The following is a 57,671-nucleotide window of genomic DNA, read 5'->3' on the forward strand; positions in this document are numbered from 1 at the left end:
GCGCCGACCCGGATGGCGACTTCAAGCGTAGTGCCAGTTTGATGCGGGTTGGAGGTGCACCCGAGCCCGTGCTGTTCGACGTCTCCGAAAAGGCGGGGTATGTGCGTCTGAGCACGGCGGAGGTCGCGGTCGACGTGTCGCTGCAGAGCGGCCGTGTAGCGTTCTTCGATGCGGCCGGAAAACCCATCCTGTCGGAAGTCGAAGGCGGGCGCACGTTCACACCGCTGCGGGCTGAGGGCCAGTCGTACCTCAGCGTGCGCCAACGTTTCCAGTCGCCCGACGACGAAGCCATCTACGGATTCGGTCAGCACCAGCAGGGCTGGATGAACCAGAAGGGTCGCGACGTGGAGCTGTTACAGCACAACGTCGACATGGCGGTTCCGTATCTGGTTTCCAGTCGTGGTTACGGACTGCTGTGGGACAACAACTCGATCACCCGGCTCGGCGATCCGCGCGGCCTCCAACCGCTGCCGCAGTCGCTGAATCTGTACGACGCGAACGGCGAAGCGGGTGCGCTGACCGCGCGCTATTCGGTGAATGGCGTGCAGAAGATCGAGCGTCGGGAATCGGAGATCAACTACCAATACATCAAGGATCTGAAGAAATGGCCGGCCGAGGCCACGCTGCCGAAAGCAGCGGAAGGACAAGCGCCGCAGCGCTTGCACGTGACATGGGAAGGCGAGATCGAGGCGAAAACAGCAGGCCGCCACACGTTCTCGCTGTTCTCCAGCGAATACGCCAAATTGTGGATCGATGGAAAGCTGATTTCCGACAGCTGGCGCCAGAACTGGAATCCCTGGCACCGCGAATTCGCCCTGCAGATGCAGCCCGGCCAACGCCACAAATTAAAGATCGAGTGGAACTTGATCGATCCCAGCTATCTCGCTCTGCTGCACCGCGATCCCTTGCCGACCAGCGGAGCCAAGGATCTGTCGCTGTGGTCCGAAGCCGGGCAGATGATCGACTACTACTTCGTGGCCGGCGACTCGGCTGACCAGGCGATCGCCGGCTATCGCCAGCTCACCGGCAAGTCGGTGCTGTTGCCGCGATGGGCCTATGGCTTCTGGCAAAGCCGCGAACGCTACAAGACACAGGCCGAGATGGTCGGTGCGCTGGATGAATACCGCAAACGCAAGCTGCCGATCGACGCGATCGTGATGGACTGGTCGTACTGGCCGGAAGATGCCTGGGGCTCGCACGATTTCGATAAGGCGCGTTTCCCTGATCCGCGGGCCATGGTCAAGCACATCCACGACCAGCATGCGCGAATGATGATTTCGGTGTGGCCCAAGTTCTATCCCGGCACGGCGAATTTCAAGGAACTCGACGCCAAGGGGCATATCTACAAGCGCAACATCGAAGTGAAGGAAAGGGACTGGATCGGCAAGGGCTATCTTTCTTCGTTCTACGATCCCTATTCGAAGGAGGCGCGCGATATCTATTGGCGCCAGATCGACGAAAAGTTGAATGTGCTGGGTATCGATGCATGGTGGCTGGATTCGGACGAACCCGACATGCATTCCAACCTGGACATCGACGAACGCAAGGCGCGCGCCACGCCCACGGCGATCGGTTCCTCGACCGAGTTCTTCAATTCGTTCCCGCTGGTTCACACCGAGGGCGTCTACCAGGGCGATCGCGCCAAGAACCCCGGCCAGCGCGTCTTCATCCTGTCGCGCAAGGGCTATGCCGGCACCCAGCGCAACGCGGTGGCGGTGTGGAGTGGCGATGTGGCGTCGCGCTGGAGCGATCTGCGTGAACAGGTTTCGGCCGGCGTGAACCTGTCCCTGTCCGGCTTGGCCAACTGGACCTTCGACATCGGCGGATTCGCGGTGGAGAAGCGCTATGAGAACCAGGAACCTGCGCATCTGGCCGAGTGGCGCGAACTGAACCTGCGCTGGTTCCAGTTCGGCGCCTTCGCCCCGATCTTCCGGTCGCACGGACAGTTCCCGACCCGCGAAATCTGGAATATTTCGCCGGAGGGCACGGCGATCTACGACAGCCTCGTGTACTACGACCGCCTGCGTTACACGCTGCTGCCTTACATTTACACGCTGGCAGGCGATACCTGGCATCGCGACGGAACGATCATGCGCGGGCTGGCAATGGATTTCCCGAACGATCCAAAGGTTCGCGATATCGACGACCAGTACCTGTTCGGTCCGGCGTTCCTGGTCAATCCGGTGTCGGAGTTCAAGGCGACCAGCCGCAAGGTCTATCTGCCCGCGGGGTCGGACTGGTACGACTTCAACACAGGCAAGCGCCACAGTGGCGGACAGACCTTACAAGCCGACGCGCCGCTGGCACGCATGCCATTGTTCGTGCGCGCGGGCTCCATCGTCCCGACAGGTCCGGTGGTGCAATACGTGGACGAGCAGCCGACCGCGCCGCTGACGTTGGTGGTGTACACCGGCGCCGACGGCAAGTTCTCGCTGTACGAGGACGATGGCAAAGGCTACGGCTACGAGAAGGGCGAGTTCAGCCGCATCCCGCTGTCGTGGAATGAGCGCACCGGCGAACTGAGCATCGGCGCACGCGAAGGTTCGTATCCGGGCATGCAGCAGCAGCGGACGATACGCGCGCGTTTCGTCAGCGGCCCACGCGCCGACGCTGGTGCGCTGGAACCTGCCGTCGACGCCACCGTGCAATACGACGGCAAGGCGATCACGGTTAGCAAGGTTGCCGGGCCGAACTGACATGAGCATCGACCCGACGCGCCGCGAGTTGTTCAAGGGAGTGGGCGCGGGCATCGCGATCGCGGGTCTGATGCCGTCGTCCGCCGTGCGAGCGGCGGCCGACGCCATTCCCGATGGCGATGCGCTCAAGCTCTGGTACCGACGGCCGGCGACGAGGTGGGTCGAGGCGTTGCCTCTGGGCAACGGACGTCTCGGCGCGATGGTTTGGGGCGGCATCGAGCATGAACGGCTGCAGCTCAACGAGGACACGTTGTATGCGGGCGGCCCGTACGAAGCCGATACTTCCGGCGCACTGGAGGCATTGCCGGACGTGCGCCGGCTGATCTTCGCCGGCGAGTACGCGCGCGCGGAAGACTTGGCCAACGCCAAGATGATGGCGCGGCCGCTCAAGCAGATGCCTTATCAACCACTCGCCGACGTGGTGCTGGATTTCCGCGATATTCCGGATATCTCCGACTATCGCCGCGAGCTCGATCTGGATGCGGCGATCACGCGGTCGCGGTTCAAAACCTGGAAGATGGAGCATACGCGCGAAGCCTTTATTTCACCGGTCGACCAATGCGTCGTGATGCGCTTGTCTGCCGACCGACCCGGCAGCATCAATCTGCGGGTGTCGCTGGATAGCGATCAGCAGAACGAAATGCTCGCCGACGACGGCGCTCTGCTGCTGCGCGGACGCAACGCCACGCGCCATGGTGTCGAGGGCCGGTTGAAGTTCGCGGTGAGGATTCGCGCCATTCCGCGTGGCGGTTCGTTGCGGCTACGTGGCGAACGCATCGAAATCGAAGGCGCGGACGAGGTGGTGCTGTTGATTACGGCCGCTACCAGCTATCGCCGCTACGACGATGTCGGCGGCGATCCAGAAGCGATCACGCGCCAGCAGTTGATCGCCGCGCAACAGCGCGGGTTCAAAGAACTGCGTGCAGCGCATGTGGCCGAACACCAGCGTTTGTTCCATCGCGTCTCAATCGACCTGGGCCATACCGAGGCCGCTCGGTTGCCTACCGACGAACGCGTCGAACGCTTCGCGGATGGCAACGACCCGGCACTCGCCGCGCTCTACCATCAATACGGCCGCTATCTGCTGATCTCCAGTTCGCGCCCCGGTACGCAGCCGGCTAATCTGCAGGGCATCTGGAACGATCTGATGGATCCGCCCTGGGAGAGCAAGTACACCGTCAACATCAACACTGAGATGAACTACTGGCCGAGCGAAGCCAACGCATTGCACGAATGCGTCGAACCGCTGGAGCGCATGATGTTCGATCTGGCCGAAAGCGGTGCGCGTACCGCCAAGACCATGTACGGCGCGCCAGGCTGGGTGATGCACCACAACACGGATTTGTGGCGGCAGACTCGCCCGATTGACGGCGCGCAGTACGGACTGTGGTCGATGGGCGGCGCGTGGTTGTTGCAGCAACTGTGGGACCGCTGGGATTACGGTCGCGATCGCGCGTATCTGGCGAAGATCTATCCCTTGTTCAAGGGCGCGGCAGAATTCTTCGCGGCGACCTTGACGAGCGATCCCCACACCGGCGAACGGGTCACCAACCCCTCGATGTCGCCGGAGAACGTGCATCCGCACGGCGCGTCGCTTTGCGCCGGGCCGGCGATGGATTCGCAGTTGCTGCGCGATCTCTTCACACAGTGCATCCAGGCCGCCGGCCTGCTGGGTGTTGACGCCGGTTTCGCACAGCAGTTGCAGCAATTACGCGACCAGCTGCCACCCGATCGCGTAGGCAAAGCGGGCCAGCTGCAGGAGTGGCGCGAAGATTGGGATATGCAGGTTCCGGAAATTCACCACCGCCACGTCTCGCATCTTTACGCATTGCATCCGAGTTCGCAGATCAACGTGCGCGATACGCCGAAACTCGCCGCGGCCGCGAGGCGCTCTCTGGAAATCCGCGGCGACGACGCCACCGGCTGGGGCCTGGGTTGGCGCTTGAATCTATGGGCGCGGCTTGGCGATGGCGAACACGCGCTGAAGATTCTGCGCATGCTGCTGGGACCGCAGCGGACCTACCCGAACCTGTTCGATGCCCATCCACCATTCCAGATCGACGGTAACTTTGGCGGCACCGCCGGCATCACCGAAATGCTGCTGCAGAGTTGGGGCGGTTCGATCTTTCTGCTGCCGGCTCTGCCGGAAACGTGGAAAGCAGGATCCGTGCGTGGTCTTAAGGTGCGTGGCGCCGCCGGCATCGAGCTGTCGTGGAAAGCAGGTCGCCTGACCGAGGCCACGCTCACCAGTATGCGCGGTGGTCGCTATAACATCGTTCTGGGAAAGCAGAGTCTGGACGTCGAACTCGGCGCGGGCCAGTCGCGCCGCCTGCGCGTTAAAGACGGCAAGCTGGTGGCGGCATGAGCTTGTATGCCGGCATCGACGCGGGAACCCAGAGTATCAAGCTGCTCGTCTACGACGCGCAGTCCAGGCAAGTCGTCGCGACGGCGAGCGCGCCGCTCGAACTGATCAGTGGCGCGGACGGCAGCCGCGAACAACTGGCCTCGTGGTGGATCGAAGGCGTACACGCTTGCTTCGCGCAATTGGACGCGTCGATCCGCGCCTCGATCGTCGCCATCGGCGTCTCCGGGCAACAGCATGGCTTCGTGCCGCTGGGCCGCGACGGCAAAGTGCTCGCGCCGGTCAAGCTATGGTGCGATACCAGCAGCGCCCATGAATGCCAGCAGATCATGCAGGCGGTGGGAGGGGAGCGGCGCTGCATCGAACTGGCCGGCAATCCGATACTGCCTGGCTACACCGCCTCCAAGCTGCCTTGGACACGCCATCACCGGCCCGAGGTCTACCGCGATCTGGCGGTAATCCTGTTGCCGCACGACTATCTCAATTTCTACCTCACGGGCGAAGGTTTCATGGAAGCCGGTGATGCCTCCGGGACCGGCTGGCTCGACGTGCGCACGCGCCAGTGGTCGCCGGACCTGCTGGCGGCCACCGATCCCGATCGCGATCTGTTGCAATGCCTGCCGCCGCTGATCGAACCAGGCACCACCTTCTCGATCGTGCCCACTATCGCCACCGCGCTGGGGCTATCCCACGCAGTACGCATCGCGGTCGGCGGCGGCGACAACATGATGGCGGCCATCGGTACCGGCTGCGTGGTGCCGGATCGTTTGTCGATGAGCCTGGGCACTTCCGGAACCTTGTTCGCCTACGCCGATCGTCCGGTGGTGGATGCGAATGGCGGTTGGGCCGCTTTCTGCTCCTCGTCCGGCGGCTGGCTGCCGTTGATCTGCACGATGAATTGCACGGTCGCCACTGAGACCATCGCGCGCTTGTTCGATTTCAGCGTCGGCCAGGGCGAGGCCATGATCGACGCGACCTCTCCGGGCGCCGCCGGCTTGACCCTGCTGCCTTTCTTTAATGGCGAACGCACGCCAAATCTACCCGACGCCCGCGCCTCGATGCTGGGCATGGATCTGCGCAACCTCACGCCGGCCAACTGCTACCGCGCGGCCATGGAAGGCGCGACCTACACGATGAAGTATGGCTACGACGCATTCGCCGCTGCGGGTCTGGAATTCGACGCCATCGTGCTGACCGGCGGCGGCAGTAAGAGCGCTGCCTGGAAGCAGATGATCGCCGATGTCTTCGATCTGCCGGTGGCAGTTCCCCGACAAGCCGAAGGGGCCGCGTTTGGCGCTGCACTGCAGGCGTTGTGGTCGCAACTGCGCGACAACGGGGACAGCACTACCTTGCCGGAATTGGTGGCGCAGCACGCAGCCATCGATCTCTCGCTTTCGACCCGCCCCGACCCTGTGCGCGTGGACGAATACCAAATGCATTACGCGCGTTTTCTGCGACATCTCGAGGCGGTGCGCGGGCTGGACGCGGCCCAGGCAAGCACCCCGCATAACAGGACGGAAGACAGACCATGAGCAATCCCTATTTCATCGGCGCGCGGGAATACTTTCCGGGTATAGGCAACATCGCCTTCGAAGGTAAAGACTCGGATAATCCGCTCGCCTTCAAGGTCTACGACGAAAACAAACGCGTCGGCGGCAAGAGCATGCGCGAGCACCTGCGTTTTGCGGTGTGCTACTGGCATACCTTCTGCAACACCGGCCACGATCCCTTCGGTCCGGGCACGCGCCGCTTTCCCTGGGAAGCCGATACGTCGATGGCCACCGCAGAGGCCAAGGTCGACGCCGCGTTCGAGTTCTTTACCAAGCTGGGCGTGCCGTACTGGTGCTTCCACGATATCGATCTGGCGCCCGACGCCGAAGATATCGGCGAGTACGAAAACAACCTCAAGCATATGGTCGCTCTGGCCAAGGCGCGCCAGGATGCCACCGGTGTGAAACTGCTGTGGGGCACGGCGAACCTGTTCTCGCATCCGCGCTACATGAATGGCGCTTCGACCAATCCGGAATTCGCCGTGGTCGCGCGCGCGGCTGTGCAGGTCAAGGCGGCGCTCGACGCCACCGTTGAGTTGGGCGGGGAGCACTACGTGTTCTGGGGCGGTCGCGAGGGCTACGCCTCACTGGTCAATACCGACATGAAGCGCGAAGTCGAACACTTCGCTCGCTTCCTTATCATGGCGCGCGACTATGGACGCAGCATCGGCTTGAAGGGCAATTTCCTGATCGAGCCCAAACCGATGGAGCCAATGAAGCACCAGTACGACTTCGACAGCGCCACGGTCGCCGGCTTTCTGCGCCAGCATGGCCTGGAGCACGACTTCAAGCTCAACATCGAAGCCAACCACGCCACCTTGTCCGGGCACACGTTCGAGCACGACCTGCAGGTCGCGTCGGATCAGGGCCTGCTGGGCAGCATCGATGCCAACCGTGGCAACGCGCAGAACGGTTGGGACACCGACCAGTTCCCGACAGATCTGTACGACACCGTCGGCGCCATGCTGGTGGTGCTGCGCCAGGGCGGTCTGGAAGGCGGTCTGAATTTCGATGCCAAGGTTCGGCGCGAATCGACCGACCTGGAAGACATGTTCATCGCCCACATCGGCGGAATGGACGCGTTCGCGCGCGGCCTGGAAGTGGCGCATGCACTGCTGACGGATTCGCCGTGGGAACAGTGGCGCACTGAGCGTTATTCCAGCTTCGACAGCGGCGACGGCCGCGATTTCGAACAGGGCAAGCTGACTCTGGACGATCTGCGCGCCATCGCGGCTCGCAACGGCGAACCCAACCGAATCAGCGGCAAACAGGAGCGATACGAGAACCTGCTGAATCAATATCTGTTGCGCTGATGCTCGCCGTCGTATCGGCGTCGCCGATCACTCGATCCATACCTGTCCGGGCCGTACTCACCCAAGGCATCTCATGAACAGCATTCCTCTCGGCAAGGCGTCCACGGATGGAGGCGAAAACACCCGGCTGATCGTCCTGATCAGTTGCGTGGCCACCATCGGCGGCTTCCTGTTCGGTTTCGATAGCGGCGTCATCAACGGCACCGTCGACGGACTTAAGCAGGCCTTTCACTCCAGTTCCGCCGGGACCGGTTTCGAAGTGGCCTCGATGCTGCTCGGCTGCGCCATCGGCGCGTTCTTCGCCGGCCGTCTGGCAGACCGCTGGGGACGCCGCGCGGTACTGATCATCTCGGCGGTGCTGTTCCTGATCTCGGCAGTGGGCGCCGGCCTGGCCAACACGTCGGCGATATTCATCATCGCGCGTGTCTTTGGCGGCTTCGCGGTCGGCGCGGCCAGTGTAATGTCGCCGGCGTACATCGCCGAAGTGACCCCGGCCCGCTATCGCGGACGCCTGGCGACGGTGCAGCAGATCGCGATCATCGGTGGACTGTTCTGCGCGTTCCTCAGCAACTACCTGCTGGCCAAGGCCGCGGGCGCTTCCACCGAAGCCTTATGGCTGGGTCATGCGGCTTGGCGCTGGATGTTCTGGATGCAGGCGATCCCCTCGACAGTCTTCCTGTTGCTGTTGCTGCTGATTCCGGAAAGCCCGCGTTACCTGGTGGTCAAGGATCGCAAGAAAGATGCGTTGAAAGTGTTGACCCGCCTATACGGAGCCGCGGAAGCGAAAACCAAGCTCGTCGAGATCGAGGGCTCGTTGTCGGCAGACCATCATCGTCCACGCCTGTCGGATCTGGTCGACAAGACGACCGGGAAAGTCCGCAAGATCGTCTGGATCGGCATCGGACTTGCCACGTTCCAGCAACTGGTCGGCATCAATGTGGTGTTCTACTACGGCGCCGTACTGTGGCAGGCGGTTGGCTTCTCCGAAAGCGACGCGCTGCTGATCAACGTGCTGTCCGGCGCGCTCAGCATCGGCGCTTGCCTGGTGACAGTGATGCTGATCGATCGGATCGGCCGCAAGCCGTTGCTGTGGATCGGGTCGGCAGGCATGGCGGTGTCGCTGGCGCTAGTGACGTTTGCTTTCGCCAGCGCCGGAGTGGATGCCGCGGGCAAGCTTGAACTATCCGATTCGATGGGCACGCTGGCGCTGGTTGCCGCCAACGTCTACGTGGTGTTCTTCAACATGTCCTGGGGCCCGGTGATGTGGGTGATGCTGGGCGAGATGTTTCCCAATCAGATCCGCGGTTCCAGCCTTGCGGTGGCGGGCGCGGCGCAGTGGACGTCGAACTTCATCATCACCGTGACATTCCCGGTCCTGCTGGTCAGCATCGGACTGGCCGGCGCCTATGGCATCTACACGGTGGCTGCGGTGATTTCGGTGTTCTTCGTACTGAAGTACGTGTACGAAACCAAGGGTCGGGAGCTGGAGCAGATGGAAGGCTGACGGGTCGATGCGGGTACCCGGCCGTGGTCGCCGTGGATAACGGCTTCGAAGGATGGAAGTCCGAAGCAACGGCGGATTGCCCGGCCGGATGACCGGGCATCCACACCATCGGTAGTGCTTAAGGGAGAGGGCGAAATGAGGCTGCCGACTTTCCGCAGCTCCCGGAACAGCGTTACGGCACACGCATCCGCAAGCGGGATGGCGGTGTTCTGACCAGGCATGTACGGGTTCGGCGCGAATGAGTGAGGAGCGTGGTCGTGGTTGTCGCGAGCGCAGGGAAATTCATGGCAGGAAGGCGAGCCCGTGCCGGATTACCGAAGGCGCGAATCGACGACGTGGCCAATCTTGCGGGTGTGTCGATCAAGACCGTATCGCGGGTGCTCAACGAAGAACCGAACGTCTCGGCGGTTACCAGGGGCAAGGTGCTCACGGCGATCGAGGGGTTGGACTACAGGCCATGCGTGGAGGCGCGGTGTCTGGCGAAAAACAAGAATCAGTCGAATCCGAAAACAATTGCCAGGGACTGCGGGGATGCCTCGATCCCACCGGTGGCGACCACCCACCGTTCCAGTGACGGAAGAAGGTCGCGCTTATATCTGGAACTCTTGCAGTTGGCCGACTTGAGGAAACGCCGGGTCCTCTCGAACAGAGAATTCGAACTGCAGATAATCAACTTGCTGGCTAGTACAGGCTAAAGAAATCGCTGCCTTGCGCCGACGGGATGGTGGCGACCGGCAACACGACGCCATGAAATTCTACGTGATGGCGTGATGAAACCAGAGGAATGCCGGAACTGATTTCTCAGGGGGTGGAGACAAGCAAGAGCTTGATGCAGCTGCTCCTTGCGACAGGACGTGAGTTCAATCGATGACACGGCCGCCGAATTTCAGTCATAGTTTTTTGGTCAACACCAGGAGGATTTATGTCCAGCCGCATGCCTTTCGCTGTGACATGGCAGAAATCGCTGGCGCTTTTCGCGTCACGCAATTCTTCCATACGCTCGATTCAAACCAGATTGATCAAGCAATTGTCGGTGTGTGGTGCGGCAGCGTTGCTGCTCGCAGGGCCTGCATTCGCTCAGCTTCCAACGGCCCAGCAAGTCGCAGCTCCAATCCGTATCGGTTGGAACGTTGGCAACACCATGGAAGCCATCTGCGGCGAGACCGCCTGGGGCAATCCTGCTATTACGCAGCAACTCATCACCTCAGTGAAAGCTGCTGGCTTCAACGCCATCCGCATTCCGGCGGCTTGGGACTGTCATGCCAACCAGCAGACGCAGACCATCGATCCCACTTGGATGGCGCGCGTCAAACGGGTGGTGGACTACGCATACAGCCAGAACATGTACGTGGTTCTGAACATCCACTGGGATGGCGGCTGGCTCGAGGAGCATCCTCTTTACTCGCATCAGACCGCGAATAACCAGAAGCAGCGCAACTATTGGACCCAGATCGCCAACACGTTCCGCAACTACAACGAGCGCATGCTGTTCGCGGGAACCAACGAAGTCCATGCTGACTACGGGACGCCGACCAGCGAGCACAACACCGTTCAACAATCGTACAACCAGACCTTCGTCAATGCTGTGCGCGCTACCGGCGGCAACAATGCGTCGCGTACGCTCATCGTGCAGACCTACAACACGAACATGCAGCATGGCCTCAATTTCTTCAAGATGCCGACGGATTCGATCGCGAACCGGCTGATGGTCGAGGTCCATTTTTACGATCCTTACGCATACACGCTGGATCCGAATGGCAGCTGTTTGTATTGGGGTTCGCCGTATCCTCCGCAAAGCGCCTGCTCTTGGGCTCAGGAGAGTTATGTTGACGGCCTGTTCTCCCAGGTTCGCTCCAAGTGGGTGAACAACGGCATTCCGGTCATCATCGGCGAATACGGGGTCTCGCTTCGCTCGGGAATGAGTCGGCAGTCGCGCGAGTACTACTTGGAGTACATCAACCGCGCGGCCCGCCTCAATGGCATTAAGACCTTCTACTGGGATAACGGCGTGGCCGATTTTGCATTGTTCAACCGGTCCAATGGCTCCGTCGTTGATTCGGGAGCCATCGGTGCGATCAAGCGAGGCGCTAATCCAAGCAAGGTCATTAGAGGCGGTGCGTATCAATTGATGTCCACACACAGCAGCAATGCTCTTTACGTGAGTGGCGGCAAATAACGTTGGGCGCTAACTGGCATCGGAAAAGATACTTGGCGTTACCAGAATTTCGTAGACACTTGCCGATATCAACGCTGATAGCTGAAGTAGTAACCGTGTCTGCGCGCATGCCCTAACCGCAGTCGTGCCACGTTTTGCATGGGCTGGCATCCGTCCAGACACCATTTCTTCCGCGAACGCACGGCAATACAGAGAGAACAATTCCATGCTCAAGATCCTAGCGGCCGCCACCACCGTCTTCCTCAGTTTGAGCGCCGGCGCGGCGACGGCGGTAACGCTTCAGGCGAAGGCGACCCTGCAGGCCGACAAACCCGGGCCGAAGATCAATCGCAACCTCTACGGCCAATTCTCCGAGCACCTGGGCGGCGGCATCTATGACGGCATCTGGGTCGGCGAGAACAGCCCAATTCCCAACGTCCGTGGTATTCGCACCGACGTAGTCGAAGCGCTGAAGGCCATCAAGACGCCCATGGTGCGGTGGCCGGGCGGATGTTTCGCCGATGAGTACCTCTGGCGCGACGGCATCGGCCCCCGCGACCAGCGCCCCGTGCGCAAGAACAACTGGTGGGGCGGCGCAGCCGAGACCAATGCTTTCGGCACCCATGAGTTCATGGATTTCGTGGAACAGATTGGCGCCGAGGCCTATATCTCGATCAACGTCGGCAGTTCAACCCCGACCTACATGCGCGAATGGATCGAGTACATGACCTCTCCCGGCCAGGACACTCTGGCCCGGGAGCGGCGCAAGAACGGGCGCGACAAACCATGGAAGGTCGCGCTATGGGGCATAGGCAATGAAAGCTGGGGTTGCGGCGGCAACATGACGCCGGAGTATTACGCCAACGAGTTGCGCCGCTTCGGCAGCTTCTTCCATCAAGGCGAGGACAACCCCGGTCTGCGTGTGGCCACCGGCCCCAACGCCGATGAAACCCGCTGGACCGAAGTGCTGATGAAGGACGCCAGTCAGGCCATGGACGCCCTCAGCCTGCACTACTACACGTTGCCCACCGGCGACTGGAAGACCAAGGGCGCCGCCATCGGCTTCACCCAGCAGGAATGGGTCGACACCTTCGCCCAGACCCTGAAGATGGACGACTTCATCAAGCGCCATTCGGCGATCATGGATACCTACGATCCGAAAAAACGCGTCGGCCTGTATGTCGATGAATGGGGTACCTGGTACGACGTCGAAAAAGGCACCAACCCGGGCTATCTATACCAGCAGAACACCTTGCGCGACGCGGTGCTGGCGGCGGCCAACTTCAACATCTTCCACCAGCATGCCGACCGCGTGCGCATGACCAGCGTCGCCCAGACCATCAACGTGCTGCAAGCGATGATCCTCACCGACGGCGGCAAGATGGCGCTGACTCCGACCTACCACGCCTTCAAGATGTATGTGCCGTTCCAGGACGCGACTTCGCTACCGCTGGAATTGACCACGCCGAACTTCAGCGCCGGCGGCAAAACCATTCCCGCGATCAACGCTTCGGCGGCACGCGCCAAGGACGGCAGGATCTTCATCGGCATCGCCAACATGGATCCACAGGACCGTGTGGAACTGGACATCGATCTCGGCGCCGTGAAAGCGAAAGCAGTCTCGGGCGAGGTTCTCACCGCGGACCGAACGGATGCGCACAATGTTCCCGGGCAACCGGCGACCATCGCGCCTAGGCCCTACACGGGCGGCCGGATCAGCCAGAGCAGGCTCGTGCTCGATATCCCGGCCAAGTCGGTCGTGGTGGTCCGGCTCGACTGAGAAGCAGGGCTGAGACTTCGGATGTCCGCTTATGGCCTATTCCGTTGAAAAACTCGGCGGAATCGGTCATCTGCTGCCGATTCACCGACTTCCCATTGATCGAGCGGAAGTCGACGTGATGATGAGACATCAGAGAACCTGAACGGATTTCAGCCGAACACGCTATTCCAAAGACTTTTGACGCCCTCGTAGGCTTTTTCGGCCAGACCGCTGCCAGCCAGATAGCCGATCGCGCCACCGACGATGGTGCCGACGGGACCGAGCGCGCTGCCGGCCGCGGCGCCCGCCGCGGCGCCTGCCCAGCCGCCAGCGACGCTTACGATCGCCTTGGGTTTGTCCTGCGCGGTGGCGATGTTGTAAGCGTCCAATGCCGCGGCCACCGGCAAGGCGGCACGACTGGCCACCTTGCCGACCGCTTCCAGAACCGGCTTGGCGCGGCTCACCACCGGCTGCACCGCTTCCAGGACCGGCGCGGCGGTCTTCTTCACCGCGTCCACGGCGGGTTGCGTTACCGTCTTCGCCGCATCAACAGTCACCTGCGATGCTTTCTCTATGGGGGCCAAGACACGGTTGGTGGCGTCCTTGAGCGGCTGGATCGCGTTGTTGACTGGCTGCATCACGTTATCGTAGGCGGCTACAGCTTTGTCCACGCCGGTCACGAACCGATTCGGTGTATCGGTCGGCGCTCTGGCCGCTGTCGACGGCGTGTCGATGGAACCGGCGGGCTTGTTCAATGCCTGCGTTTCCTGCGGAGTCCCGCCGAGCTTGATCTTGCTGACATTGCGGCCGGCCAGATCTTCCTCGCGCAGCAACGTCTGCCCTTCCTTGTAAGGCGTGCCGTCGGGTCGTACGTTGCCCTTGAGCTGATCGGCCATTTCCGCGCTGATCGGCGTCGTCTTCCATTCTTCGATCGCCGCGTTGCTGGCCGGCGTGCCGTCGACGACGACGGCGCTACCCTGCGAAACGATCGAGCCCTTGCTTTCGTGATAGGTCCCTTGGTGCTGGTTATTGAGCGCGGTATCCAACACGATCTGCGAGTCCTTCGTGGTCTTCAACGAAAAATCGCTTTCGGAGTGCGCCATCTGGGTGAGGAAGGGGAACTCGGCCATCCAGTTGGTCTTCAGACCCGGCCCCATGTTCTTGTAGTACTCGCCGTGCAATGGCTGCGTACCCGAGAAGAAAGGAATATCGGCCATGCGCCACAACTGCGGCTTCGACGACGCGGGGTTCACCAGGAAATTAAGCGGATGCCCAGGCGTCTGCGCGATCTGGCGCGCGAAATCGGTGCGCGCGTGCGAGGTTGAGTTGGGTATCAGCACTTGATCCCCGATGATCGGCACCCGCGTGCGACCGGGGCCTTGCGGCAATCTGGAGACGATATCGGGCGCCGCGGGAGTGGGAACGCTTATGGGTGATAGGCCATCCGCGGTTCTGTAGCCCAGTCCGATCACGGCGCCGCTCACGGGGGCCGGCACGATCCGATCGACCGGCTGGCCATTCGCCGGGGTCGTCTGCGCCACGTGCGCCAGGGTGTAGTTGCCGCCGCGCAGCGCGGCATCGGCGATCTGCGGCGCCAGCTCCGGGCGAGCGCGGAGCAAGTCCATCCCTTCGGCGGGATTCACGTTCGTGACCGCGCGACTGATCTGCGCCTGCGTATCCGGATCAACTACGACCCGAGGCGGTTCGTAGACCGGAATAACCTGGCGGTTAACCACTGAATCAGTCATGGCCGCTGCTCGTTGGGGGAGGGCGCTATCCACTTTAGAGATTGGCCTTGGCTAGGGGCAATTGGGGGGAAACCCTATTAGGGAAAGCCCTAGATTGTGAAGGCGGATACCTCATCATTGATTTTGATATGGATCTCTTCCACTCGGCGGATTTCAACAAGCGACGCAGATCTTCGCGCTCCAGCCGGTGGTGTCAGGCGGCATGGGGCACGGTCAGGTACTTCAGGCTCTTGAGCGACTGATACCCGCTGCTTGCGACATTCAGCGATCCGCAGCGGGATGAGCGCTGCCGTGCATCTATATCAATTTATATATAGATGATGGCGTTTCTTGCATTTGTGGCATATCCCCGCAGCCCGCAGAATCGGAGGGGCGCCCATCAGGCGTCCCCAAGGCGGCCCTCGCCGCCACGCCGCATGACAACGAGCAAATGGTGAGGAAAAAACATCATGGTAAGCAGGCGATCCTTGTTGGGGGCGCCGTTCTGGGCTGCGGTCGGTATGAACGCCCTCGCACAGGCGCATCAGGATCGAGCAGGTCAAGGCAGCCAAGCGCCCACGGCTGCCGACCAGTTTCCGATCGCCAGCGGGCCCTTTCAGCCGAGTGTGGAATCGCTGAAGTCTTACCAGACGCCGGCGTGGTTCCGCGACGCCAAGTTCGGCATCTGGGCGCACTGGGGGCCGCAAGCCGTCCCGCGTTCGGGCGACTGGTACGCGCGCTTCATGTATGTCCCCGGGCATCCGCACTATGCCCATCATGTGAAGCATTACGGACATCCATCCGAGTTCGGTTACAAGGACATCATCCCACTGTGGAAGGCGGAGAAGTTCGATCCGGAAGCGCTGATGGATCGCTATGCCGCTGCCGGCGCGAAATACTTCGTCAGCATGGGCGTGCACCACGATAACTTCGATTTATGGAACTCGCGCCATCATCGCTGGAACGCTCTCGCCATGGGGCCCAAGCGGGATATCGTCGGCGCATGGCGCGATGCTGCCCGCCGGCGTGGGCTGCGCTTCGGTGTATCCGAGCACCTGGGCGCTAGTCACAATTGGTTTTGGCCGAGTCACCAGTACGATCAGTTCTGGCCCAAGCTCGGCGTCGACTATGACGGCGCCGATGCCCGAAACGCGGATCTCTACCACCCGAAGCACGACGAACCGTACAAGGGGCATGAGACCTGGTACACGACCAGTCCCGCGTTCCATCAAATCTGGTTCAACCGCGTTCGCGATTTGATCGACAGCTACGAACCGGACTTGCTCTATTCCGATGGCGGCATACCGTTCGGAGAAGTAGGGCGCTCGCTCATCGCTCACTATTACAACAGCAGCATTGCGAAGCAGGGCCGCCTTGAGGCGGTTTACAACTGCAAGGCGCTGGGTTCCGGGGAGTTCTATCCCGAAACCTGCGTGCAGGATGTAGAACGCGGCGTGATGAGCGGAATCAATCCGCGGCCCTGGCAGACCGATACGTCCAACGGCGATTGGTTCTTCGCCGACGACGATAACTACAAGACCGCGCCCGAGGTCATTCGCATGCTCGCCGATATCGTCAGCAAGAACGGCAACATGCTCCTCAACGTCGCGCTCTATCCCGATGGCAGCCTGCCGCCGGAATCGCAGACCTTGTTGTCCGATCTGGCGCAATGGATGGGCACCAATGCCGAGGCGATTCACGAGACGCGTCCCTGGGCCGTCCATGGCGAAGGGCCCACCGAGACCGCCAGTGGCGCTTTCAAGGAAAGCGCGGCGTACTCCGCCGAGGACATCCGCTTCACCGCCAAGGGCGGCGCGCTGTATGCCATCGCGATGGGCTGGCCGCGCGACGGCGTGCTGCGCATCCAGACGCTGGCCGAAGAATCGGCGCTGGCGCCCGGTACCATCGAGCGCGTGGAGGCGCTGGGCTCGGCGGAAAGCCTGCCGTACAAGCGCACCCGGAGGGGACTGGAAGTGCGCCTGCCCGAAGGATTGGCCGGATCGATCGCCGTTGTCCTGAAGATCCGTGGCAATGGCATTGGTTTGACTGGTTGATGGCAAGGACATCGACCCGCCTATGAACACTGTGACCAGCTTGATACACGGCCGCGCTCTGCTCAGGTCCCTATTGGTTGTCGCGTTGATTACCGCTGGACCGGCGTTCTCCGCAGAGCAATCAGCCCCCGGGCAATCCGTCGCCGAACCGCCCAGCGCGCTGGACGCCGCCGGCCAACTGCAACGGTTGGTGATCAAGCCGCGTTTCGGATTCGGCTGGCTGCGCGTTGCCGGCGGCGTGCAGTTCCAGACCGGCGGCATCACCAAGAGCGTGCTGTTCTACGGCCCCGGCATCGCGCGCGTGTCCGCGCACAAGGGCCAATCGCATACCCGGCAATCCAGCCTGGTCGTGGTGGCGTCGCCGCAGGCGCCGGCACTGGACATTGCAGAGTCCGCCGACGCACTCATCGTCGCCGGGGCCGGGCTGCGCGCCGTCGTCGACAAGCGCACCGGGACTATCGCGTTCCAACGACCCGACGGCACGCCGCTGGTCCGCGAGCAGGAGGCACCGGTGCTCACGCCGGGCACCGAACCCTCGGGAACCGAGACCTACGTCGTCGAGCAGCGATTCGCGCTGACTCCAGACGAATCGCTCTACGGCCTGGGCCAGTACAACGAGCCGTACATGGACTATCGCGGCCGCGAAGTGCTGATGGTGCAGACCAACATCGGCATTGTCGTGCCGTTCATGGTGTCCACGCGCCGCTATGGGCTGCTGTGGGACACATACTCGAAGATGAGGTTCTCCGACGGCCCGCAAGGCGCGGCCTTTCGTGCCGAGAACGCGCCTGCCGGCGTCGATTACTACGTCGTGGCCGGCGACACGATGGACGAGGTGATCGCGGGCTATCGCTACCTCACCGGTGCCGCGCCGATGTTCCCGAAATACGCGTTCGGTCTCTTCATGAGCAAGGAGCGCTATGCCACGCAGCAGCGCCTGCTGGAGGTGGTGCGGCGCTTTCGCCGCGAAAGCTTTCCGCTGGACGTGATCGTGCAGGACTGGCAGTACTGGGGTGGGCAGAAGGACGGCCAGTGGGATGGCAACTGGAGCGGCATGGTCTGGGACCCAGAGCGCTATCCCGACCCCGCTGGCATGACGCGCACGCTGCACGACGATCTGCACACCCGACTGATGGTGTCGATCTGGCCGTCGATCGGCAACGACACCGCACTGGCGGGCGAACTCGATGCCAAGGGATTGCGTTTCGAGCCGCTGCACTGGATCTCCAAACGGGCGCGCATCTACGACGCTTTCAGCGAAGAAGGCCGGGCCATCCACTTCAAGCATGCGAAGAAGGGCCTGTTCGACATCGGGGTCGACGCGCTGTGGATGGACGGCACCGAGGTGGAGGTGGGCGGTGCCGCGCACGACCCTGCCGAAGTGGAGGCTGACATCAAGCGCCTGGGCCGCAACGCGATGGGCGACTTCGGGCGCTACCTCAACGTCTACAGCCTGCTGACGACGCGCGGCGTCTACGAAGGCCAGCGCGCGAGCGCCGATCTTGGCGACAAGCGCGTGTTCACGCTCACCCGTTCCGCCTGGGCCGGACAGCAGCGCTATGCCGCAATGCCATGGTCGGGCGACACCACCGCCAGCTGGGACGCGCTGCGCGCGCAGATCGCCGGCGGCCTGAATGTCTCGATGGCGGGCCTGCCGTACTGGACGCAGGATGTCGGCGGCTTCTTCGTCAACGCGCCCGGCGGCGAACGCGACCCGGCCTACCGCGAACTGTTCGCACGCTGGAACCAGTTTGGCATCTTCAATCCGATATACCGCATCCACGGCACCTCGATCGAGCGCGAGCCCTGGGCGTTCAAGGCACTCGAGCCGGCGATCTACCGCTCGATCCGCCGCGCCGCCGAGCTGCGCTACCGCCTGCTGCCCTACACCTACAGTCTGGCCTGGGCCAGCACGCACGACGGCTACACGATGATGCGCGGTCTGGCGATGGACTTCCCGGACCAACCGGCACTGCGCCGCGTGGATGACACTTACATGTTCGGTCCGGCGTTCCTGGTGCAGCCGATCACCAGGCCGATGTTCCACGCCGAACTGCCGCCGCCGCCCACGGTACCGGCGACGCAGTTGCGCACGCCCGACGGTCAACCGGGCCTGGAGCTCGAGTACTACCGCGGCATGGAGTTCGAACAGCTCGCCAGCCGCACCGTCGACCTGCAGGCCGAACACCATTGGCCCGGCCCGCCGCTGGACAGCGTGCCGCCCGGCTTGGACGGACTGCAGAACTTCTCGGCGCGCTGGCAGGGCCAGATCATCGCGGCCGAGGACGGCGAGCACGAGATCGGCGTTGAAGGCGACGATGGCTTCCGCGTCTGGCTCGACGACAAGCTCGTCGTCGAGGACTGGAAGGAATCTGGTGCGCGTTTCGCCGGAGGGCGCGTGGAACTGCGCAAGGGGCAAGCGGTGCGCGTGCGCATCGACTATTTCCAGAAGGGTGGGGGCCGATCGATGCGGCTGGCCTGGCGCACGCCGAGTGAACGCATCGCTCTCGCAGAGCACCAGCGGCGACTCGATCCGAGGCAGGCCACGCTGCTGCCGGCCGGTACGGACTGGTATGACTTCTGGACCGGCCAGCGCCATGCCGGCGGCGCCAGCGCCGCGCGGCGCTATGCGATCGACGAGTTTCCGTTGTTCGTGCGCGCCGGCTCGATCGTGCCGTTGGGTCCGGTGGTCCAGTACGTCGACGAGAAGCCGGACGCGCCCTACGAGATCCGCATCTACCCCGGCGCCGACGGCCGCTTCACGCTGTACGACGACGACGGCGAGAGCTATCGCTACGAGAAGGGCGAGTACGCCACCGTCGCGCTTGCCTGGGACGACGCGCGGCATGCGTTACGCATCGGCGCCCGAGAAGGCAGTTTCCCCGGCATGACAGAGCAGCGCGAGCTGAACGTACGGCTGATGCCATCGGGTCCCGGCGACCGCGTCCAGACCAAGACCGTCCGCTTCCATGGCGAGCCGGTTGAACTTTCCTTTACGCAATGAAAGATGAAGGCTATTCGATGAGACTGCAAAAGGAACCGTTCGCGGTGGTCGCCGCGCTGTGCTGGGCCGTCACGGCAGGAACCGCGATGGCAGGCCCCCAATCGGTTGTATCGCCGAGTGGCCATGCTGTCATCCGCATCGACGATGACGGCAGTCGATTCTCGGTGCTGCGGCGGGGGGAGACTGTCATCGCCCCGTCACCGCTGGGATTGGAACTCGACGGTGCGGCTGCATTCGGCGCGCTGGTGCTCGAGCGCCGCGAAGATACCGAGGTGGACCGCAACATCCCGCTGGTCGCGACCAAGGCATCGGTGGCGCGCGACCGCTACCGCGGTGCCACGCTAACGTTCCGCGAAACGCAAGCGCCTGCGCGCCGGCTTATCATCGACGTGCGCGCCTACGACGATGGCGTTGCGTTCCGCTACCGTATCGACGATCCGGCGCCGGTGCGCCTTGCCGGCGAGCGCACCGCCTTCGTACCGGCGGGCGACCCGTCGTGCCTGGCCACCGAGTTCGACCGTTCGCACGAAAAGCCCTTCGAGCGCCAGCGCATCTCGGAACTGGCCACGGACAAGGGCTACGACGTGCCGCTGGTGTGCGCCACCGCTTCAGGCCGCACGCACTACGCCGTTACCCAGTCCCATCTGCAGGGCTACACGGGTGCGTCGCTATGGCGTCAGGGCGCGGCGATGCAGGTGCGCCTGTCGGCCGTGCCGGGGCGTGAGGGACCGGCCTATGTCTCCCGCGGCGGGCTCAGGACGTCCTGGCGCGTGGTGATGATGGCCGGCCGGGCGGGCGACCTCATCGCTTCGTCGCTGGTGGGCAATCTCAACCCGCCGCCCGAGGGCGACTTCAGCTGGGTCAAGCCCGGCAAGGCGGCCTGGAACTGGTGGTCCGGGCCCAGCAAGGGCGCCACGGCCGACATGGACGCCTTCCGCCGTTACATCGATTTCGCCGCCGAATCCGGCCTGCCGTATGCGCTGCTGGACGCCGGCTGGGCCTGGGGCAGCGGCCCTTGCTGCGAGGCGCTTCCGGAAACCGATCTCACCCGCCCGGTCGATGGCGTGGACATGCCCGCCCTGGTGCGCTACGCCGAGTCCAAGGGTGTCAGCCTGCTGCTGTGGGCGCACTGGAAGCATATGGCCGCGCGCATGGACGAGGTACTGGATACCTGGGTGCGCTGGGGCAAGCGCTTGAAGCGCGGCCTTGCTTCTGTGTCCACCCACCCAGCTACTCGACTTCTGCCGACGGGCTAGCGCACTTCGATATGTCCGCTTCTGGCCGAGAGCGGACTCGACCTGCAGCAGCCCTCATTAACCCCCAGGAGCAGCCCATCAAGAGGGCTTGAACCGGGGTTTGGTTGCTCCACCACTGTCCTTCCAGGGGCGTTTTTCTCCGCCGGTGCGGGCCTCCAAAACCGCCTTATTTCTGGGTGTTTCTGTAAAGGCCGTGGTTTCTGAGAACCGGCGAACACGCCGTTTGGCGAAAATTTCGCCAGTCAGTCCTCTCTCTCTCTCTCTCTCTCTTCTCCCAACCTGTGGTCTCGGAACCAAAGGCCGGTTTTCTGGCGTCTTGTAAATCAATGGTTTAACCGTGGACTTTTTTGCGAGTTTTTCGGCGATCAACAGGTCAACCAAAACCCGAAACCCACTTTTAGGAACCCTAGGCGGCATACCCAGCAAGGCCGGGCATCGTTGCGCTCGTTTAGGCCCAAGTCATTGGATGGGGGTTCGAATCTATCTGGCCGCGCCTAAGCCATGCACGGACCAATTCCTTCATCCACAGCACCCAGCTGTGCCCATCGTCAGATTTCTCGCGACGCGCATTAATCGTTCGACCGTCATCGCCGACAACCGGGATGCAACGATGCTCTTTTACGCCCATGACGTTCGATCCGCGCCATGTCCACGTGTGGTCATTGAGCCGTATCTGTTTAGTCCGGCGACGAGAAAGGTTTTTTTTGAGGTTTTTGGCGTTTTCCATCGGCCATCGAGTTATCCGAAGATGGGGCATTTGGCGATTCACCGCCCTCGATATGGGATCGCTACCATCTTGCCGTGCCGGCATCGTCGATCCACATTCGGCCCATTGCCTCAGTCCGACCGCAAGTCCGCGAGCGCTTGCCCAGTGAGGTCGCCCATGAAGACCTTTCAACCCGCTTTACCCGCCGCGACGGTTTTGGCGGTCAGTGCCTGCGCCGGCGAGCCCGCGAACTTGCGCTAGTTCGGCCAGGAAGATCTCCGGCCGTGTCCGCTTGCGCTTTCGCTTGTCGTTGTACTCCGCATCACCGAAGGAAGCTGCATGGACATCGCTCGCCTGGACCTCTGGCTGATTTTCGCGGATCAGGCCGACTTGTTCAGGGCTTGCTTAACGGAGGCGCCTGTCCTATTTCGTAACAGCGCCCTCAAGGAAAGTTAATAAAAACAGGTGTCTAAAAACGCTGAATACACAGCTGCCGCCGTAAATCTGCTCCCGGAGTGTGCAGGCGCTGCGTTTCGAGGAGCGGCGTCCAAAGTCCGCTTTGCGGAAGTTTCTTGTTTATACAGAGATAATGCCTTCAGATTTTAACGGGCGCAGAGTATTAGTCCTCTCGGCGAATACCCGCTTGCATGGTTCTCAGAGGTAAATGGTGAGTGGTCAAGAAGCCATCAGGCAAGGACGTCCATTGTGTCTATCACTATTCAAGATGCAATTGATACATGCGAGCGAGCGTGTACGTTAGGCATTCCTCTCGTCGGCAGGTCAGAAGCCTTTCTCGACATGATAAAGGTCGTGGGGAGGGTGGCGCGTCACGGTGATGCCACAGTACTGATCCGAGGCGAAACAGGGACAGGAAAGGAATTGGTTGCCAGAGCCACGCACTACCTCGGGCGGCGCTCCAGTTATCCGTTTGTACCCGTCAATTGCGGTGCGTTGCCCGAGGATCTGATTGAGAATGAGTTGTTCGGTCATCGTGCTGGTGCTTATACGGGAGCAGGAGCAGAGGTTGCAGGACTCATCCGATTGGCTGATCGCGGCACCCTTTTTCTCGACGAAATAGATGCGCTGCCGCTGAAGGCACAAGTCTCTCTTCTCCGCTTCCTGCAAGACGGATGCTATCGACCCTTAGGCGGTCAGCGAGAAGAAGCGTCCAATGTTCGCGTCGTCGCCGCGTGCAACGGGTGCCTCGAAGATGAAGTCAAGGCGGGACACTTTCGTCGCGACCTCTATTATCGGCTGAACCTCCTGTCGATTACTGTCCCTCCATTGCGCGAAAGAGGCGCGGACATCCCGCTTCTTTCCAAGTACTTCTTGCGTGAATTCGCTCGTCGCTATGCATCGTGCGAAAAAGATCTTCACAGTCATACGCTGTCCTGGTTCCTCCACTACGATTGGCCCGGCAACGTCCGGGAGTTGGAGAACCTGGTGCATCGCGAATACCTGATCTGCGAAGGTCGAGAGCTTCTGATCCGTGCGCCCAGTGAGTTCAGTGACAGCGATCAGCAGCGCGCGCTACCAGGTGAGCGGTGTGCGGCGCTTCCTCTGCAAACGGACGCCCTTGCAACGAGCTACCACCTGGCCAAAGCACATGCTCTTGAGCAGTTCGACCGGGCCTACCTTACCGAGCTGATCCACCGCACGCACGGAAACGTGACGCAAGCCGCGGCGCTCGCGGGCAAGGAGCGCCGCGCGATGGGCAAGCTCTTGAAACGCTACGGCATCGGCTACGTCGTCGGAGATTAAGCCTTTCGCGCCGACGCTCGCCATTCTTCGATTGAACTCTCTTCCGAGTTCGACGTATTGAGCGTCGCCGCCTGCGCTCGCATTGCGTAAGCCCCCGTCAAATTCGCAGCTGGCAAGTCGAACGCCTGGAGGATTGTTGGCGTACCTCGCTGGGCGTCTGGTCGCTCCAGTGAGTCGTGGGAACGCGGTGCTTTGTATTCTCCCCGCCGCATTTGCTCTTCCACTCGAAATGCATCGCCGCGCTGATGCCGGCCTGGTGACTGGTGTTCATCACAGACACGCCGGTTGTCCTGGGTCATCTCGCACCCTGAAACCTGCACTGACCCGGGTGGCTTTCGACCCGCCTTGCCACCCGCGCAATATAAAACCGCGATTTCCTTAAGATTTTTGTCGAGTCCCGCATTGGCAAGGAACTTGCTCTGTATTGAGCGAGTGAGAACGGAGATTCGCTGGTGACTCGTTCGGTGCAGGAGGTTGCTGCCGGCATTAAACGATATTGCGATACCCATCCCGATGCTTGCGACACGCTCGAAGGCATCGCGTGGTGGCTCGTGATCCAGCGTTCGGCGGCCGAGCGCGAAGTGCTCGAGGCGGCGGTCGACTACCTCATCAAGTGCAACATGCTGACCTCGTATCGTCTCAATGACGGAACGACCTTGTTCGGATGCTCGGGTTGCGCTGTCGACGACGCACCGGGAATGGAGATCGCAGCTAAGGAGCGCGGCAAATGATGGTCGAGGCGATGACACTGCTGATCAAGCAGCTCAACGACTACATAGCGCAAGCGGATGGCGGCGGGCCTGGCGCGCCTGTGCAAACCGTATGGGGAAACGTGGCCCAGCTCGATCGGCCGGAAGTTGCGACGGAACTCGAGAACCACATCGTGCTGACGCTCGTGAATCTCGAGGAGGAACGCGCTCTCAAGAACGGCAGGTCGTTCGCGAGCGTCGGCTCGTCCGACGTCGCCTATCGTAACCGCCCGATCCATCTGAACCTGTTCCTGCTGTTCACGGCGAACTATCGAAACTACGGCACGGCGTTGCGTCGGCTGTCGCAGGTGCTTACCTTCTTCCAGGGCAAGCAACGGTTCACCTTGGCGAATTCGCCTGGAGCGCTGCCTCAGCCGCCGATCGCGGAGCTATCGCTGACGATGGATCTCATCTCGCCAAAGTTCGAGGAGGTCAATCACCTCTGGGGATTTCTTGGCGCCAAGCAGGGTGTTTCCGTTCTATACCGCGGACGTCTGGTGGCGGTCTCGGACGACCGTGTGCTGACAGGCGGCGGCATCATCCGCGAGATCGACGTCCTGAGCCGGGATGCGACCGCATGATCCGTTACCGGACATTGTTCGAAGTCGACATCGCGCACGACTATTTCCTGAGTCGTGGCGAGGTCGTACTCGAAGCGCAGTCGGACGCGGATAGGGCTTCGCTGGCGGCGTTGTACTCGGTTGCCGACGTTTTCGAGATCGAGCCCGATGCGGCCACGATCGCAACATTAGCGGGCCACAAGCTGCTATTCCGCGCTACGCGCGCGGGATTCCTCGTCGCCGCGCAGGTCGACGCGTCGACACCGCCGCAGCCGATAATCGCACCTGGCGATACCTTCAGACTGGCCTTTGTTCTGCGTGTGCGTAATGCGCGGTTCGCAAACTACACCGAGCTGGGGCAGCCTTCGCGCTTCTATCGTTTCGGCAACGACGCACAAAATCGCGTGGCCGGCGTCAGCAACCTCTCGCGGCCGATCCGGGCGTTCGATGCGACGAGCCGGTATGTCGCCGGCGATGTGTACTCTCAGGCTGCGGGTTCGACGTTCGATCTGTTTCTCGCGCTGCGCGACACCGGGCCGGCCGCGACGCCGGTTGTCGCGGACTGGCGCCGAATTCCGGTCGACACCTTCAGCGCCAGCGCGACTTATCAGTCCGGGGCGATGGTTCTTGCTGCGAACCGCGTATACCGCGCGCTCGTGGATACACCGGGGACCGATCTAACCAATGCGGCGCAATGGCAGCCAGGCACGTTGCTCGGCAACCAGTACGCCAGCGCCTCGGATGCGATGCGCGCCGACTTTGCGTTCGCGTCGCTCGACATCGCCGCCGCCGCCTTGCCGCGCGCCACCGTGCGTGTGACGCGTTCCGGCGCGGCAACACCGGCTTCCGAGCAGCACTTTTCGGCGGAGCAGGGCCTGTTGAGCCAAGTGCAGGTTGATCTGCGTACGCTGCCATCGGGTACCTATCGCCTCGAACTTCTGGACGACGCGGATACGCCGGTTCCAGGTCATGCGACATCCATCTTCATCGCCGCCGACGCGCGCTCGACGGGCGCATTCGGCGTGATCGAGATCGATCGCGGCACTGCCGACTACGCGCTGCTCGACGGAGCCGGCGCGCTGCGCTCGCCGAGCTACACGTTGCGTTTCCTCAATCGTTCGACGCGTTGGCGCTATATCTTTCCCGCGGCGCAGGCGGTCGGCGCGGGCGCGGACGTCGCGCATGAAGGCGCGGACCCGCGTGTCCTCGTTACCGCAAACGCGCGTCCGCTGTCGCGCTTCGGCGCAGGATCGTACCTGCAGGCCGACGTCTCGGCGACACCCGCTTCGGAAGAGATCCTGCTTCCTGCACCCGAGGCTAACTGCTTGCGGCGCCAGAACGCCGAGTGGTTTTCTGAAACCCATCTGCCGAACCTAACCGTAGGACCGTGACCCATGGCTCTTAATCTGAGAACGCCGGGCGTGTACATCGTGGAGGAATCGAAATTTCCTCCGTCCGTGGTGCCGGTCGAAACCGCGATCCCGGCTTTTTTTGGTTACACGCGTAATGCGCAGTACAAGGGCACCAATCTGCTCAACCGTCCCGTGGCGGTGAATTCGCTGCTGGAATTCCAGGAGATCTTCGGCCTCGCTTCTGAGATCGGAGGTTTCGTCATCGCCCTGGACGAGGACGGCAACGTGGCGACGCCCGTGGCCGATCCGGGGCAGGGAGCGAATGCACGGTTCCGCCTGGCATACGCGCTGCGTCACTTTTACGACAACGGTGGCGGTCGCTGCTACATCGTGAGCGTGGGCACTTACGTCGCCAGCGCGGTGACCAGCGACATCGTTAATGCGCATGTCGCGGGACTCGAAGCATTGGCGCGTGAGGATGAGCCCACGCTCATCGTCTTCCCCGATCTGAGCGGGATGCGCCCGGCAGCGGGCGCGAATCCCGCGGAGACCGCCGCCAATCTCGCCGCCACGCGGGCCGCATATCACTCGGTGCTGGTGCAGGCTCTAAACCAGTGCGCCAGGCTGGGCGACCGCTTCCTGGTCTGCGATCTGTGGGATGGCGACCAACCCGGCAGCGACGGCATCACGGCGTTTCGCAACGGCATCGGCACGCGCAATCTGAAGTACGGCGCGGCGTATCACCCGTACATCCGAACCACCATGGCGTGGAACTGGGACGAGTCCACCATCACGGTCAGCCAAGTCGCGCGCCGCAACGACGACGGCACGGTGACGATGCCCAGCCCGCACAACGGCATGACGCTGGCGGCGCTCAAGACCGGTTCGCCGAATTCCAACCCGCTGATCTACGGCAACGCGCGCAACGAGCTGGCGCGGTTCGCCGTCACCTTGCCGCCTGCCGCGGCCGTGGTCGGCATCTACGCCACGGTGGACCGCACGCGCGGCGTGTGGAAGTCGCCGGCTAACGAGAGCCTGGCCTCGGTATTCGACCTCAGCGTGCGCATCGACCAAGACCTCAACGACAACATGAACGTCGAGCCGAGTGGCAAGACTATCAACGCGTTGCGTGCGTTCAGCGGCAAGGGCTTTCTTATCTGGGGCGCGCGCACGTTGGCCGGCAACGACAACGAATGGCGCTACGTGTCGGTGCGTCGCTTCTTCAACATGGTCGAGGAGTCGACGCGCAAGACCACCGAGGCGTTCGTGTTCGAGCCCAACGCCGCGGGCACCTGGGCCAAGGTCAAGGCAATGATCGAGAACTTCCTGATCATCCAATGGCGCGACGGCGCGCTGGCCGGCGCCAAGCCCAATGACGCGTTCTACGTGAATGTCGGCCTGGGATCGACCATGACCGCGCAGGACATTCTCGAAGGCCGCATGAACGTCGAGATCGGCATGGCGGTGGTAAGGCCGGCCGAATTCGTGGTGCTGCGTTTCTCGCACAAAATGCAGGAGTCCTGATCCATGGCGTACAAGACCCCCGGTGTTTATGTGGAGGAGATCTCCACGCTGGCGCCTTCCGTGGTGGCGGTGGAAACCGCCGTCCCCGTGTTTATCGGCTACAGCGAACGCGCGGAAAACGCAGCCGGCAACGACCTGCGTTTCGTGCCCACACGCATCCGCTCGCTGCTCGAGTACCAGCAGTTCTACGGCGGCGATTTCACCCCTGCCAGCTACCGCGTCGTGGTCGATACCGCCGCCGGCAATTCGGTCGGTGCGGTATCGCCGCGCAACGCGGCCGACGCCGAGCGGCGTTATTACCTGGCCACCGCCCTGCGGCATTACTACGCCAACGGCGGAGGTCCCTGCTATGTCGTTTCGGTGGGATCGTATGCCGACGCTCCGGCGCTCGGCAATACCACCACCCCGGTCGGCCTGCTCGGTGGATTGTCGCGTGTCGAAGCGGTGGACGATCCTACGCTTCTGGTGTTCCCCGATGGCGTCTCGCTCAGCGCCGTCGAGATGGGCTCGTTGCAAGTCGCGGCACTGGCGCAATGCGAGAAGCTGCAGGACCGCTTTGTCATCATGGATCTGGTGCAGGGCGACCAGCCATCCTCGCTGTCGCTTGATCCCATCGGCGACTTCCGTCAGAACGTGGGCATGTCGTCGCTGCGTTACGGCGCGGCTTACTACCCGTGGGTGCGGACTATCTATCGGCCGGACGTGGATTTCCGCCAGCTCAATCTGGTGAGCCCAGCGCTGGTGGCCCTCACTGAGGCGGCCATCAATGCCTTGACCAGCGACGCGGCGATCGACGGTCTGGTGATCGCGGCGCGAGCGGCCGACACCGCGGTGAATACCGTTGTGGGCACGGTGAACACCTCGGCCATGACCGGGCCGAACGCGCTCACGCTCACCCGCGCGAACATCGGCCAGCTCAGCGCGCATTACGCGAACTTCCTCGACCTGCTGCGGCAAACCGCGGCCGCGACCCCGGTGGCCACCATACGCCAGCGATTCGCCAACCTGGTGATCCTGGCGCGCGCCGTGGTGCTGGCGCTGCGCGCGCTGCAGACCGCGGCGCCGTCGCTACCCGCCGCGGTGAATCTGGCGGTGACCGATCTGAGCAATAACACCGAGCTCGTAGCGGGCATCTCGGCGCTGATCGCCTACGAGAAAAATGCAGGCGTCATGAGTTCCATCTCGACCACGCGCCTGGTTGGCGACGTGGCAGCTGACTACGCCGCGCTCAACGGCACGCCATGGATCGCGCCCAACGCCAACGCGACCGCCATTGCGGCCAGTGCCGACGTGTTCACCGATGCCTCCGTGCGCACTACGGCGTTGAACGCGGCCTCGGCGCTGCGCCGGTTATTCGATCCACCCGCGGCCGCCTTGCTCGCCATCTTCACCAGTGTGGAGTTCCTGGCCGACGAGGCGCAGAACCGGTTGTTCGAGAAGCATCCGGTGTTCGCCAACATCCTCGAACAGGTGAACCGCGTAATGACTCTGCAGCCGCCTTCAGGCGCGGTGGCCGGCGTCTACGCGGCGGTGGATCGCATGCGCGGCGTGTGGAAGGCGCCGGCCAACGTGTCGCTGGCCGACATCAGCGGCGTGGCGGTGAAGATCAACGACCAGGCGCAGGAGGATCTCAACGTCTCCAGCACCGGCAAGAGCGTCAACGCCATCCGCACGTTCACCGGCAAGGGCTCGCTGGTCTGGGGCGCGCGCACGCTGGCCGGCAACGACAACGAGTGGCGCTACGTGCCCGTGCGCCGTTTTTTCAACATGGCCGAAGAATCGATCAAGAAGGCGACCGAGGTCTTCGTATTCGAACCCAACGACCGCAGCACCTGGGTGCGCGTGCGCGCCATGGTGGAGAACTTCCTCACGGTGCAGTGGCGCCAGGGCGCGCTCGCCGGCGCGGTTCCGCAACAGGCCTTCTTCGTCAAGATCGGCCTGGGCGAGACCATGACGGCCCAAGACATCCTCGAGGGCCGAATGATCGTCGAGGTCGGCATGGCGGTGGTTCGCCCGGCCGAATTCATCGTGCTGCGCTTCGCGCACAAGATGCAGACCTCCTAACCCACGCCTCAAGGAGACGAGAACATGGCTGAGTATCCGTTACCGAAATTCCACTTCGAAGTGCAGTGGGGCGGCACCCGCATCGGCTTCACGGAAGTGAGCGGGCTCGAGGTCACTACCGACAAGATCGAGTACCGCGACGGCGCGAGCAAGGAGTACCACAAGATCCGCATGCCCGGCATGCAGACCTTTGGAGATCTCACGCTCAAGCGCGGCATCTTCGCGGGCGACAACGAGTTCTACGATTGGTGGAACTCCGTGGCGCTCAACACCGTCGAGCGCCGCGACATCACCATCAGTCTGCTCAACGAGAGTCACGATCCGGTGGTGATCTGGAAGGTGAAGAACGCCTGGCCGACGAAGGTGACTTCCACCGACCTGAACGCCTCCGGCAACGAGACCGCGATCGAGACATTGGTGTTGGCCCATGAAGGTCTGACCATGGAGAACGGTTGATCCATGGACCTGAGCTACCCGCATCCGGGCTTCCACTTCCTGGTGGTGTTCGAGCTGCTGCCGCAGTTCCCGTACGACACGCGCTGGCAAGAAGTGTCCGGGCTTACCGTGAGCACGGAGTTCGAGAGCTGGCCGGAGGGTGGCGAGAACCGCTACGCGCATCAGCTGCCGAAAAGCCTGCAGTTCGGCGAATTGGTGCTGAAACGCGGCAAATTCATGGGTTCGGGCGTGCTGCACTGGGCGCGCAAGGCCATGGAGCAGTTCGAGTACAAGCCCACCAACGTGCTGATCTCGTTGCTCGATGACGAACACCTGCCCATCTACAACTGGTACGTGGTTGGCGCGGTGCCAAAGCGACTGGAGGTTTCCGGCATCAACGCCGGCAGCAACGAGATCCTGGTCGAGTCGCTGGCGCTGCAATACCAGTACTTCAAGTACTACGATCCGGCGAGCGTGGCGCTGGACGCGGCGGCGGCGCTCACGGGCAGTGTGGGAGTGAGCATCTGATGCCCATCGAGATCCGCGAACTGGTGATTCGCGCCACGGTGGATCCGGCCACGGCGGGGGGCGGTGGTCCAGGCAGCTGCGGCATGCCCCAAGGCAAGGACGGCAAGGACAAGGGCGGAGCACCCGCCGGCGACGGCGATTCCACGTCCTCCGGCGGCGATCTGGTGCAAGCCTGTGTGCGCGAAGTCATGCGCATTCTCGAGCGCAAGGAGGAACGCTGATGCTGTTCGACAAGGGCAAGCTCGAGAAGCTCACACTGCGTGCGTTCAAACCGGCGGCCAACCCCGAGGACAAGCCCATCCCCTCGGACGATCCGAAGGACACGTATGTGCTGCAGGTGAATCCGAGCACGTACACGCTCAGCAAGATCATCAACTACTCGCGGCAGACCGGGCAGGGCGATACCGCCACCGAGGCGTTGTACAACAATACGCCGCCCGTGAATCTCTCCTTCGAATTTCTGTTCGACGGCACCGGTGTCGTACCCGAGCCCTCCGAGCTCGGCGACATTCCGCTGGTGGGCGCCATCGCCTCGGCGCTGTCGGGCCCGAAGAAGTTCGTGATCATGGACGAGATCCAGAAGTTCGACCGGCTGGTGTACGAGTTCAACGGCACCATCCACCGACCGCGCGAGCTGCTCATGGTCTGGGGCACACTGGTGTTCCCCTGCGTGTTGAGCTCGGTGAGCTACCGCTACACGCTGTTCAAGCCCGACGGTACGCCGCTGCGCGCCATCGCCAGCTGCTCGTTCTGCGAGCACGTGCCCAAGGCGCTGGCCGAGCGCAAGAAGAACGCGACTTCACCCGACCTCACGCACCTGCGGGACGTGCGCGAGGGCGACACGCTGCCGGCCATGGCGCACGACATCTACGGCAAACCCGAGCTGTATCTCGAGGTGGCGCGCGTGAACAAGCTGGTGAACTTCCGCCGGCTGCGCCCAGCCAGCCGCGTGGCTTTCCCGCCGGTGGGAGTGAAGTCATGAGCGCGCAGCTCATCGACAGTTCCACCGACGTCATCACGCTCACCGTGCGTGTCAACGGCACCGAACTACCGCGCACCGTGACCCTACAGGGCGTGGAAGTGGTCAGCCAGGCCAATCGCGTTCCCTATGCGCGCCTGCGCGTGGGCGACGGCGACGCGGCGCGCGGCGACTTCGCGCGCAGCACCGGCGAGCTGTTCGTGCCGGGCAATCAGATTGAAGTGTCCGCCGGTTACCACGGTGAAACCGAGCCCATCTTCGGCGGCGTCATCCTCACCCAGCGCATCGTGTCGCGCGACGGCGCGTCCTGGCTGGAACTGGAATGCCGCGACCCGGTGTTCGTCATGACGCTGGTTCGCCGCAACCGCTACTTCGAGGAAATGAGCGACAGCGAGGTAGCTTCCAAACTACTGGGCGAGTATCCAGGTTCCGGCGTGAGCGCCGGCAAGATCGCCAGCAGCGAGGTCAAGCATCCGCAACTGTTGCAGTACCAGTCCAGCGACTGGGATTTTCTGGTGAGCCGCGTCGAGGCGGCGGGGCAGTTGTGCTTCGTCGACGCGGGCAAGATGAGTACGATCAAACCAGCGCTGGACGACCAGCCCGCGATGGATCTCAACTTCGGCTTCACCGTACTCGAGTTCGACGCCGAGATTGACGCGCGGACTCAGTCGGGCGCCATCCGCGCCGTTGCCTGGGACCCGGCGGAGCAGGCGTTACAGGAGGTCAATGCCGCCGATCCGGGCTGGAGCGGAAACGGAAATCTGAGTGCGTCGACGTTGAGCGCCGCCGCTGGCCGCTCCGAGGATGTGCTCTGGCACGGCGGCAGCCTGGCCAACGAGGAATTGCAGAAGTGGGCCGACGGCGCGTTGCTGCGCGCGCGACTGGCCGCGGCGCGCGGTCGCGTGCGCTTGACGGGCCTGGCGGCGGTCAAGCTGGGAACCGTGCTGCAGCTCTCGCGCTTCAGCGAACGCTTCAACGGCAAGGTGTACGTCACCGCTGTACGCCACGAGTTCAGCTCGGGCAAGTGGACCACCGATGCCGAGTTCGGATTGCCGCGCGAGCCGCATGCCGCACGCGTGTCGATGAACCACCTGCCGGCGGCGGGACTCGCGGCCGCCGTGCATGGACTGCAAGTGGGCGTGGTCACCGAACAGGACGGCGATCCCGGCAAGGAACACCGCGTGCGCGTGAAGGTGCCGCTGGCCGGCATGGGCGAGCAGGGCGTGTGGGCGCGCGTGGCCACGCTCGACGCGGGCGATCAGCGCGGCACGTTCTTTCGTCCCGAGAAGGGCGATGAAGTGGTGCTGGGCTTCTTCCACGACGACCCATCGCAGCCGGTGATCCTCGGCATGCTCCACAGCAGCAAGAAAGCGCCGCCGCTGGAGGTTACCGCCGACAACCATCAGAAGGCTTACGTGTCGCGCAGCGGGCTCACGCTCGAGTTCGACGACGACAAGAAAGCCATCACGCTGAAGACGCCGGGCAATAACCGCATCGTCCTCAGCGACGAGGACGGCGGCATCACGCTCGAAGACCAGAGCGGCAACAAGTTGGTGTTGGGCAAGGACGGCGTGGTCATCGAGAGTCCGAACAAAGCCGTGACGGTCACCGCCAAGACCAAGCTGGAAGCCAAGGGCAACAAGATCGCCTTCGAGGCGCAGACCACGCTGGAAGCCAAGGCGCAGGGCGCGGCCGAGGTTTCCAGCAGCGGCAACCTGACCCTCAAAGGGTCGATGGTCATGATCAACTGAGGAACGGATCGCTGCCATGCCTCCTGCCGCGCGCGCCAACGACATGCACGTCTGCCCAATGATTACCGGCACGGTGCCGCACGTGGGTGGCCCAGCGCTGCCAGGTGCGCCGACGGTAATGATCGGCGGCATGCCCGCACTGCGCGTCGGCGACATGCTGATCTGCACCGGTCCTTCGGACTGCGTGGTGGCCGGCAGTGGCAGCGTGATGATCGCGGGCATGCCGGCCGCGCGTCTGGGTGACAGCACCGCACACGGCGGCAGTCTCGTTGTCGGCTGCTTCACCGTGATGATTGGAGGTTGATGTGACCGACAGTCCTCAATTCCTCGGTAAGGGCTGGTCGTTCCCGGTTACTTTCAGCAACCAGGGACGCAGCGTCGCGATGGCGCAGGCGGAGGACGACATCCGTCAGAGCCTCGACATCCTGCTGTCCACCAGCCTCGGCGAGCGCGTGATGCGCCCGGGCTTCGGCTGGAAGCGCGATGCGCTGATGTTCGAGCCGCTGTCCACATCCTTCGGCTCGTACCTGGCGCGCGAGATCGAGAACACCATCCTGTTCTATGAATCGCGCATCGAGCTCAATCGCGTCGACTTCGAAGCTGCCTCCGATCAGACCGGGCTCATCCTGATCCGCCTGGACTACACCGTGCGCGCCACCAACACGCGCACCAACCTGGTCTATCCCTTCTACCTCGATCATCAGGAGGCGAAGGGCTGAGCATGGATACGTTCCGCCGCTATGGACACCTGCTGAGGCCCGACGGCACCAACCAGTTGCAGAGACTGTTGCCCGGGCTGGAGGCGGACTATGTCGTGCCGGACGAGCGCTCGTTCGCCGATCTGCTCGACTACGCGTATAGCGTCGCAGCCGAAGTGCGTTACTACGATCTCTCCGGCCAATCCACCGGCGACTGGCAAGCGTTGCTGGAAACGTTGCTGGCCCCCGGCAGCGGGCGCATGCGCTCCACGCAGGAGTTGCAACTGCTGTTGGCCTCGCGCTCGGACTGGCCGCCGCATCTGGTGCTGTTCCTCACCTTCCTCAAGCTGTTCCAGCACCTGCAGGACGATCTCAACGAACTGACGCGCCGCCACTTGCTGTACTACTACGTGAAGCAGTTAGGGCTGCAGCTTCACGCGCCCGAGCGCGACTCGGTGCACGCCATCCTCGAGCTGGCGCAGAACGCGGCCGCGACGCGGCTGCCCGCAGGGACCTTGCTGGACGCTGGCAAGGACGGCGCGGGCCGTCCGCTGACCTACGCCTTGCAGAACGAGATCGTGGTGAACGCCGCGACCGTGGCACAGCTGCGCCGCAGGGTGGTCGAGGAGGACAGCCAGCATCATCGCCGCGTGTTCGTCGCCGATGGTTTCGACGCACTCGAAGGGCCGGGTGGCTACACCTTCGGACGGCGCCAGCTGGATCTCGATGTCTCGCAGCGCTTCATGCAGGAGGCGCCGCTGGGTTTCGCCGTGGCCGCGCCCATCCTCAGCCTCGCCGAGGGCGAGCGTCGCATCACGCTGCGCGCGCACCTGCGCGCGAGCACCGCCGAGGCGGTGAATACGCAAGGTCTGACCGAGGCGGTCACGGTCGGCTTGTCGGGCGCGGAGGGCTGGCTTACGCCGGATCACGTCGTGGCCACGCTGATGGCCAATGGCGGTTCGGGCCTGCCCGCGCTGGACCTGACCATCGACATCGGCTCGGCTGCGCCCGCGATCGTTGCCTTCGATTCGGCCTTGCACGGCGCCGGCATGATCAGCGACCGACCCGTGCTGCGCTGCCTGGTGCGTGGCGCATCCGGCGCCTTCGATCTGTTCGACCGCTTCAATGTCGAGCGTATCGACCTCGCCGTGAAGGTGATCGGACTGCGCGGCGTAGTGGTGCAGAACGACGAGATCCCGCTCGACGCCGACAAGCCCATGCCGCTGTTCGGCAGCCAGCCGCGTATCGGCAGCGTGTTCTACGTGGGCAGCACAGAGGCGTTCTCGAAGAAATTGGATTCGCTGACCTTCAACCTGGAGTGGAAGTCGCCGCCGGACGACCTGTTCGAGCACTACCGCCAGTACTTCGATTTCATCAACAACACATTGACGGACACTTTCGCGAACAACTTCCGTGTCACCGTGGACTTGTTGCACGAGCGCGTGTTCCGCCGGCTGTTGGTGAACCAGACGCTGTTCGAGCCGGTCACCACCGACATCAACGCGATCACCGCGAATGCCAGCGCCTTCAACTTCGCGCTGCAGGGGCTGGACTACCGCGAACAACCCGACCTGCAGGTGCCCGACACCTTCACCGCGAGCAGCCGTTCCGGCTTCGCGCGTCTGGTGCTCAGCGAACCCACGCGCGACGATTTCGCGATCTTCGCCAGCGAGGTGCCCTTCGAGGCCTTCGGCCATCCGGTGTTCGCGCGGCGTTACGCCCACCAAGCCATGGCGCTGGCGACGTGGACCTCGGGACAGAAGCCGCGGTTGCCCAGCGAGCCCTACACGCCGGTGCTGAACTCGCTGACTCTCGACTATCACGCCACTGCGACCGTGGTGCCCAATGACGACCAGCCGGCGGCGTACTTCGTGGTCGGGCCGCATGGCGCCATTCGCGCGCCGCGCGTTGCGCAGGCTCGGCTGGTGCCACAGCTGGATGGGCGCGCGGAGCTGTTGCTGGGCGTTCGCAACCTGCAACCGCCCGGCGCGCTCACCCTGTACTTCGAGATCGACGCGGGCACGGCCACGGCGGCCAATGCGCTGGCCACCGGCGACACGACGTGGAGCTATCTCGCTGCCGGTGACGAGTGGCGGCCGTTGAGCGCGGGTTCGCTGCTCATGGACAGCACGCTCGGGTTCCAGAGCTCGGGCATCATCGCTGTCCAGGTACCCGCCGAGGCCACGCTGGCGCACCAGAGCCTGCCGTCGGGATTGGTGTGGTTGCGCGCAGCCATCGACCAGTCGCCTGAGAGCGCGGCGCGCACGCTGTCGATCCGGACGCAGGCGGCTCTCGCCCGCTTCGAGCCAGGCACGGCGCCGCTCGCGGATTTCGCGGCGCATCTGCGTCAGGGCCTGCCGGTCGCCACCATCAAGGCGCTGGTTCAGCGCAACGCCGCCATCCGCGGCATCACCCAACCGCGCGCCTCCTTCGACGGCCGCGGCCCGGACAGCGATGAAGACTATATCCGCCGCGCCAGTGAACGGCTGCGTCACCGCCATCGGGCGGTCACGCCCTGGGATATCGAGCGGCTGGCGCTCGAGCGCTTCCCGGAAGTGTTCAAGGCGAAGTGCCTGCCGCACAGCGACGCCGACGGCATCGCGCGCGCCGGCCATACGGCGCTCGTGGTGGTTCCGAACCTGCGTCGCGGCGGTGTCGCGAATCCGTTGGAGCCGCGTGCGGCCGAGGAACTGTTGGCGAGAATCGTGGAGTACTTCGGCGGCCTCGCCACACCGTTCCTCAACCTGCACGTGATCCGCCCGGTATTCGAACGCATTCGCGTCGAGGCCAAGGTGGTGTTCACGCGCGGTCGCGATCCGGGCTACTACAGCGGCGTGCTCAATGAAGACCTGCGCCGTTTCCTGTCGCCGTGGGCGTATCAGGACGGCGAGGACATCCAGTTCGGCGCGCGCATCTATCGTTCGGAGATCCTCGCCTTCATCGAAGGGCGCGAGTACGTCGATCACCTGGTCGGCCTGCGCATCTATCACACGTACTCGGGCAGCAAGGCCGAGGGCATCGGCACGATGGTCATCGGCGAGGATTTCGTCATTTATCCGAAGCCGAAGCCCGGTCTGGGCGAGATGCGAATGGGCGACGACTTCATCGTCGGGCGCGCGGTCGAGGCCGCCGGCACCACCCAGGCGCACGCCATCGTGGTCTCGCATCCGCAGCACCTCATCACAGCCGTGGCGCCTGGAGAAGAAGTGTGCTCGGGCGTGACCACCATGGGCATCGGCTACATGACCGTCGGTCTCGATCTAGAAGTCGGGTTGGAGACGTCATGAGATTTCCAACATCAACACGAGCGGAGTACTGACTTATGAGCAGCCAAACACGGGACTTCCTCAAGGGAGTTTTCAAGAACGGCGACCGGCCGGACGCGAGCAATTTCACCGACCTTATCGACAGTTGCATGAACAAGGCGAGCGACGGCCTGAACCTGGACTCCGACGGTACCCTGCTGCTCGCGCGCGGCCTGCGTCTGGGCGACAGCGGCGTGGCCAACATTCCCGGTGGGCTGCGTTTCAACGGCGGCCAACTGCAGGTCAACAATGGCGCCGGCTGGAGCAACGTCGGCGGCGGTGGCAGCGGCGGATTCGCGCCCGTGGCGGGGTTCGCGGGCGCGATCGCCTACAGCGGCGGACGCGTCGGCATCGGCACGGCGGCGGCGGAGCCGGCCGCGAAACTCGAAGTGGCGCTGGGCGCGAACACCGGGCCGGCCGAACAGGTGCGCTTCGGCAACGCCATGGTCGGCAGTGGCGGCGGCCCCTTCGCCGCTTTCGCGGTGTACGGACATCGGGCATTGGGCGCGGACGTCGGCGCGGTGAATGCGAGTTACGCGCTGCGACAGTCGAACACCGGCGTGGTACATCTCAACGCGGCGGCCGGGCAGGTGCTGAGCCTGCGTCAGAACGGCACCGACGTGCGACTGGGCATCACCGGGACCGGCAAAGTGGTGATTGGTGGCGAGTCCGAACTCGCCGGCTCGGGCGGTGCGGCGCTCCAGGTGGCCGGCAGCGCGTTCAAGAACGATGGCACCGGCACTTGGGCATTCACCTCCGACTCGCGAGTGAAGGAGGACGTGCGCGACCTGGACGCCGGCCTGGCCGAGCTGCGGCGCGTGCGGCCGGTGCGCTATCGCTACAACGGCCTGGCGGGTACGCGCGCCGGCCTCGAAGGCGTGGGCCTGCTTGGCCAAGAGATCGAGAAGGTGCTGCCCGAGACTGTTGAGAGGCTGCCAGCGGATTCCAATGCCGATGGCGTGGATGGCTTGCGCGTGTTCAATCCTTCCGCGCTCACCTACGTGCTGATCAACGCGGTGAAGCAACTCGCGGACAAAGTCGAAGCGTTGGAGCGTGCGCTGGGTGAGGCACGGACGCAGGCCGCGCGGTGAACGAGACGCTGCACATCTCGACCGCGCCGCCCGATCGGGTGAGCCTGGACTATTCCAGGCTGCGCGAAGACGGGATGCAGTGGATTCGCTTATGGGCCAAGGACAGTTGGACGGATCACAACGCCCACGACCCCGGCATTACCCTGCTCGAAGCCGCCAGCTACGCGATGACCGAGCTGGGGCTGAAGCTGCAGCTCGACATCGCCGACCTGCTGCGCAGCGGCGAGACTCACGCCGAGGCCGAGTTCGAACCGGCGCACCAGGTGCTGCCGGTGGGGCCGGTGAATGCGCAGGACCTGCGCGCGATGCTGCTGGATCATCCGCTGATCAGCGACGCGCAGATCTTCCATCCAGCCGACAACGAGATCGCCTTCTACGAAGTGGATGCCGATCCACCGCTGACCTACGTGGCGCCGCTGGTGGCGCCAGTGCGCTCGCGCACTGCCGGACTCTACGAAGTGCTGGTGGAGCTCTCCAAGCTCGAGCTCAACAGCAACACCTATAAATTGCCGGTGGTGGCGGCAAGCGACACCTGGGACACCGAGATAGCGCTGCCGTACTGGGACGACGCCGAAGCCGCGCCTTTCCGCCAGCCCGTGGTGCTCAACTCCATCGCAATGATCCCCGACGCGGGAGAATTCTGGCGCGCGTTGCCCGAGAACCTCAGCTTCTTCGGCCGTATCCAGGTGAACTACACGGATCTTTCCGGTACGCCGGGCAGCGTGCAAGCCTGGGTGCTACTGCGCGTGGTGGAACAGATCGCGCAGCCCGGCCTGGTGGTGCCGGCCATCCTGGTCGCGGCGCGGACGGCGATCGAATCGAGCCTGCCTGGGTCGCCGCTGTCGCAGTTCGCAACGAATGTGCGTGACGCGGCCGTCGCCGTCGCGCAATTGGCCGAATACGTCGCCCACTGGCGAAATCTCGGCGAACAGGCGGTGCGCATCGGGCTGGCGCGGGTGCAGGAAATCGGCGTGAGCGCGCGTCTGGAGGTTACCGGCGGCATCGACGTCGAAGCGCTGCTGGCGCGCATCTTCATGGACATCGACGCTGCGCTGTCGCCGCGCGTGCGCTTTCAGTCGCTGGCGGAACGTCGCGCCGCGGAGTCCGATCCGGAGCTGATCTACGACGGCCCGCTGCTGCGCAGAGGATTCCTCGACCGCGCCAGCAGTGGTCGAGCCGTACCGGACGTTATCTACACCTCCGACATCCTGCGGCTCGTCATGCAGCGTCGCGGCGCCGGCGGCACCGATGTGGTCGCGCTTGAGAACGTGACGGAGCGAGACATCGTCGCCGTCACCGATCTCACCCTGGCGAACTTCATCAACAACCGACCCATCACCTCGGGCGCCGAGGACTGTCTGCATCTGGTGCAGATCGCGCGCTATCGGCCGCGTCTGAGTCTGGCCAAGTCGCGCATCACCGTCGTGCGCAACGATGTCGCGGTGGCCTACGACACTGCGCGGGTGCTCAGTCTGTTCCAGACGATGCAGAAACAGGCGCTGGACGAGGCATTCACCGACGAACCGTCCCCTGTCTGGCCGGTGACCGCCGGCGACGCGCTGCCGGTGGCCGATTACACGCCGCTGCAAATGGATCTGCCCGCGCTATTCGGCACCGGTGAGGCGGCGCTGCCGGACAGCGCTGGCACCGAGCGGCACGCTGCAGTCCGTCAGCTGCAAGGCTATCTGCTTCTGTTCGAACAGTTCCTGGGCGACATGACCGCGCAGTTGGGCAACATCAATCGCTTTTATTCCGGTAGCGGCGAGGCCGGGACCAGCTACTTCACGCGTCCGCCATTCGACCTGCCGGGCGCGCAGCGTCTGTTGCGGCGGTTCCCCGCGAGTGGCGACTGGGCCAGTTTCATCGCCGACCCGGACAACGCGGTGGCCCGCGCGCTGCGTGACGCCGCGGAGACTCGCGAGCGCTTGCTCGACCGACGCAATCGCCTGTTGGATCACCGGCTCGCGCGCCAGGGCGAGGAAGCCACGGCCCTGGCGCAGGAGGTGCATCGCTGGGCGCGCGCGGAGCTGGATGTGCGCACGTTGCCGCCGGCGCAACAGGAGAGCCTGGTCGCCGAGCGGCGCGAAGCCGCCAACGCGCGCCTGCTGCGACTGAAATCCGCGTTGCTGCGCGAAACGCCGGAACTCAGCGCGCTGCGCTTGCTGGCTTTCAGCAATCCCTTCCAGCGCGACTCGGAGATTCTCACCGTCGAAGCCGATGGCGCGGGCTTCCGCTGGGTGCTACGGCCGGGCGGCCAGCCGCAATTGCGCAGCGCCGCTCCCGACGCGACCGAAGTCATGGCCGCGATCTCGGCCGAGCGCGCCCTGGTCTTTGCAGGACGAGCGAGCAACTACTCCGGCTTCGACGCGGGCGGTGGCGTTTTCCGGCTGCGGCTCGCCGACGGCAACGCAGCTGCGGCGCTGGCGATCGCGGAGAGTCTCCAGACCTTCGCTTCGCTGGCCGCCGCGAACGCGGCCGCGCCGGCGCTGGCGGCGCTACTGGCCACCACGCGCATCGAAGCCTCGCTGTCGCCGCTCGAGCGGCGGGTGGCTCATCACAGCGGAATCCGCGCTGCGCGTCGACGTCGCGCGCTGCGTCCCATCAGCGACTTCTTCGAGATCTTCGACGAACCGGCGCCGCCGGGGTTGTTCGGCCGCCGCTGGCGGCTGCGAAATGCCATGCCCGCGGGCGCAGTGTTGCTGGCCAGCGCCGTGCGCTACGACGCCGTCACGGCGGCCGGCGCTGTGGCGTTGGCGGAACAGTCCATCGGCCGCGTGCTCCGCTACGGGCCGGACGAATGGAACTATCATGTGGTTCCCGCAATCGGCGACACCTTCGCGATCGAGTTGCACGATCCCACGGGCGTGTTGCTGGCGGCGTGGCCGGGCAGCTTCACCAGCGTCGGGTCGGCGCAGGCGGGCATCGAAGCCGCAGTGGCGTTGTTGTATCGCGAGTACGGTGCCGAGACGCTCTATCTGCTGGAACACTTGCTGTTGCGGCCGCAAGCGGACACGGACGCCTTCCTGTCGTTGCCCGAAGGCGAGGGGCGCGAGCGCGACCCCTACAGCCATCGCATATCGCTGGTGCTGCCATCGGGCTACGCGCGCGACTTCACGCAGGACCCCGCCGTCGCCCCCCGCATTGCGGCGACGCCGGATCGCTTCCGCAGCGCGGAGTTCCGCCGGCACGTGGAGGGATTGATCCAGCGTTGCTGCCCGGCTCATCTGCTGGTGAAGGTGTTCTGGGTGGACCGCGAATCGCCGGCGAGCGCTTCGACGGCGAGCTTGGACACTTTCGAGACCCGGTATCACACCTGGTTGGACACCGTGCTGATTCCGGGCGCGGCGCCCGCGGCCGTGTCCGCCGCGCGCAACTCGTTGGTGGAGGCGCTCAACGCGATCGCCAATGACACTTAACCGTCATCGTATCCAGCGGCAGGTACTGGAGCTCACGGTCGGTGACGCCGCCGCCGCGCCGGGCATCCAGGAGCAACTGGCGCGCGCATGCCGCGAGCCGCTGCTCGCCGGCATGGCGTCGGTGTTCGATTCGGTGGCGCCAGCGCACGAGTTATTACGACTGGAGCGACTAGAGATCGACGTGGGCCGTATCGAGGGCGACGACTGGGCGCCGGAGTTCGAGCGACGCTTGCTGGCCGAGTTGGAGAGGCTACTGGAGAGTCATGCCACTGAGGCGAAGCGTGAACGAGCCACTGAAATCTCCCAGGCGGACGGTGGAGAGTTCGAGGCCTTCGTATTCTTCCTGCGGCACGGCCGGCTGCCCTGGTGGGGTGCAGCTTCGGATTGTGGTTGGTCGAAAATACTCGGAGCGGCGGATGCGCGGCGCATCGAAGCACTGCGCTCCTTGCTGCACGAGGAACCGCGGGCATTGACGCGCTTGATCAATGCCTTGGAAGACGAAGCGCTCGATACGCTGGTCGCGGGCACCGGCTCGTTGCAGGATTGCACGCTAGCCTTGCGCGAGCTGCGGCCATCGGATTCGGCCGCGTTGAATCGCCGTTGGCGCCTGAAATTCTGGAGCGCGGTGATTGCGTGGTCCATCGCGCCGCGCGACGGCGGAACGGGTGCCGGTCTGGTCCACGCGCTGCTGGCTGAACGTTGCATGCTGGCGATGGAGCAATCGCGTCAGCGACTCGATGTGGCGAGTGGATCCACGGGCAGCGGCTCGGCTGCCTTCATCAGGCCGGTGACCGTGGCTGCCTTGCCCGCGCTCTGGCGTGAATGGTGCGAAGCGGCGTTCAAGGAGATGGAACATGCCGTGCCAACCGCACCCATCGCGGGCGAACTCGTGCAAGCGGCATTCGCGTCAGGCCATCCGCAACAAGAGCCTCGAGGGCGGCGAGTCGAGTCCTCGGCAATCGCCGACCAACTCGTGCAAGCGGGATCCGCATCAGACCGCCAACGCCAGGAATCTCGACAACGCAAAGTCGAGCCGGCGACAGGGGAGGTCATCTATCTACCCTGCGTGGGAATCCTGCTGCTGCATCCCTTCCTTGAGACGCTGTTCCGCGACCGTGGCCTGCTGGAAGGCAGCCGCTTCGTGGACGACGAGGCGCGGCAGCGCGGCGCGCAACTGCTCGGCTATATCGCCACCGGCCGCGCCGATACGCCGGAGTACGAGCTGGGCTTCGCCAAGCTGTTGGTCGATTTGGCTATCGAGACGCCGTTGGAATCGGGTTGGCCGGAGCCATCGGATATCGCGGCCTGTGACGCCCTGCTCGCAGCGGTGCTCGGTCACTGGACCGCGCTGCGCAGCAGTTCGGCCGCGTGGTTGCGCAGCCAGTTCTTCCTGCGTGACGGCAAGCTCGAAGCGGTGGACGGCGGCCATCGCATCACCGTCGAGCGACGCGCGCAGGACGTATTGCTGGCGCGGCTGCCGTGGGGCTTCGGCGTGATCAGCTTGCCGTGGCGAGAGCAACGAATTTTCGTGCAATGGCTGGATTGAGGGGAGTGCGGGCTGAGATCAAGGCGCTATTGCGACCGATCAAGCCGGACAGGGTCATCATTCAACAGGGAGTAACCCATGAAAGCAGGTAGAGAAAAAGCTAGAGGCGCCTGGCAGCTGAGCCTGCCGCTGATGTTGATGATTACAGCGGCGAGTGTCAGCCCGGGAGTGGCCCGGGCAGATGCGCAGGACCTGCCCATCCCATGCGCTAATTTCGAGATTACCTATGCGGCCAAGCCCGGCGAGGTGATCGCTCCGACGGACATCGAGACCAACAAGGATTCGTTCTGGGTATTCGAGAATTCGGGAGGCAACCTGGCGTGCGGGGGCACGGGGCCTTTCACCTGCGCTGGCCTTACCGTGACAGTTCCCGAGAAGGACGTCGTCCACCCATCGACGGCCAAGACCACGATCAACGGCACGGCCGCGGCCTTGGGCGAGCAGGACCAGTTCAACTTGACGAGCATCGATGCCAACGATGTCACCCAGACGTGCAAGGGCACCTATCTGTTGCACGTCACCTCCAACGGCGGAGGTTGGGGCGACCCGCATCTGACCACCGTCGACGGCCTGCACTACGACTTCCAGAGCGCCGGCGAATTCACCGCGCTGCGCGACGATCGCCTGGAGGTACAAACGCGCCAGACCGCGGTGCCCACGGCCAAGATCCCGATCACCAACGAACACACAGGTATCAAGCACTGCGTCGCGGTGTACACCGCCTTGGCGACCCGCGTGGGCAGCAGTCGCGTCACGCTGCAGCCGAATCCGAACGTAGAGGAATCACGCAAGGGCATGGAGCTGCGCGTGAACGGCAAGCTGGTGACGCTCACCGACAGTGGAATCACGCTCAAGGCGAGTAGCGGGGAGCAGGGCGCTTCCATAGGCCCCGCAGCCGTGGGCGGCATCGATGGACACATCAAGAAGGCCGCCGATGGCGCCATCGAGATTGTCGACGCGCGAGGCACTCAGGTGGTGGTCACGCCGCAGTTCTGGAACGGCCCGAATGTCTGGTATCTGAACTTGAAGGTGTATCAGACCTCGGCCACGCAAGGCACGATGGGCCTCGTCCCGGAGGGCAGTTGGATTCCCGCGTTGCCCGATGGCTCCTCACTCGGCCCCAAGCCCGAATCGATCGATGAGCGCTACGAGCAACTGTACGAGAAGTTCGCCGACGCATGGCGCGTGACCGACGCAACCAGCCTGTTCGACTACGCGTCGGGCACCAACACCGCCACGTTCACGCTCGATGAGTGGCCGTACAACTCGCCGGAGTCCTGCGATGTTCCCGGCCAGACGCCTGTGCAGCCCACGACCGAAGCCGTGGCGCAGGCCGCATGCGCGGCGGTGCAGGATCCGAAGGAGAAAGCCGACTGCGTGTTCGACGTCATGATCACCGGGCACGAGGGCTTCGGCAGGAGCTACCAGATCATGCAGGCCTTCAAGCCCATCGGCACGGGCACCTGGTACAGCCCCGACGCACGCCCGACCAAGCCCCCGACCCATCAAGGAGGTTGGGTCGAACTGTTAAAAAAATGGTGGTGGCTGATCCTGCTGCTGATAGTGGGGCTGTTCCTGTTGCTCAGAAAGAAGAAGTAGTGGGAGCTGGATCGTGAGTGATTCAAGATCACACGCGAAGCGGGTGCCGGGCGGAGATTTTCTCCGCCTGGCATCGCTGCTGTGGGTCATGCCCGCGTTGCTGTTGAGCAGCAACGCCTGGTCCGCGCCGCAGGATATCGACTTCGAACTCGATTGCGCGCAACAGCCGCCGCATGTCTTCCAGGCCAAGGTGGGCGTCGCCTTCGATTCGCGCATCGAGCTGCTCAACAGCGAGGGCGAGCGCAAGTTCTGGGCGTTCATCAGCGCGCCGACCGGGACGAGCGCGGGCGCTCGCTGCGAGGAGAAAGTCGCCGGCGCCGAATTCCTGTGCAATGGCGTGGCACTGCGCTTGCCGGTCGGGTCTCCGAACAGGCCAGTGCCGAATTCCGAATTCGCACAGATTTCCGGAATGCCGTCGCTCGAAGGAAGCTTCAGTTTCGGCCTGATCGTGGGTTCGAAAGAGGCCGGCGGCGCCAGTTGCAGCCGAACCTATCAACTGTCCATACAACCGGCCGTGATCGACAAGCAGCCGCCCACCGCGCCGGCCGGCTTCGTGGCGGAATTCAGATTCGGCGCACCCAGGATGACCATCGACCTTTCCTGGCGAGCCGCCACGGATGATTTTGGTGTGGTGCGCTACGAGATCCAGCGCTGCGACGGCGAGCTCTGCCCGGATTTCAGAACGCTGAAGTCGGTCGCCACGACGCGCGCGGCGGATTCCGGAGATCTTCGCTTCGACATCGGTTACCGATATCGCGTGCGTGCCTTCGATCGCGCGGGCAACGCCAGCGAGTTCTCCGAGATATCGCTGGTGCAGACCCCCGCCGAAGGTCCGCCGGGCCATCGTCAATAGGTGACAGATGAGCAAGCGAAAATACAGGAAAATCGAAGGCACGCAGAACCGCGACGCGACGTTCTTCAAGCCGCAGAGCGGGCCCGCGTTCGGCGATCCGTACTTCAAGCCCATCGCGGCCAGCGTTGCGCCCGCGGTGCAGAAGGAGGACGCGCCCGCCACCACGACCGAGGAAGAGAAGAAGGACCCGATCATCGAAGGGCTCAAGACCGCCGGCGAGAAACTCGCTGAGAACGAATCGTTCAAGAAGTGGTACGAACCGCGTCTGGCGAGCCTGAAATACACGTTGTGGGACAAGGCAAGCCCCGCCGATAAAGCCGCGATGATCGGCTTCCTCGGCGTGAACCTGGGCGTGGCCGGCCTGGCATTCGCGTCGAATCCGCAACTGCGCGAGAGTCTATCGGGTGTGAACATCGGCAAGCCGCTGGGATGGATCCCGTACTCGCCCATCAACGGCTTCAACTACAAACTCCCCGCCGCCGGCAAGAACGACATCGGGTTGTCCGCGGATTTTACCCTGAATCCCTATCTGGATCTGTGGAAGAACCGTCCGTCATTCATGCCCTCGGGAGCCACGTTCGGCCTCGAATCCAGCTACGACCCCACAGGCAAGGGCTTCAGCCTCACTGGCGGAAAGTTTGGTCTGGACTTCTTCGGCGGTGCGTTGAAGGCGGAAGGAAAAACGTTCAACTCGCTGAGTCCGTATCCGATGTTGATGCCGGGCATGGGCCCGGGTGCCGACCCGACTTGGCTTATGAACCAGACACCGGGCCTGCCGGATCTCAAGCAGTCGGGGTTTCAGTTCATGTTGAATGCGGATTTGCTGAAGCTGTTTCCCGGGTTGAGGAAGAGGTTCTGAGCGCTATGCAGACCAAGGCCGCGAGTAAGGAACCGTCGAGCTCGGCAAGTCGCGGGTTCTTCAGCACACGCCCGTCGTCGCCATCGTTCTTCAATTCGATGGTGCAGGCCAAGTGCTCCGCGTGCGAGAACGAGGAAACGGTCCAACAGAAGGAAGACGCCACTGTCGACGAGCCGGATCTGGCCGTTCAGGCCAAGCCGGAATCATCTTCAACTATACCCACCGTACAAACGAAATGCAGTGCCTGCTTCGGGAACGACATCAAGTTGCAAACGAAGCTCACCATCGGTGCGCCGGGAGATCGCTTCGAACAGGAAGCCGATCGCATGGCGGACACCGTCATGCGTTCGCCGGATCCGCGCGCGATGTCGATGCAAAGGGCGCCCGGGCCATTGCACATCCAGCGCGAATCGACCGAGAGCTGCTCCATCAGCGAGGAAGCGAAGGAACCGGACGAAGTCGAAGAGGAGAAGGAGGATATCGATCCCGCCGAGCAGCAGACGCCGGTCAGTCCCAAGCGCGAGACCGGTGACGTCTCACCACCGGCCGACATGGAATCTCGTCTCGAAGGTTCGCGCGGTGGTGGCGCGGCAATGTCCGCCTCGACGCGCGACTTCATGGAGTCGCGTTTCGGTTACGATTTTTCCAGCGTGCGCATCCACACCGGCGGAGAGTCGGAGCATCTGAATCGCGGCGTACGCAGCCTCGCGTTCACAAGTGGCAGGGACGTCTATTTCGGCGCCGGACAATATCGCCCAGATACGGACTCGGGCAAGCACCTGCTCGCGCATGAGCTAACGCACGTCGTGCAACAGTCGGGCTCTGCGGGCGCAGGCGTAGTGCGCGAAAAGGCGGACCCGAAGACGATCTCGCCGTCGCGCGAAGACAAGCCTTACTACTCGGGGGGCGGGGCGTGGGTCTCAGGCACGGCGACGCACGGCGTGATCGAGAAACTGCTGCGTGATCACGACGATCAGTTGGTCACGGAAGCGGCGATCCCTGGGGCGGATCGGTTCGTGCCGATGCTCAATCTGATCGGTGTGGCGGACCTGTACAAATCCTCGCCCGCGCATCACGTCACCGGCGTCAAGGCTTACAAGGAAGCGGACACCGAGGACCGCTTCGTGAACATGAACAACACGGATTCGCGCGGCACGCAGCCCGCGGTCGACTCGCTGCCGCGGCGCTTGAAACGCAAGAAAGGCACGCGCGACTGGGACGGCGATTTTCCCGAGAAGATCTGGATCGGCGAGCTCAAGCCTTTCGCTACCAGCAAGCTCAAAGCCGGCGTGAATCAGCTAAACAGCTATACGCGCGGTTACAAAGATTTCGTCAAGCAGGCCAACCATGTCAACGGTGGGCAGACGCGGGCCAGCATCGATGTCGAACGGCTCGATCTCAAGATTCCCGATTTTCTGAACTTCGACAACTTCGCCACCCAGCAAAAGATTCCGTCGAAGAGCACCACGCCCGACAAGAAGACGCGGCTGTGGGTGGCGAGCGCGGGCAACGGCGTTTACCTGTACACGGCCTTGCCCGGGAATACGGACGTGGCGCCGCCGCAAGAGTATTTCGACGAACTGGCGAATATGCGCAAGCTGGTGCTCGGGCCGCTGTCGGAGCCGGCGAAGACGACCGCGCGCATGAAGTTCGCGTCGCCGTCGACGAAACTTTCGATATCGAGCGCCGGCGCGGGGGCGTCGCGGCGCGTCCAGCGAAATACCGCCGATCGGGGAGCGAACTACTGGACCGATCGGGCGCAGGACTGGGAAAAGGTCCGCTCCGCCTGGGGCATGAAGTTTCGCGCGCAGACCAAGGGCGGCTTGAAATCGCACGTCGAGAAAGTGCGTTTCGAGAAGGCCTTGGGCCGACAGGGGCGTTCGCTGAAACCGGTCGAGAAGAAGGAGGTCAAGGAGTACAAGCAATTGATGTTCTGGAGCGGACGCGCCGGGAAGTTCCTCGGCAAGGTCCGCTTCATGCTCGGCAGTGCCTGGGACAAGGCGCTCGCGGTTTTCGAGAAGATGAAAACGAAGATGACCGGCATTCGCACCAAGGTCTTGGGCATGAGCGAAACCGGCCTGGTCAAGGTCAGCTGGCAGTCGCGGCTAATCCAGGCGCTGATGGTGGTCTGCAAGGCGGTGTTCTCGTCGTTCATCACCGAAAGCTTCAACTTCTTCGCGCAGTGTTTCCATTCCGCCATGGACAAGGTCGTGGAGAAATTCCAGGCCGAACTCGACGAGCGGTTCGGCGAGCAGATCTGCCGCGCTCGCAAGTTGTTCGAGGAGAGCAAGCAGAAACTCGAAGACGAGTGGGGCGACGTCATCCAGCAGATCCAGAACATCGTCGAAGCGATTCAGAACGTGAAGCGTTGGGTGGACATCTGTACGGCCGCGGTGGATTTGATCCGCGTCGGCGTGCAGGTCGTTTCATGCCTGACACCGCCGGGCCTCGGTTGCCTGTGGGGGCTCGTCGCGCAGCTCGGCATCGGCGCGATGGTGGGCCTGGTGGTCGGAACGCAGTGGTTCAATGAAAATATAATCACGCCGAACGTGCGCCAGCTGTTGAAGGATCACATCGCACCTACCTACCAGAACCTCATCAACCGCGTCCTGGGCGATGGGCTCAAGGAATATCACTGCCACATCGCCGATGAGGCGATTCCGACGATGAAATTCGAGGCGAAGGGCGGGATGGCGGACGGTTCGGCGGCAATGCGCGCGCATCGAGACTCGTGGGAAAAGGAATTCGAACCGCAGATCATGGCGGATCTGCAACGGGTTTTCGGCAACCCGAATGGCAAGAAGGTGACGAAGGAAGACGTGGAGAAGCTTCTGAAGAAGATCCAGGACAGCGGACTGTCGATGGAGGAATTCAAGGATCGCGCGACGATGCAGAAGCTGCTCGAGCAGGCGCGCGATCCGAAGTCGGGAAAGCTGGACATCGAACGCGCGAAGGCCGAGGCCGAGAAAAAGGAAGCTCCCCCGCCGCAGACTCCGCCGCAGCGCAACATTAATTATCCAAACGCGCGCAAGCAGAACACTGTCTTCCAGAAGATTCATGGCTGGGATCCGACAATCTTCATTGCCAAGCCTGGCATCAAGGTGGGTTCGGACGAGTTTGCCGATGCGGTGTACGACATGCAGGGCAAGGTCGGTGTGAAGCAGGACGGCATTCTGGGCGACGAAACCCTCGTGGCGTTCTACGACAAGAACAAGAAAAAGCCGGATATTTTCTACAAAGAATCCGTCCAGGCGATTGAACAGAAGAAGGCGGCGGCCGAGAAAGCGGCGAAGGAGAAGGCCGAGCGGGAAGCGGCAAAGCTGCCGGTGAGCGAAGGACCGGAATACACCACCGTGGTTACGACCTTGCCGCGCGACGTCAAAGTCCTGAACGCGCACACCGTTCCGGCGGCGTCTGGCGGCGACCACTTCCCCAAGGGCGCATCAATCAACGTGTATGTCGTCGATGTGCACTCATACATGAAGGTCGCCGGTGATCATGACGTCGTGGACCCGAAGCCAAGCTTCATCGAGCTTGATATTCATGTCGACAAAAAGCACATCTATCGGATCACGAACGTCGCTGTGGATGAGTTCTACATCGCCAAGATGTTCGGCGATGCTTGTTACTGGACGCTGATGCTCGAGATGACCGACGGCTTCACCGTCGATACGCCGAAGGGTCCATTCACGCTGCATCGCACGATGTGGTGCTGGAAGGACAAATGAATCCGGCACTGGATTGAAGGAGAAGCAGGTGGAGAAGTCGCAACGTGCCGAGGTCGTGCCACTGATTCCCGAAAGGAGTTCGATCGAGAGCGCCTACCAGCGTTTCGAAGCCGCGCTTGAATCGAGGCTGCGCATCCTGTTCGGCACGGGCTCGCACGAGCTTGCACAGCCCCCGCTGACCGAATCCAGGATCGGAGCGGATGAAACGGGTTACGGCGATTTCCTGCGCGATTTCAACCCCGACAGGGACGCGCAACTGCTGCTCATGCTGGCGCTCGCGCCTTCGCTCAAGCCCGAGTTCTTCGATTCGCTGCTGCAGCTTGCGCATCCTGGCGCGGGTGAATTCCCGCAGTTCGGCGGTGTGCGCGGCAAACAACATCGCGGATTCCTGCCCACCGGCGACACCGCATTGTTCCTCCTCGCGGGCGATGATCTGGAAGCGCGCATGCGCTGGCAAAAACTTCTCGCGGGCGATCATCCGCTGGTACACAATCGCGTCGTATATCTGGAAGACGCCGTGGAGGGCGATCCGCCCATGAGCGGTCGGCTGATGATCGACGCCGATCTAGCCGAGCGTTTCATCAATGGCAAGGTCCGCGCGCCTCGCGCCTCACTGAAGTTCCCCGCGCAAAAACTCGAGAGCGGCATGGAGTGGGACGATCTGGTCCTCCCGCCGCGCACGCTCACCGAGATCCGCGAACTCAAGAACTGGGTGCGCAACGGCAACGTGCTTCTCGACGAATGGAAGATGCGAAGCAAGCTGCGCCCGGGCTGTCGTGCGCTGTTCTTCGGGCCGCCTGGTACGGGCAAGACCATGACCGCGACGGTGCTTGGAAAAATGACCGGTCGCGAGGTCTATAAGGTCGACCTGTCGATGGTCGTTTCAAAATTCATTGGCGAAACGGAGAAGAATCTAGCTGGGTTATTCGACCGGGCTGAGCACAAGGACTGGATCCTGTTCTTCGACGAAGCCGACGCGCTGTTCGGCAAGCGCACGCAAGTGCGCGACGCACACGATCGCTATGCCAACCAGGAGGTCTCATTCCTGCTGCAGCGGATCGAGACCTTCTCAGGCTTGATCATCTTGGCATCGAATCTCGCGGGTAACGTCGACGAAGCCTTCGCGCGCCGCTTCGAGCACCTCGTCCACTTTCCGATGCCGCGTCAGAGCGAGCGCCTTCTCATCTGGAAGAAAGGGCTGCCGCCCATAGCAGCGCTCGAATCAGGCATCGATCTTGCGCAGATCGCCAATCGCTACGAGCTGAGCGGCGGAATGATCATGAACGTCATTCGCTATGTATCGTTGCAGGCGATTTCCCGTGATGAGCGTGTGCTGCGCCTGCAGGATTTCCTCGACGGCATACGCCGCGAAAACACAAAAGAGAACAGGCTCGAATAGCGAGCAGCTACGACCACGCATCGAGCAACTGGATACGATCCTGAGCGCGGGACGTGATTGCGGGGTTGAAAATCCATTGGTAATCCCCGAAGCGGGTCGGCTGCTTTGCCTCCGTGGACTCGCTGCTAATCATCTCTCTGCTTGGGGCGGTCGATCCGTAGGGAGTTCCAGGATTTCGTGGATACCCGCCGGCAATTGCGAGCGAAGTCGCACTAGCGCGAAATAGAAGCAAAATTTTGTGATCCGAATCAAGTATCGATCGAAAAATTTGGCCGCAGCTTCCGCTTAACAGCGTAGTAGCTGGCGATGCGCTAATTAAGGCGCAGATGCTTGAACCTAAGACGACGGTGCTTCCGTTGGATCACAGAAGTAAGGCTGCTATCCACGAACCCAAGACTACTTCGTCACTTATCGCCCTGTGTCGTTGATCAGGGAAAGTCGCCGCGCGAAACACCAGTTTCCAATTTAGGCCCGCGTGTTTTGACGGGAGCCGCTGGCTCCGCGGAGCCGGTAAAGACAGCAGCGGCGCCTCACCCAGTCCTGGAAGCCAATCAAGATAAGGAGATTTCATCATGGCAACGATCCAATGGTCGAAACCCCAGTCCCTGGAGTACATCCCCGACGGCAAGCTCGTGACGTTCACGGCGATGCATCAGGCCTCATACACGCAATACGTCCAGGTCATCGACGCCGGCGGCAAACCCATCAGTTTCTATTGCCTGGATGGCAGTCAGGCGAACTTCCCGATCTCGGGAAGCGGCGTCAACGTCGGCTTCCTCCAGAACGGAGCCGGCAGGTTCACCATGGCGCACGGGATGCAGGTCCAGTTCGGCAGCAGCGGGCCATACGTCCCGCAAGTCTCGGCGGGCAATCCAGTCGTGTTCTTCATCAACAAAACACTCGGTGGGGGCAACTTGTACGTGACGGAAGACGGTACCGATAATGATTTCAACGATACCAACTTCGTGATCCAGTGGTACCAGTACGTGGGCTGACCCGCCCCCGTCCCAGGCTGAAATGGGGCGGCGTGATAACTCATGAATTCCCATGGCTGCCGCGATGGATCGTCCGGATTCACCACGGAGCGCAACAATGACGGAGTGCAGCAATGAAGACCGGAATCATTATGTTCGGTGCACTTGCCGGTGCGCTGGCGATGTCCACATCGTGTACGAAAAAAACCGAGCCCACTGTCGCCGCTTCATCGGTCTCCAAGGATCAGAAAACACCGTTTCCGGGCGGCGCGCCGATCACGGCGGCTGACCTGACCGCGACCCCGGCGGCTCTGCCCGCCGCGCCGCCAGCGTACAACTACGACCCCTACAAACCCAACATCACCCACGCGGAATACGCCCGCTTTGCCTGGCGGCAGTTCATCCACTTCAATTCCCCCGCGCAGAAGAATGGCGTCGATGTCGCCGGCAAGTCGCCGGTAGTGCGGGGGAGCATCGATCCTGGCCGCAACTTTGCCGCATCCGGCGCCAGCGACTTCTACCAGAGCGGCAGAACCGCCGGTTCCAACTTCGGCAGCAATCAGCTGGTCTGGGAAACCTTCGCTCACCGGTCCGAGCTGTTCCCCGCGGGATCGGCCCCCAGAGGGAACCTCGCTACCCTGGATCCTGAGTACGCCTTCCAAAATATCAAGGTCGCGTCGGCCGATGCCCGATTCAACAACCTCGACGAAAATACCCAGATCGGCCAGAACCAGATCTTCTTCCCGAAAAACGGCAACACGCCGTCGGGCAATCCCCAGGACGATCACATCATATTGTTCCAGGCCAGGGTGAACCCTGTCGAATATGGTTATATAAAATCCATCTACAACGCCCAGAAGCCCCCAACTGCACTGGAATTGCCTCCCAACGGGACGGACCAGGGAGAATCCGTGGAGGTCAAGTCGGCATGGCGGGAAATGACTCCCGACTTGATCGCGTCCGGCCGCTATCACACGGCCGAGGCCCTGTACTACTACGAGGAGAATGGTCAGACCCGGGCGCGGGTGGCCACCTTCGGTCTGGTCGGCCTGCACATCCTGCGCAAGATGGAGAACTATCCGACGTTCGTCTACACCACCTTCGAACAGGTGGACAGCCTGACCACGCCGGAAAATAAAGACACCGGGTTGTATGTCGTCAACCTCTATGACCAACTGCAATACGATGCATCGGTACCGTCAGGGACGCGGCCGTCGGCCATCCTCAATTCCGGATCCAACCGGACCCTGGTCTCGCTGCCCTTGGCGGGCGCGATAGACAGTGCCCACGGCTACGATGTCATTCCGGGCAAATTCACCGTGCCTCGCGGGTTTTCGGGTCCGATCAAGGTCCAGAATCCACCGGTGGCGACAAGCGCTGTCTATGACGTCAACGCCGAAGTCCAGCAAGCCATGGCCAGCACGCCCGCGTTCAAGGATTCGGTATGGCGATATTATCGTCTCGTGGGGCTCCAGGTGTTGCCCACGAACGAGGACAGCTCCGTCACGCCGGCTACGCCTGATCCGCTTACCCAGGACTATTACCTGGCGAATATCGTGATCGAGAGCAGCCAGCCCGGCATCCAGTTGTTCAAGGGCGGAGTCAAGGATCCCGACCCCGACAAGCAGCAATTCACCCTGCTAGCCAAGCGCGGGCTGCCAAGCATCCTGGGAGTGAAGAAGTTGCCTCCGAATGCCGATCAGCTGGTAATGGGTGGATGCATGGGTTGCCATGGCAACGCGCAATACCCCAGGAACGAAGAAGGCAAGGGTCCGAGTATCTTCAGCTTCCTGATCAACCGGGACACCATGGCGGGGCAAGGCTTCAGTGCCGACGAGCGGAACGAATCCGCTACGAAGTTGAGCGCGAAAGGCCTGGAGTATCTACCCAATTAGGTAAGGCGCGGGCCCGGAAGCGTTCTCGCTTCCGGGTCATGCGTGGTGGTCACGCGGCGCCCTCGAGCCTGAGGCCAAGCCGCGGAAAGCCGGGGTGGCTCAACCTGATCCCCATCGTTGTGCTTAGGATTGAATCTGCCTAGCGAGCGGCGGGCGCAGGTGGGCTGTCCAGCAAATCAAGACACTGCCCAGCCTCAAGTGAGGCGCGTTCAAAAGCCTCGGGACTAACGCCACCGAGGCCTTGTCCCAGCAGTTGCCTCGTCGGCTCATGCTCGGGACAGGCGATGCGAACGACAGAACCGCTGCCAATCATCGCTGCCGTCAATCCGGCGCGGCGCCTTATAGCCACGAATCGCCTTGATTTTTCAGGTTCGCATGATCTTGGCCACACGATGCTTGCTGCAGCCTTCGCCGGCTTCACGCAGATCGCCGCAGACACGGCGCGAACCATACACGCCGCTACTGGCAGTGTAGGAATCACGAATCAGGCCCAGCAGGCGGTCGTCCTCGATCGTCCGGTCAGACCGCGGCTTGCGCAGCCACTGATAAAAGCCGCCGCGGGCGACGCGTAGCAACCGACATATCGTCGCGGTGCGAAAGGTGTGGCGATGATCGTTGATGAAGCGGTACTTCACTCGGGTTTCTTGGCGAAGTACCGTGCCGCCTTTTTTTGGATGTCGCGCTCCTCTTCCATGCGTCGAAACCGCGCGCGCAGTCGGAGGATTTCGCTTTTTGCATCGATCAATTCGCCGGCTTGTTTTTCGGCCTTGTCCGGCGTGACCGCCTGTGCGCCGACACGCCCGTGCGGGTTGATACTTCGGCCACCGTTTGGCCGCGCTCGACGATTTGACGAACCGCTTCTTGCTTGAATTCCGGAGTAAATCGCTGCGTACTCATGGCCTTCCTCCTATGCTCGGATCATAGGCCGGAAGTGTCCACATTTCCCCGGGCAGTCCACTCGGTAGCCATTAGGCCTTGAACCTAAAGGGCTTGAGCAATTAGGGTGTCGCCAACACCTGGAGAATGGAACCCCGTTACCAGTGCTGTGCGTCCTGTGCATTGGCTAATTTCACGCATTCAGCTATGACGTGATGCGTGTCACACGACGATTCCCAGGTTACGCGGGACTGTCGCGCAAATTGACATGCGCTCGCGCGATGTATTGCGGAAGACCGATTCTAAGTTCGATCTACGTGTAGCCGGGTTCGGGGATTCGATCTCAAGGAAAAGCCATGCTGATGAGCAAAGAACACAAGAACGGCGACGATTTCTTTATGAGGGCAGCGGCCACCGAGGGCGAATCGAAAGCTTCCGCGACCAGTGATGGTTGTTGCGGCTCCACGCATACGCAGTCGATGCCATGACGACCGATATCGAATTTCTGAGCAAGGATGCCGCCATGGAGCGATCTGCGGCCTATCGTAACGACCGCGCTCACGTCATCCATTCGTGGTCGGCGCAAGCGACCCTGGAGCCCTTGGTCGTGGTGGGTGCGAGCGGTTCGTACTTTTGGGACGAAACCGGAAAGCGATGGCTGGACTTCTCCAGCCAGCTGGTCAACGTCAACTTGGGCCATCAGCATCCGAAGCTGATCGCCGCCATCAAGGCGCAGGCCGAGCAGCTTTGCACTCTCGCGCCGTACCACGCTAACGAGGCCACCGCCGAGGCGGCGCGGCTGATTGCGCAGGTAGCGCCTGGCGACCTCAACAAGGTGTTCTTTACCAGCGGCGGTGCCGAGGCCGTCGAGAACGCCGTGCGCCTCGCTCGGCACCACACCGGGCGGTTCAAGGTCCTGTCGGCTTATCGCAGCTATCACGGCGCCACCGCTGGGGCGATATCGCTGACGGGGGACCCGCGTCGTTGGGGCGCCGAGCCAGGGATGCCGGGTACGGTCAAGTTTTGGGGGCCCTATCACTACCGATCAGCGTTCTATGCTAGCTCCGAGGTGCAGGAGTGCGAACGGGCGTTATCGCATCTGGCCGACACCCTCATGGTAGAGGGACCGCACACCGTAGCGGCCGTGCTGCTGGAGTCTGTTGTGGGCGGAAACGGCATCCTGGTGCCGCCCGATGGTTACCTGCAGGGAGTGCGCGAGCTTTGCGACCGCCACGGCATTCTAATGATCGCCGACGAAGTCATGGCCGGATTCGGCCGCTGCGGCGAGTGGTTCGCGATTGACCGCTGGAGCGTAGTGCCGGATCTGATCACCTTCGCCAAAGGGGTGAACTGCGGCTATGTCCCGTTAGGTGGCGTGATCGTTAGCGAGCGCATCGCGAACACGTTCGCGAACCGTCCGTTTCCCGGTGGACTAACCTACTCCGGACATCCCCTTGCGTGCGCCGCCGCGGTCGCATGCCTGAACGTGTATCGCGAGGACAGCATTATTGAGCGCGCTCGAAACTTGGGCGAGCAGATCGTGCGACCCGCGCTGGAAGCACTCAAGCGGAAGCACCCATCGGTCGGCGACGTGCGCGGCCTAGGCATGTTCTGGGCAATCGAACTGGTGCGCGATCAGGCCA

Annotated in this window: 38 protein-coding genes and 1 pseudogene (2 of these 39 running past the window's edge); 37 read left to right on the plus strand and 2 right to left on the minus strand. The window is 62.9% G+C overall.

All coding sequences use genetic code 11. The features are described 5' to 3' along the window. The 8 genes from J7J50_RS10605 to J7J50_RS10640 form a co-directional block, all read left to right on the plus strand. Positions 1–2,696: the 3' portion of a TIM-barrel domain-containing protein gene (locus J7J50_RS10605; RefSeq protein WP_251044416.1), read on the plus strand. Its footprint begins 196 nt before the window's first position; the window shows 2,696 of its 2,892 coding nt (coding positions 197–2,892); its start codon lies beyond the left edge, outside the window; the stop codon is at positions 2,694–2,696. A 1-nt stretch (position 2,697) separates the two neighbouring features. Next, entirely contained in the window at positions 2,698–5,061 is a 2,364-nt protein-coding gene (locus J7J50_RS10610; protein ID WP_215055853.1) for a glycoside hydrolase family 95 protein, read from the plus strand. Continuing rightward, positions 5,058–6,590: a xylulokinase gene (gene xylB / locus J7J50_RS10615; RefSeq protein WP_215055854.1), complete on the plus strand. Its 1,533-nt coding sequence runs from the start codon at positions 5,058–5,060 to the stop codon at positions 6,588–6,590. The genes J7J50_RS10610 and xylB overlap by 4 nt, the downstream gene beginning before the upstream one ends. Further along, complete coding sequence (gene xylA, locus J7J50_RS10620; RefSeq protein WP_215055855.1) at positions 6,587–7,921, plus strand: xylose isomerase; 1,335 nt, start codon at positions 6,587–6,589, stop codon at positions 7,919–7,921. The genes xylB and xylA overlap by 4 nt, the downstream gene beginning before the upstream one ends. Before the next feature lie 73 nt (positions 7,922–7,994). Further along, positions 7,995–9,425, plus strand: coding sequence for a sugar porter family MFS transporter (locus tag J7J50_RS10625; protein WP_215055856.1), 1,431 nt, complete (start codon positions 7,995–7,997; stop codon positions 9,423–9,425). A 251-nt stretch (positions 9,426–9,676) separates the two neighbouring features. Beyond that, on the plus strand, positions 9,677–10,120 hold the full coding sequence (locus J7J50_RS10630) for a LacI family DNA-binding transcriptional regulator (RefSeq protein WP_343222479.1): 444 nt from the start codon (positions 9,677–9,679) through the stop codon (positions 10,118–10,120). A 227-nt stretch (positions 10,121–10,347) separates the two neighbouring features. After that, a complete protein-coding gene (locus J7J50_RS10635) occupies positions 10,348–11,601 on the plus strand; it encodes a glycoside hydrolase family 5 protein (RefSeq protein WP_215055857.1) in 1,254 nt (417 codons plus the stop codon). 205 nt (positions 11,602–11,806) lie between these two features. Beyond that, complete coding sequence (locus J7J50_RS10640; RefSeq protein WP_215055858.1) at positions 11,807–13,360, plus strand: alpha-N-arabinofuranosidase; 1,554 nt, start codon at positions 11,807–11,809, stop codon at positions 13,358–13,360. A gap of 149 nt (positions 13,361–13,509) precedes the next feature. On the opposite strand, the gene J7J50_RS10645 is transcribed toward J7J50_RS10640, so the two are convergent. Continuing rightward, positions 13,510–15,087 (minus strand): hypothetical protein, encoded by a 1,578-nt coding sequence (locus J7J50_RS10645; protein ID WP_215055859.1) that lies wholly within the window; start codon positions 15,085–15,087, stop codon positions 13,510–13,512. Positions 15,088–15,587: 500 nt separating this feature from the next. On the opposite strand from J7J50_RS10645, the gene J7J50_RS10650 reads away from it, so the two are divergent. From J7J50_RS10650 to J7J50_RS10780, 27 genes are all read left to right on the plus strand, one after another. Further along, on the plus strand, positions 15,588–17,120 hold the full coding sequence (locus J7J50_RS10650) for an alpha-L-fucosidase (protein ID WP_215055860.1): 1,533 nt from the start codon (positions 15,588–15,590) through the stop codon (positions 17,118–17,120). Positions 17,121–17,310: 190 nt separating this feature from the next. Beyond that, entirely contained in the window at positions 17,311–20,124 is a 2,814-nt protein-coding gene (locus J7J50_RS10655) for a TIM-barrel domain-containing protein (protein WP_215063438.1), read from the plus strand. A 17-nt stretch (positions 20,125–20,141) separates the two neighbouring features. Next, positions 20,142–21,380, plus strand: coding sequence for a glycoside hydrolase family 97 N-terminal domain-containing protein (locus J7J50_RS10660; RefSeq protein ID WP_215055862.1), 1,239 nt, complete (start codon positions 20,142–20,144; stop codon positions 21,378–21,380). Between the two features lie 1,411 nt (positions 21,381–22,791). Beyond that, complete coding sequence (locus J7J50_RS10665; protein ID WP_215097492.1) at positions 22,792–23,847, plus strand: sigma-54 dependent transcriptional regulator; 1,056 nt, start codon at positions 22,792–22,794, stop codon at positions 23,845–23,847. A 452-nt stretch (positions 23,848–24,299) separates the two neighbouring features. Next, complete coding sequence (locus J7J50_RS10670) at positions 24,300–24,578, plus strand: hypothetical protein (RefSeq protein ID WP_215055864.1); 279 nt, start codon at positions 24,300–24,302, stop codon at positions 24,576–24,578. Beyond that, positions 24,575–25,177: a DUF4255 domain-containing protein gene (locus J7J50_RS10675; protein WP_215055865.1), complete on the plus strand. Its 603-nt coding sequence runs from the start codon at positions 24,575–24,577 to the stop codon at positions 25,175–25,177. Before J7J50_RS10670 ends, J7J50_RS10675 begins: the two co-directional genes overlap by 4 nt. Next, positions 25,174–26,547, plus strand: coding sequence for a hypothetical protein (locus tag J7J50_RS10680; RefSeq protein WP_215055866.1), 1,374 nt, complete (start codon positions 25,174–25,176; stop codon positions 26,545–26,547). The genes J7J50_RS10675 and J7J50_RS10680 overlap by 4 nt, the downstream gene beginning before the upstream one ends. Positions 26,548–26,550: 3 nt before the next feature. Then, on the plus strand, positions 26,551–28,032 hold the full coding sequence (locus J7J50_RS10685) for a phage tail sheath C-terminal domain-containing protein (RefSeq protein ID WP_215055867.1): 1,482 nt from the start codon (positions 26,551–26,553) through the stop codon (positions 28,030–28,032). A 3-nt stretch (positions 28,033–28,035) separates the two neighbouring features. Beyond that, a complete protein-coding gene (locus J7J50_RS10690) occupies positions 28,036–30,096 on the plus strand; it encodes a phage tail sheath C-terminal domain-containing protein (RefSeq protein ID WP_215055868.1) in 2,061 nt (686 codons plus the stop codon). A 24-nt stretch (positions 30,097–30,120) separates the two neighbouring features. After that, the gene (locus tag J7J50_RS10695) at positions 30,121–30,552 is read left to right on the plus strand and encodes a phage tail protein (RefSeq protein ID WP_057944666.1); all 432 of its coding nucleotides are present in this window, start codon (positions 30,121–30,123) and stop codon (positions 30,550–30,552) included. A gap of 3 nt (positions 30,553–30,555) precedes the next feature. After that, positions 30,556–31,059: a phage tail protein gene (locus J7J50_RS10700; protein WP_215055869.1), complete on the plus strand. Its 504-nt coding sequence runs from the start codon at positions 30,556–30,558 to the stop codon at positions 31,057–31,059. Then, positions 31,059–31,280, plus strand: a complete 222-nt coding sequence (locus J7J50_RS10705) for a DUF5908 family protein (protein ID WP_057944665.1) — start codon at positions 31,059–31,061, stop codon at positions 31,278–31,280. Before J7J50_RS10700 ends, J7J50_RS10705 begins: the two co-directional genes overlap by 1 nt. Next, positions 31,280–32,041, plus strand: coding sequence for a hypothetical protein (locus J7J50_RS10710; protein WP_057944664.1), 762 nt, complete (start codon positions 31,280–31,282; stop codon positions 32,039–32,041). The genes J7J50_RS10705 and J7J50_RS10710 overlap by 1 nt, the downstream gene beginning before the upstream one ends. After that, positions 32,038–33,789 (plus strand): type VI secretion system tip protein VgrG, encoded by a 1,752-nt coding sequence (gene vgrG / locus J7J50_RS10715; protein ID WP_215055870.1) that lies wholly within the window; start codon positions 32,038–32,040, stop codon positions 33,787–33,789. The genes J7J50_RS10710 and vgrG overlap by 4 nt, the downstream gene beginning before the upstream one ends. Positions 33,790–33,805: 16 nt before the next feature. Continuing rightward, positions 33,806–34,093: a PAAR domain-containing protein gene (locus J7J50_RS10720; protein WP_215055871.1), complete on the plus strand. Its 288-nt coding sequence runs from the start codon at positions 33,806–33,808 to the stop codon at positions 34,091–34,093. 1 nt (position 34,094) lies between these two features. Then, complete coding sequence (locus J7J50_RS10725; protein WP_215055872.1) at positions 34,095–34,508, plus strand: GPW/gp25 family protein; 414 nt, start codon at positions 34,095–34,097, stop codon at positions 34,506–34,508. A gap of 2 nt (positions 34,509–34,510) precedes the next feature. Then, on the plus strand, positions 34,511–37,774 hold the full coding sequence (locus J7J50_RS10730) for a hypothetical protein (protein ID WP_215063441.1): 3,264 nt from the start codon (positions 34,511–34,513) through the stop codon (positions 37,772–37,774). 35 nt (positions 37,775–37,809) lie between these two features. Further along, on the plus strand, positions 37,810–38,883 hold the full coding sequence (locus J7J50_RS10735) for a tail fiber domain-containing protein (protein WP_215055874.1): 1,074 nt from the start codon (positions 37,810–37,812) through the stop codon (positions 38,881–38,883). Continuing rightward, positions 38,880–42,299, plus strand: coding sequence for a hypothetical protein (locus J7J50_RS10740; protein ID WP_215055875.1), 3,420 nt, complete (start codon positions 38,880–38,882; stop codon positions 42,297–42,299). Before J7J50_RS10735 ends, J7J50_RS10740 begins: the two co-directional genes overlap by 4 nt. Next, positions 42,289–43,845, plus strand: a complete 1,557-nt coding sequence (locus J7J50_RS10745; protein ID WP_215055876.1) for a contractile injection system tape measure protein — start codon at positions 42,289–42,291, stop codon at positions 43,843–43,845. The genes J7J50_RS10740 and J7J50_RS10745 overlap by 11 nt, the downstream gene beginning before the upstream one ends. 78 nt (positions 43,846–43,923) lie before the next feature. After that, complete coding sequence (locus J7J50_RS10750) at positions 43,924–45,444, plus strand: hypothetical protein (RefSeq protein WP_215055877.1); 1,521 nt, start codon at positions 43,924–43,926, stop codon at positions 45,442–45,444. Positions 45,445–45,457: 13 nt separating this feature from the next. Beyond that, complete coding sequence (locus tag J7J50_RS10755) at positions 45,458–46,297, plus strand: fibronectin type III domain-containing protein (protein ID WP_215055878.1); 840 nt, start codon at positions 45,458–45,460, stop codon at positions 46,295–46,297. 7 nt (positions 46,298–46,304) lie between these two features. After that, a complete protein-coding gene (locus J7J50_RS10760) occupies positions 46,305–47,156 on the plus strand; it encodes a hypothetical protein (RefSeq protein WP_215055879.1) in 852 nt (283 codons plus the stop codon). 5 nt (positions 47,157–47,161) lie between these two features. After that, entirely contained in the window at positions 47,162–50,884 is a 3,723-nt protein-coding gene (locus J7J50_RS10765) for a DUF4157 domain-containing protein (RefSeq protein ID WP_215055880.1), read from the plus strand. A gap of 28 nt (positions 50,885–50,912) precedes the next feature. Then, positions 50,913–52,283, plus strand: a complete 1,371-nt coding sequence (locus J7J50_RS25270; RefSeq protein ID WP_215055881.1) for an ATP-binding protein — start codon at positions 50,913–50,915, stop codon at positions 52,281–52,283. 572 nt (positions 52,284–52,855) lie between these two features. After that, positions 52,856–53,278, plus strand: coding sequence for a hypothetical protein (locus J7J50_RS10775; protein ID WP_215055882.1), 423 nt, complete (start codon positions 52,856–52,858; stop codon positions 53,276–53,278). Positions 53,279–53,391: 113 nt separating this feature from the next. Further along, on the plus strand, positions 53,392–55,152 hold the full coding sequence (locus J7J50_RS10780) for a hypothetical protein (protein ID WP_215055883.1): 1,761 nt from the start codon (positions 53,392–53,394) through the stop codon (positions 55,150–55,152). 237 nt (positions 55,153–55,389) lie between these two features. Here J7J50_RS10780 and J7J50_RS24775 read toward each other — a convergent pair. Beyond that, positions 55,390–56,049: pseudogene (locus J7J50_RS24775) on the minus strand (IS3 family transposase); the annotation flags it as partial. Positions 56,050–56,384: 335 nt separating this feature from the next. Here J7J50_RS24775 and J7J50_RS25120 point away from each other — a divergent pair. Both J7J50_RS25120 and J7J50_RS10795 read left to right on the plus strand, forming a co-directional pair. Continuing rightward, positions 56,385–56,516 (plus strand): hypothetical protein, encoded by a 132-nt coding sequence (locus tag J7J50_RS25120; protein ID WP_285222271.1) that lies wholly within the window; start codon positions 56,385–56,387, stop codon positions 56,514–56,516. Continuing rightward, on the plus strand, positions 56,513–57,671 hold the 5' portion of the coding sequence (locus J7J50_RS10795) for an aspartate aminotransferase family protein (RefSeq protein WP_215055885.1). 218 nt of this gene lie beyond the right edge of the window; the window shows 1,159 of its 1,377 coding nt (coding positions 1–1,159); it begins with the start codon at positions 56,513–56,515; the stop codon falls past the right edge of the window. The genes J7J50_RS25120 and J7J50_RS10795 overlap by 4 nt, the downstream gene beginning before the upstream one ends.

Source organism: Lysobacter sp. ISL-50 (genome assembly GCF_018612875.1).
In the GTDB taxonomy this organism is placed as follows: domain Bacteria; phylum Pseudomonadota; class Gammaproteobacteria; order Xanthomonadales; family Xanthomonadaceae; genus Lysobacter.

Bases quoted from the DNA above. Each gene is read 5' to 3' on its own strand.
- J7J50_RS10610 (WP_215055853.1), top strand. From the start codon at position 2,698: ATGAGCATCGACCCGACGCGCCGCGAGTTGTTCAAGGGAGTGGGCGCG.
- xylB (WP_215055854.1), top strand. From the start codon at position 5,058: ATGAGCTTGTATGCCGGCATCGACGCGGGAACCCAGAGTATCAAGCTG.
- xylA (WP_215055855.1), top strand. From the start codon at position 6,587: ATGAGCAATCCCTATTTCATCGGCGCGCGGGAATACTTTCCGGGTATA.
- J7J50_RS10625 (WP_215055856.1), top strand. From the start codon at position 7,995: ATGAACAGCATTCCTCTCGGCAAGGCGTCCACGGATGGAGGCGAAAAC.
- J7J50_RS10635 (WP_215055857.1), top strand. From the start codon at position 10,348: ATGTCCAGCCGCATGCCTTTCGCTGTGACATGGCAGAAATCGCTGGCG.
- J7J50_RS10640 (WP_215055858.1), top strand. From the start codon at position 11,807: ATGCTCAAGATCCTAGCGGCCGCCACCACCGTCTTCCTCAGTTTGAGC.
- J7J50_RS10645 (WP_215055859.1), bottom strand. From the start codon at position 15,087: ATGACTGATTCAGTGGTTAACCGCCAGGTTATTCCGGTCTACGAACCG.
- J7J50_RS10650 (WP_215055860.1), top strand. From the start codon at position 15,588: ATGAACGCCCTCGCACAGGCGCATCAGGATCGAGCAGGTCAAGGCAGC.
- J7J50_RS10660 (WP_215055862.1), top strand. From the start codon at position 20,142: ATGAGACTGCAAAAGGAACCGTTCGCGGTGGTCGCCGCGCTGTGCTGG.
- J7J50_RS10675 (WP_215055865.1), top strand. From the start codon at position 24,575: ATGATGGTCGAGGCGATGACACTGCTGATCAAGCAGCTCAACGACTAC.
- J7J50_RS10680 (WP_215055866.1), top strand. From the start codon at position 25,174: ATGATCCGTTACCGGACATTGTTCGAAGTCGACATCGCGCACGACTAT.
- J7J50_RS10685 (WP_215055867.1), top strand. From the start codon at position 26,551: ATGGCTCTTAATCTGAGAACGCCGGGCGTGTACATCGTGGAGGAATCG.
- J7J50_RS10690 (WP_215055868.1), top strand. From the start codon at position 28,036: ATGGCGTACAAGACCCCCGGTGTTTATGTGGAGGAGATCTCCACGCTG.
- J7J50_RS10695 (WP_057944666.1), top strand. From the start codon at position 30,121: ATGGCTGAGTATCCGTTACCGAAATTCCACTTCGAAGTGCAGTGGGGC.
- J7J50_RS10700 (WP_215055869.1), top strand. From the start codon at position 30,556: ATGGACCTGAGCTACCCGCATCCGGGCTTCCACTTCCTGGTGGTGTTC.
- J7J50_RS10705 (WP_057944665.1), top strand. From the start codon at position 31,059: ATGCCCATCGAGATCCGCGAACTGGTGATTCGCGCCACGGTGGATCCG.
- J7J50_RS10710 (WP_057944664.1), top strand. From the start codon at position 31,280: ATGCTGTTCGACAAGGGCAAGCTCGAGAAGCTCACACTGCGTGCGTTC.
- vgrG (WP_215055870.1), top strand. From the start codon at position 32,038: ATGAGCGCGCAGCTCATCGACAGTTCCACCGACGTCATCACGCTCACC.
- J7J50_RS10720 (WP_215055871.1), top strand. From the start codon at position 33,806: ATGCCTCCTGCCGCGCGCGCCAACGACATGCACGTCTGCCCAATGATT.
- J7J50_RS10730 (WP_215063441.1), top strand. From the start codon at position 34,511: ATGGATACGTTCCGCCGCTATGGACACCTGCTGAGGCCCGACGGCACC.
- J7J50_RS10735 (WP_215055874.1), top strand. From the start codon at position 37,810: ATGAGCAGCCAAACACGGGACTTCCTCAAGGGAGTTTTCAAGAACGGC.
- J7J50_RS10745 (WP_215055876.1), top strand. From the start codon at position 42,289: ATGACACTTAACCGTCATCGTATCCAGCGGCAGGTACTGGAGCTCACG.
- J7J50_RS10750 (WP_215055877.1), top strand. From the start codon at position 43,924: ATGAAAGCAGGTAGAGAAAAAGCTAGAGGCGCCTGGCAGCTGAGCCTG.
- J7J50_RS10760 (WP_215055879.1), top strand. From the start codon at position 46,305: ATGAGCAAGCGAAAATACAGGAAAATCGAAGGCACGCAGAACCGCGAC.
- J7J50_RS10765 (WP_215055880.1), top strand. From the start codon at position 47,162: ATGCAGACCAAGGCCGCGAGTAAGGAACCGTCGAGCTCGGCAAGTCGC.
- J7J50_RS10775 (WP_215055882.1), top strand. From the start codon at position 52,856: ATGGCAACGATCCAATGGTCGAAACCCCAGTCCCTGGAGTACATCCCC.
- J7J50_RS10780 (WP_215055883.1), top strand. From the start codon at position 53,392: ATGAAGACCGGAATCATTATGTTCGGTGCACTTGCCGGTGCGCTGGCG.
- J7J50_RS25120 (WP_285222271.1), top strand. From the start codon at position 56,385: ATGCTGATGAGCAAAGAACACAAGAACGGCGACGATTTCTTTATGAGG.